This window comes from Aeromonas sp. QDB23 (genome assembly GCF_027707745.1).
In the GTDB taxonomy this organism is placed as follows: Bacteria; Pseudomonadota; Gammaproteobacteria; order Enterobacterales; family Aeromonadaceae; genus Aeromonas; species Aeromonas allosaccharophila.
This window is the reverse complement of record NZ_JAPCJA010000004.1, coordinates 115,343-162,121: the sequence shown is the minus strand read 5'-3', so window position 1 is coordinate 162,121 and position 46,779 is coordinate 115,343. Positions and strand designations below refer to the sequence as shown.

Annotated in this window: 59 protein-coding genes, 1 rRNA gene and 1 pseudogene (1 of these 61 running past the window's edge); 14 read left to right on the top strand and 47 right to left on the bottom strand. The window is 58.5% G+C overall.

The genetic code is table 11. From position 1 onward, the window contains the following. Window positions 1-62, bottom strand: a 16S ribosomal RNA gene (locus tag PG888_RS03565); the annotation flags it as partial. A 465-nt stretch (window positions 63-527) separates the two neighbouring features. On the opposite strand from PG888_RS03565, the pseudogene PG888_RS03560 reads away from it, so the two are divergent. Beyond that, window positions 528-725, top strand: a pseudogene (locus PG888_RS03560) (hypothetical protein); the annotation flags it as partial. A 290-nt stretch (window positions 726-1,015) separates the two neighbouring features. On the opposite strand, the gene rplQ reads toward PG888_RS03560, so the two are convergent. The 28 genes from rplQ to rpsJ all read right to left on the bottom strand — a co-directional run bounded on the left by rplQ (window position 1,016) and on the right by rpsJ (window position 14,639). Then, on the bottom strand, window positions 1,016-1,399 hold the full coding sequence (gene rplQ / locus PG888_RS03555) for a 50S ribosomal protein L17 (RefSeq protein ID WP_005307999.1): 384 nt from the start codon (window positions 1,397-1,399) through the stop codon (window positions 1,016-1,018). A gap of 43 nt (window positions 1,400-1,442) precedes the next feature. After that, on the bottom strand, window positions 1,443-2,432 hold the full coding sequence (locus PG888_RS03550) for a DNA-directed RNA polymerase subunit alpha (protein WP_005307997.1): 990 nt from the start codon (window positions 2,430-2,432) through the stop codon (window positions 1,443-1,445). A 25-nt stretch (window positions 2,433-2,457) separates the two neighbouring features. Next, the gene (gene rpsD, locus PG888_RS03545) at window positions 2,458-3,078 is read right to left on the bottom strand and encodes a 30S ribosomal protein S4 (protein ID WP_005340600.1); all 621 of its coding nucleotides are present in this window, start codon (window positions 3,076-3,078) and stop codon (window positions 2,458-2,460) included. A 39-nt stretch (window positions 3,079-3,117) separates the two neighbouring features. Further along, window positions 3,118-3,507: a 30S ribosomal protein S11 gene (rpsK, locus tag PG888_RS03540; RefSeq protein WP_005319702.1), complete on the bottom strand. Its 390-nt coding sequence runs from the start codon at window positions 3,505-3,507 to the stop codon at window positions 3,118-3,120. A 14-nt stretch (window positions 3,508-3,521) separates the two neighbouring features. Beyond that, window positions 3,522-3,878: a 30S ribosomal protein S13 gene (rpsM, locus tag PG888_RS03535; protein WP_005307991.1), complete on the bottom strand. Its 357-nt coding sequence runs from the start codon at window positions 3,876-3,878 to the stop codon at window positions 3,522-3,524. 139 nt (window positions 3,879-4,017) lie between these two features. Continuing rightward, a complete protein-coding gene (gene rpmJ / locus PG888_RS03530; RefSeq protein ID WP_005319705.1) occupies window positions 4,018-4,131 on the bottom strand; it encodes a 50S ribosomal protein L36 in 114 nt (37 codons plus the stop codon). A gap of 27 nt (window positions 4,132-4,158) precedes the next feature. After that, window positions 4,159-5,487, bottom strand: a complete 1,329-nt coding sequence (gene secY / locus PG888_RS03525) for a preprotein translocase subunit SecY (RefSeq protein ID WP_042059159.1) — start codon at window positions 5,485-5,487, stop codon at window positions 4,159-4,161. Window positions 5,488-5,495: 8 nt separating this feature from the next. Further along, complete coding sequence (gene rplO / locus PG888_RS03520) at window positions 5,496-5,933, bottom strand: 50S ribosomal protein L15 (protein ID WP_033138839.1); 438 nt, start codon at window positions 5,931-5,933, stop codon at window positions 5,496-5,498. Window positions 5,934-5,935: 2 nt separating this feature from the next. Continuing rightward, complete coding sequence (gene rpmD / locus PG888_RS03515; protein ID WP_005307985.1) at window positions 5,936-6,115, bottom strand: 50S ribosomal protein L30; 180 nt, start codon at window positions 6,113-6,115, stop codon at window positions 5,936-5,938. Between the two features lie 6 nt (window positions 6,116-6,121). Continuing rightward, a complete protein-coding gene (gene rpsE / locus PG888_RS03510; RefSeq protein WP_005340605.1) occupies window positions 6,122-6,622 on the bottom strand; it encodes a 30S ribosomal protein S5 in 501 nt (166 codons plus the stop codon). Window positions 6,623-6,636: 14 nt separating this feature from the next. After that, on the bottom strand, window positions 6,637-6,990 hold the full coding sequence (rplR, locus tag PG888_RS03505; protein ID WP_005340606.1) for a 50S ribosomal protein L18: 354 nt from the start codon (window positions 6,988-6,990) through the stop codon (window positions 6,637-6,639). 9 nt (window positions 6,991-6,999) lie between these two features. Beyond that, entirely contained in the window at window positions 7,000-7,533 is a 534-nt protein-coding gene (gene rplF / locus PG888_RS03500) for a 50S ribosomal protein L6 (protein ID WP_005340607.1), read from the bottom strand. A 13-nt stretch (window positions 7,534-7,546) separates the two neighbouring features. Then, complete coding sequence (gene rpsH / locus PG888_RS03495) at window positions 7,547-7,939, bottom strand: 30S ribosomal protein S8 (RefSeq protein ID WP_005307980.1); 393 nt, start codon at window positions 7,937-7,939, stop codon at window positions 7,547-7,549. A gap of 21 nt (window positions 7,940-7,960) precedes the next feature. Then, on the bottom strand, window positions 7,961-8,266 hold the full coding sequence (gene rpsN, locus PG888_RS03490) for a 30S ribosomal protein S14 (protein ID WP_005340609.1): 306 nt from the start codon (window positions 8,264-8,266) through the stop codon (window positions 7,961-7,963). 10 nt (window positions 8,267-8,276) lie between these two features. Further along, complete coding sequence (rplE, locus tag PG888_RS03485; protein WP_005331162.1) at window positions 8,277-8,816, bottom strand: 50S ribosomal protein L5; 540 nt, start codon at window positions 8,814-8,816, stop codon at window positions 8,277-8,279. A gap of 13 nt (window positions 8,817-8,829) precedes the next feature. Beyond that, complete coding sequence (rplX, locus tag PG888_RS03480) at window positions 8,830-9,147, bottom strand: 50S ribosomal protein L24 (RefSeq protein WP_005307977.1); 318 nt, start codon at window positions 9,145-9,147, stop codon at window positions 8,830-8,832. A gap of 11 nt (window positions 9,148-9,158) precedes the next feature. Continuing rightward, on the bottom strand, window positions 9,159-9,527 hold the full coding sequence (rplN, locus tag PG888_RS03475) for a 50S ribosomal protein L14 (protein WP_005307975.1): 369 nt from the start codon (window positions 9,525-9,527) through the stop codon (window positions 9,159-9,161). Window positions 9,528-9,674: 147 nt separating this feature from the next. Further along, a complete protein-coding gene (gene rpsQ / locus PG888_RS03470) occupies window positions 9,675-9,923 on the bottom strand; it encodes a 30S ribosomal protein S17 (RefSeq protein WP_033138836.1) in 249 nt (82 codons plus the stop codon). After that, window positions 9,923-10,114, bottom strand: coding sequence for a 50S ribosomal protein L29 (gene rpmC, locus PG888_RS03465; protein WP_005307965.1), 192 nt, complete (start codon window positions 10,112-10,114; stop codon window positions 9,923-9,925). The genes rpsQ and rpmC overlap by 1 nt, the downstream gene beginning before the upstream one ends. Beyond that, window positions 10,114-10,527 carry a 50S ribosomal protein L16 gene (gene rplP, locus PG888_RS03460; protein ID WP_005340612.1) on the bottom strand — a complete coding sequence of 138 codons (414 nt, stop codon included), beginning with the start codon at window positions 10,525-10,527 and terminating at the stop codon, window positions 10,114-10,116. Before rplP ends, rpmC begins: the two co-directional genes overlap by 1 nt. 13 nt (window positions 10,528-10,540) lie before the next feature. After that, window positions 10,541-11,254: a 30S ribosomal protein S3 gene (gene rpsC / locus PG888_RS03455; RefSeq protein ID WP_005307962.1), complete on the bottom strand. Its 714-nt coding sequence runs from the start codon at window positions 11,252-11,254 to the stop codon at window positions 10,541-10,543. Between the two features lie 3 nt (window positions 11,255-11,257). Beyond that, window positions 11,258-11,602, bottom strand: a complete 345-nt coding sequence (rplV, locus tag PG888_RS03450; RefSeq protein WP_005319741.1) for a 50S ribosomal protein L22 — start codon at window positions 11,600-11,602, stop codon at window positions 11,258-11,260. Between the two features lie 10 nt (window positions 11,603-11,612). Then, on the bottom strand, window positions 11,613-11,891 hold the full coding sequence (gene rpsS / locus PG888_RS03445; RefSeq protein ID WP_005307960.1) for a 30S ribosomal protein S19: 279 nt from the start codon (window positions 11,889-11,891) through the stop codon (window positions 11,613-11,615). A gap of 22 nt (window positions 11,892-11,913) precedes the next feature. After that, window positions 11,914-12,735 (bottom strand): 50S ribosomal protein L2, encoded by an 822-nt coding sequence (gene rplB, locus PG888_RS03440; RefSeq protein ID WP_005340614.1) that lies wholly within the window; start codon window positions 12,733-12,735, stop codon window positions 11,914-11,916. A 15-nt stretch (window positions 12,736-12,750) separates the two neighbouring features. Next, entirely contained in the window at window positions 12,751-13,053 is a 303-nt protein-coding gene (gene rplW / locus PG888_RS03435) for a 50S ribosomal protein L23 (RefSeq protein WP_005331199.1), read from the bottom strand. Then, a complete protein-coding gene (gene rplD, locus PG888_RS03430) occupies window positions 13,050-13,655 on the bottom strand; it encodes a 50S ribosomal protein L4 (RefSeq protein ID WP_025325386.1) in 606 nt (201 codons plus the stop codon). Before rplD ends, rplW begins: the two co-directional genes overlap by 4 nt. Window positions 13,656-13,672: 17 nt before the next feature. Then, a complete protein-coding gene (rplC, locus tag PG888_RS03425; protein WP_005340620.1) occupies window positions 13,673-14,305 on the bottom strand; it encodes a 50S ribosomal protein L3 in 633 nt (210 codons plus the stop codon). Between the two features lie 22 nt (window positions 14,306-14,327). Next, a complete protein-coding gene (gene rpsJ / locus PG888_RS03420) occupies window positions 14,328-14,639 on the bottom strand; it encodes a 30S ribosomal protein S10 (RefSeq protein WP_005307944.1) in 312 nt (103 codons plus the stop codon). 377 nt (window positions 14,640-15,016) lie between these two features. Between rpsJ and PG888_RS03415 the strand changes: the two genes are divergently transcribed. Beyond that, complete coding sequence (locus tag PG888_RS03415) at window positions 15,017-15,943, top strand: DMT family transporter (protein ID WP_058052487.1); 927 nt, start codon at window positions 15,017-15,019, stop codon at window positions 15,941-15,943. A 52-nt stretch (window positions 15,944-15,995) separates the two neighbouring features. Here PG888_RS03415 and envZ read toward each other — a convergent pair whose 3' ends face one another. Next, window positions 15,996-17,306 carry a two-component system sensor histidine kinase EnvZ gene (gene envZ / locus PG888_RS03410; protein ID WP_270692694.1) on the bottom strand — a complete coding sequence of 437 codons (1,311 nt, stop codon included), beginning with the start codon at window positions 17,304-17,306 and terminating at the stop codon, window positions 15,996-15,998. Next, on the bottom strand, window positions 17,303-18,025 hold the full coding sequence (ompR, locus tag PG888_RS03405) for an osmolarity response regulator transcription factor OmpR (protein WP_270692693.1): 723 nt from the start codon (window positions 18,023-18,025) through the stop codon (window positions 17,303-17,305). The genes envZ and ompR overlap by 4 nt, the downstream gene beginning before the upstream one ends. Window positions 18,026-18,272: 247 nt before the next feature. Here ompR and greB point away from each other — a divergent pair, with 247 nt between their 5' ends. After that, on the top strand, window positions 18,273-18,746 hold the full coding sequence (greB, locus tag PG888_RS03400; RefSeq protein WP_042059173.1) for a transcription elongation factor GreB: 474 nt from the start codon (window positions 18,273-18,275) through the stop codon (window positions 18,744-18,746). Here the strand turns inward: greB and PG888_RS03395 are convergent. Next, complete coding sequence (locus PG888_RS03395) at window positions 18,734-18,949, bottom strand: hypothetical protein (RefSeq protein ID WP_270692692.1); 216 nt, start codon at window positions 18,947-18,949, stop codon at window positions 18,734-18,736. The two genes, greB and PG888_RS03395, sit on opposite strands and share 13 nt — an antisense overlap. Between PG888_RS03395 and PG888_RS03390 the strand changes: the two genes are divergently transcribed. After that, window positions 18,948-21,257: a Tex family protein gene (locus tag PG888_RS03390; RefSeq protein ID WP_270692690.1), complete on the top strand. Its 2,310-nt coding sequence runs from the start codon at window positions 18,948-18,950 to the stop codon at window positions 21,255-21,257. The genes PG888_RS03395 and PG888_RS03390 overlap by 2 nt on opposite strands. Window positions 21,258-21,327: 70 nt before the next feature. On the opposite strand, the gene PG888_RS03385 is transcribed toward PG888_RS03390, so the two are convergent. The 4 genes from PG888_RS03385 to bioH all read right to left on the bottom strand — a co-directional run bounded on the left by PG888_RS03385 (window position 21,328) and on the right by bioH (window position 23,530). Next, window positions 21,328-21,606, bottom strand: a complete 279-nt coding sequence (locus tag PG888_RS03385) for a hypothetical protein (protein ID WP_042059175.1) — start codon at window positions 21,604-21,606, stop codon at window positions 21,328-21,330. An 85-nt stretch (window positions 21,607-21,691) separates the two neighbouring features. Continuing rightward, the gene (locus tag PG888_RS03380; protein ID WP_270692687.1) at window positions 21,692-22,459 is read right to left on the bottom strand and encodes a putative metalloprotease CJM1_0395 family protein; all 768 of its coding nucleotides are present in this window, start codon (window positions 22,457-22,459) and stop codon (window positions 21,692-21,694) included. Between the two features lies 1 nt (window position 22,460). Further along, window positions 22,461-22,694 carry a flagellar basal body rod C-terminal domain-containing protein gene (locus tag PG888_RS03375; protein WP_005340632.1) on the bottom strand — a complete coding sequence of 78 codons (234 nt, stop codon included), beginning with the start codon at window positions 22,692-22,694 and terminating at the stop codon, window positions 22,461-22,463. Window positions 22,695-22,765: 71 nt separating this feature from the next. Further along, a complete protein-coding gene (gene bioH / locus PG888_RS03370; RefSeq protein ID WP_270692686.1) occupies window positions 22,766-23,530 on the bottom strand; it encodes a pimeloyl-ACP methyl ester esterase BioH in 765 nt (254 codons plus the stop codon). Between the two features lie 38 nt (window positions 23,531-23,568). Between bioH and PG888_RS03365 the strand changes: the two genes are divergently transcribed. Together PG888_RS03365 and nfuA are read left to right on the top strand one after the other, a co-directional pair. Next, on the top strand, window positions 23,569-24,297 hold the full coding sequence (locus PG888_RS03365) for a ComF family protein (protein WP_270692684.1): 729 nt from the start codon (window positions 23,569-23,571) through the stop codon (window positions 24,295-24,297). Between the two features lie 80 nt (window positions 24,298-24,377). Continuing rightward, complete coding sequence (gene nfuA, locus PG888_RS03360) at window positions 24,378-24,956, top strand: Fe-S biogenesis protein NfuA (RefSeq protein WP_005340636.1); 579 nt, start codon at window positions 24,378-24,380, stop codon at window positions 24,954-24,956. Window positions 24,957-25,027: 71 nt separating this feature from the next. Here the strand turns inward: nfuA and gpsA are convergent, their stop codons facing one another. Genes gpsA through PG888_RS03345 form a run of 3 tightly spaced genes read right to left on the bottom strand, consistent with a single transcriptional unit; the run spans window position 25,028 to window position 26,987 of the window. Continuing rightward, complete coding sequence (gene gpsA / locus PG888_RS03355) at window positions 25,028-26,032, bottom strand: NAD(P)H-dependent glycerol-3-phosphate dehydrogenase (RefSeq protein WP_182969979.1); 1,005 nt, start codon at window positions 26,030-26,032, stop codon at window positions 25,028-25,030. Between the two features lie 2 nt (window positions 26,033-26,034). After that, window positions 26,035-26,505: a protein-export chaperone SecB gene (secB, locus tag PG888_RS03350; protein ID WP_042059186.1), complete on the bottom strand. Its 471-nt coding sequence runs from the start codon at window positions 26,503-26,505 to the stop codon at window positions 26,035-26,037. Between the two features lie 50 nt (window positions 26,506-26,555). Next, a complete protein-coding gene (locus tag PG888_RS03345) occupies window positions 26,556-26,987 on the bottom strand; it encodes a rhodanese-like domain-containing protein (RefSeq protein WP_042059188.1) in 432 nt (143 codons plus the stop codon). 246 nt (window positions 26,988-27,233) lie between these two features. Here PG888_RS03345 and gpmM point away from each other — a divergent pair, with 246 nt between their 5' ends. Together gpmM and envC are read left to right on the top strand one after the other, a co-directional pair. Beyond that, the gene (gpmM, locus tag PG888_RS03340) at window positions 27,234-28,763 is read left to right on the top strand and encodes a 2,3-bisphosphoglycerate-independent phosphoglycerate mutase (protein ID WP_111809377.1); all 1,530 of its coding nucleotides are present in this window, start codon (window positions 27,234-27,236) and stop codon (window positions 28,761-28,763) included. A gap of 9 nt (window positions 28,764-28,772) precedes the next feature. Next, window positions 28,773-30,122, top strand: a complete 1,350-nt coding sequence (envC, locus tag PG888_RS03335; RefSeq protein ID WP_270692680.1) for a murein hydrolase activator EnvC — start codon at window positions 28,773-28,775, stop codon at window positions 30,120-30,122. 132 nt (window positions 30,123-30,254) lie between these two features. Here the strand turns inward: envC and PG888_RS03330 are convergent, their stop codons facing one another. Further along, window positions 30,255-30,905, bottom strand: a complete 651-nt coding sequence (locus PG888_RS03330) for a Qnr family pentapeptide repeat protein (RefSeq protein WP_042656914.1) — start codon at window positions 30,903-30,905, stop codon at window positions 30,255-30,257. Window positions 30,906-30,994: 89 nt separating this feature from the next. On the opposite strand from PG888_RS03330, the gene PG888_RS03325 reads away from it, so the two are divergent. Continuing rightward, window positions 30,995-32,002: a substrate-binding domain-containing protein gene (locus tag PG888_RS03325; protein WP_234663841.1), complete on the top strand. Its 1,008-nt coding sequence runs from the start codon at window positions 30,995-30,997 to the stop codon at window positions 32,000-32,002. Between the two features lie 85 nt (window positions 32,003-32,087). Here the strand turns inward: PG888_RS03325 and PG888_RS03320 are convergent, their stop codons facing one another. Genes PG888_RS03320 through PG888_RS03310 form a run of 3 tightly spaced genes read right to left on the bottom strand, consistent with a single transcriptional unit; the run spans window position 32,088 to window position 35,041 of the window. Then, window positions 32,088-32,729 (bottom strand): bifunctional 4-hydroxy-2-oxoglutarate aldolase/2-dehydro-3-deoxy-phosphogluconate aldolase, encoded by a 642-nt coding sequence (locus PG888_RS03320; protein WP_270692677.1) that lies wholly within the window; start codon window positions 32,727-32,729, stop codon window positions 32,088-32,090. 9 nt (window positions 32,730-32,738) lie between these two features. Continuing rightward, window positions 32,739-34,535: a phosphogluconate dehydratase gene (gene edd, locus PG888_RS03315; protein WP_270692676.1), complete on the bottom strand. Its 1,797-nt coding sequence runs from the start codon at window positions 34,533-34,535 to the stop codon at window positions 32,739-32,741. Further along, window positions 34,532-35,041, bottom strand: coding sequence for a gluconokinase (locus tag PG888_RS03310; RefSeq protein WP_042059201.1), 510 nt, complete (start codon window positions 35,039-35,041; stop codon window positions 34,532-34,534). Before PG888_RS03310 ends, edd begins: the two co-directional genes overlap by 4 nt. 165 nt (window positions 35,042-35,206) lie before the next feature. Here PG888_RS03310 and PG888_RS03305 point away from each other — a divergent pair, with 165 nt between their 5' ends. From PG888_RS03305 to PG888_RS03290, 4 genes are all read left to right on the top strand, one after another. Then, entirely contained in the window at window positions 35,207-36,568 is a 1,362-nt protein-coding gene (locus tag PG888_RS03305) for a GntP family permease (protein WP_270692675.1), read from the top strand. Window positions 36,569-36,768: 200 nt separating this feature from the next. Then, window positions 36,769-38,118 carry a CDP-diacylglycerol--serine O-phosphatidyltransferase gene (gene pssA, locus PG888_RS03300; RefSeq protein WP_270692674.1) on the top strand — a complete coding sequence of 450 codons (1,350 nt, stop codon included), beginning with the start codon at window positions 36,769-36,771 and terminating at the stop codon, window positions 38,116-38,118. Window positions 38,119-38,308: 190 nt separating this feature from the next. After that, complete coding sequence (gene recG, locus PG888_RS03295) at window positions 38,309-40,378, top strand: ATP-dependent DNA helicase RecG (protein WP_270692673.1); 2,070 nt, start codon at window positions 38,309-38,311, stop codon at window positions 40,376-40,378. A gap of 31 nt (window positions 40,379-40,409) precedes the next feature. Next, on the top strand, window positions 40,410-42,527 hold the full coding sequence (locus PG888_RS03290) for an AsmA family protein (RefSeq protein WP_270692672.1): 2,118 nt from the start codon (window positions 40,410-40,412) through the stop codon (window positions 42,525-42,527). A 54-nt stretch (window positions 42,528-42,581) separates the two neighbouring features. Here PG888_RS03290 and PG888_RS03285 read toward each other — a convergent pair whose 3' ends face one another. After that, window positions 42,582-43,490 carry a bifunctional GNAT family N-acetyltransferase/hotdog fold thioesterase gene (locus tag PG888_RS03285; protein ID WP_139440662.1) on the bottom strand — a complete coding sequence of 303 codons (909 nt, stop codon included), beginning with the start codon at window positions 43,488-43,490 and terminating at the stop codon, window positions 42,582-42,584. A 170-nt stretch (window positions 43,491-43,660) separates the two neighbouring features. Between PG888_RS03285 and PG888_RS03280 the strand changes: the two genes are divergently transcribed. Further along, window positions 43,661-44,341 (top strand): spermidine synthase, encoded by a 681-nt coding sequence (locus PG888_RS03280; RefSeq protein ID WP_270692707.1) that lies wholly within the window; start codon window positions 43,661-43,663, stop codon window positions 44,339-44,341. On the opposite strand, the gene dtd is transcribed toward PG888_RS03280, so the two are convergent. From dtd to PG888_RS03265, 3 genes are all read right to left on the bottom strand, one after another. After that, window positions 44,330-44,767 carry a D-aminoacyl-tRNA deacylase gene (gene dtd / locus PG888_RS03275; RefSeq protein ID WP_005340662.1) on the bottom strand — a complete coding sequence of 146 codons (438 nt, stop codon included), beginning with the start codon at window positions 44,765-44,767 and terminating at the stop codon, window positions 44,330-44,332. The two genes, PG888_RS03280 and dtd, sit on opposite strands and share 12 nt — an antisense overlap. An 86-nt stretch (window positions 44,768-44,853) precedes the next feature. After that, complete coding sequence (locus PG888_RS03270) at window positions 44,854-45,726, bottom strand: virulence factor BrkB family protein (protein WP_005340664.1); 873 nt, start codon at window positions 45,724-45,726, stop codon at window positions 44,854-44,856. A 176-nt stretch (window positions 45,727-45,902) separates the two neighbouring features. Beyond that, a protein-coding gene (locus PG888_RS03265) for a malic enzyme-like NAD(P)-binding protein (RefSeq protein WP_270692670.1) crosses the window boundary here: on the bottom strand, window positions 45,903-46,779 show its 3' portion. The gene runs 365 nt beyond the window's last position; the window shows 877 of its 1,242 coding nt (coding positions 366-1,242); the start codon falls outside the window, past its right edge; the stop codon is at window positions 45,903-45,905.

Here is a 46,779-nt window from a genome sequence, read left to right as displayed (position 1 = left end):
ACTTGCATGTGTTAGGCCTGCCGCCAGCGTTCAATCTGAGCCATGATCAAACTCTTCAATTTAAGTTTGGTTTGCGTTCATTCATTACCGAGGTAACGAACTTCAGCGGCTCAATGAATTGCTGAAATAAACTGTTCGACTTCTTATTGCTAAGAAATCGTCTTGGTCACTTCACCAGACATTGAAAATCAACAAAATTGTTTGATGTTCGATGCTGTGAGTGCCCACACAGATTGCTTGATTCAAATTGTTAAAGAGCGACGCAACAGTTCGTTGCTGCGGGAGTGGAATTCTACTCAACCGCCTTCTCGAGTCAAGCCTTATTTTCAAAGGCTTTTCGAGGTTATCGACTCAGGCTTTGCGTTGCCGCTTGCCCTGTCGATGGAGGCGCATTATAGGGAGTTGAATCTTTCTGGCAACCCCTCATCGGCAATAAAATTGCAAAAAAGGGCACTTTTTTAGTTATTCATATTCAACCACAGCTTTTATACAAACTTATCCACAGAAACAGGTTCCGGATTGCTAGAATGGCCGAAAACAAGGAGGCCAAGATGGACTTGCGACTGGGACCCTACAAGGGAAAACGCCCGCAACTGGGTAAATGAATCGCCCTTGGTTTTCTAGACACTCTGTTGCTGAAAAATAAACTGTGAATCGCCCCAGCATATGTAGATCCCTGCACGACACTGGTGGACGATATCGAGCTGGCCGACGATGCTCAAATGAAGTGAGCAGGCGATGCACCATTTCGCCAGGGTCAAGAACAACTCTTACTTGCTATATAGAAGAAGTTGAATAATGAGAGAAGGCAGTTGAGGCAGTTGAGGCAGTTGAGGCAGTTGAGGCAGTTGAGGCAGTTGAGGCAGTTGAGGCAGTTGAGGCAGTTGAGGCAGTTGAGGCAGTTGAGGCAGTTGAGGCAGTTGAGGCAGTTGAGGCAGTTGAGGCAGTTGAGGCAGTTGAGGCAGTATCAGGATTCCTTAAAAGAAAAGCCGGGACAAGCCCGGCTTTTTCTTTATCACTCAGCAGCTGCTTCAGCAGCGGCCGGGCGGTCTACCAGCTCAATATAAGCCATAGGGGCGTTGTCGCCAGCACGGAAACCGCATTTCAGAATGCGAGTATAACCGCCGGCGCGCTCCAGGTAGCGCGGGCCCAGTTCATTGAACAGCTTAGCCACGATCGCGTTGTCGCGAGTGCGGGCAAATGCCAGACGACGATTAGCAACGCTATCAGTCTTGGCAAGGGTGATCAGCGGTTCAACTACACGACGCAGCTCTTTTGCCTTAGGCAGAGTCGTCTTGATGATCTCATGACGAACCAGGGAGCTGGCCATGTTGCGGAACATTGCCTGACGATGGCTGCTGTTCCGGTTCAGTTGACGACCACTCAAACGATGGCGCATGACCTTATCCTTCTAACTAAATCTGTGAAACCCGTAATCTGGATTACTCGTCAGCGATGCTGGCGGGCGGCCAGTTCTCAAGGCGCATGCCAAGAGACAGACCACGGGAGGCCAACACGTCCTTGATCTCAGTCAGGGACTTCTTACCAAGGTTAGGAGTCTTAAGCAACTCAACCTCAGTACGCTGTACCAGATCACCAATATAGTGGATAGCTTCTGCCTTCAGACAGTTCGCAGAACGAACTGTCAGCTCCAAATCATCGACAGGACGTAGCAGAATCGGATCAAACTCGGGTTTCTCTTCTTTCTTCTCGGGCACGCTGACATCGCGCAGATCCACGAAGGCTTCCAGTTGCTCGGCCAGAATAGTGGCAGAACGACGGATGGCTTCTTCAGGATCCAGGGTACCATTGGTCTCCATGTCGATGACCAGCTTGTCCAAGTCGGTACGCTGTTCCACACGTGCTGCCTCAACATTGTAGGCAATACGAACGATGGGGCTGAACGCGGAGTCCAGCAGCAGGCGACCAATCGGACGCTCTTCGTCATCGTTGTGAACACGAGCAGAAGCAGGCACATAACCACGACCGCGCTGAACTTTCAGGCGCATGCTGATTTCAGCATTGGCACCAGTCAGGTGGCAGATTACGTGCTCCGGGTTTACGATCTCGACTTCATCACCGTGAGTGATATCACCAGCGGTAACGGGGCCTGTTCCAGACTTGGTCAGGGACAGAGTTACCTCGTCCTTGCCTTCCAGCTTCACAGCGATACCTTTCAGGTTGAGCAGGATTTCAAGAATGTCCTCCTGTACACCTTCTTTGCTGCTGTACTCATGCAGTACCCCGTCAATTTCGACTTCAGTAACTGCACAACCGGGCATAGATGACAGCAAAATACGACGCAGGGCGTTGCCCAGCGTGTGACCAAAGCCACGCTCAAGCGGCTCAAGAGTCACTTTCGCATGAGTCGGGCTAACTTGCTCGATGTCAACTAGCCGCGGTTTAAGAAAATCTGTTACAGAACCCAGCATTGTGTCCTCTCTTTAGAAGCTAGCTTTACTTGGAGTAAAGCTCGACGATCAGCTGTTCGTTAATGTCGGCAGACAGGTCGGAACGCTCTGGCAGACGCTTGAAAGCACCTTCCATTTTAGCGGCGTCAACCTCTACCCAAGTCGGCTTCTCACGCTGACCAGCAACTTCCAGGGAAGCTTTGATACGCGCTTGCTTCTTAGCCTTCTCACGAACGCAGATCACGTCCTCAGGGGAAACCTGGAAAGAAGGAATGTTCACAACGCGACCGTTTACCATGATGGCCTTGTGGCTCACCAGCTGACGAGATTCAGCACGGGTAGCGCCGAAGCCCATACGGTAAACAACGTTGTCCAAACGACCTTCCAGCAGCTGCAACAGGTTTTCACCGGTGTTACCCTTCTGACGGGCAGCGTCGCGGTAGTAGTTGCGGAACTGTTTTTCCAATACGCCGTAGATACGACGAACTTTTTGTTTCTCGCGCAGCTGAACACCGTAGTCGGACAGACGCGCTTTACGCGCACCGTGCTGACCAGGGGCGGTGTCAATCTTGCACTTAGAATCAATCGCACGAACACCAGACTTCAGGAAGAGGTCGGTGCCCTCACGACGGCTAAGCTTAAGCTTAGGACCGATATATCTTGCCATCTTCTTTCTCCAACAATCCTAGACCAAGTTGCTACTGCGTTATACGCGGCGCTTCTTGGGAGGACGACAACCGTTGTGCGGGATCGGAGTCACATCAGTAATATTAGTGATGCGGAAACCAGCCGCGTTCAGAGCGCGGATGGAAGACTCACGACCGGGACCCGGACCTTTGACCATGACTTCCAGGTTCTTCACGCCGTATTCTTTGGCGATCTCACCAGCACGCTCTGCAGCTACCTGGGCAGCAAACGGAGTGGACTTACGGGAACCACGGAAACCTGAACCACCAGAGGTAGCCCATGACAGAGCGTTGCCCTGACGGTCAGTAATGGTCACGATTGTGTTGTTGAAAGATGCATGAACGTGCGCAATACCGTCGCTCACTTGCTTTTTAACGCGCTTGCGAGCACGAGTCGGAGTTTTAGCCATTTTCTACCTTCCCGTTACTTCTTGATAGCCTTGCGCGGACCCTTACGGGTACGAGCGTTGGTCTTGGTACGTTGACCACGAACAGGCAGGCTACGACGGTGACGCAAACCACGGTAGCAACCCAGATCCATCAATCGCTTGATGTTCATGGAAATCTGACGACGCAGGTCACCTTCAACGGTGAATTTCCCTACTTGTTCACGCAGACTCTCGATCTGAGCTTCGTCCAGGTCTTTAATTTTCACATTCTCAGCGATACCGGCTGCGGCACAGATGGCCTTGGAGCGGGTACGACCGACGCCATAAATCGCAGTCAAAGCGATGACTGCATGCTTATGGTCAGGAATGTTAATGCCAGCGATACGGGCCACTATTCACTCCTACATATAGTAGATTACGACCACCACAAAGCCCGTGAGCGGATACGTGGCGGTCAACCAATACACAACAAAAGTTGGCTGGCTATATTAGCCAGCACAACTATTTGTTGCAAGTACTAACCGTAAAAAATTAGCCTTGGCGCTGTTTATGCTTTGGCTCGCTGCAAATCACACGCACCACACCGTGACGCTTGATGATTTTGCAGTTACGGCAGATTGCCTTAACGGAAGCACGAACTTTCATTGCTTAACTCCGTAACTACGCCGACCTTTAGCGGCCGTAGCCCTTCAGGTTGGCCTTCCTCAGGACGTCGCCATATTGATGAGACATCATATGGGTTTGTACCTGAGCCATGAAGTCCATGATAACTACCACGATAATCAGCAGCGAAGTGCCACCGAAGTAGAACTGTACGTTCCAGGCAGTCATCAAGAACTGGGGTACCAGACAGATAAAGGTTATATAGAGCGCACCTGCCAATGTCAGGCGAGTCATAACCTTATCGATGTAACGTGCTGTCTGCTCGCCCGGGCGAATCCCCGGGATAAAGGCTCCACTCTTCTTCAGATTATCTGCTGTCTCGCGGGGGTTGAACACCAGCGCGGTATAGAAGAAGCAGAAGAAGATAATGGCTGCTGCATACAGCATCTCGTAAAGCGGTTGACCCGGCTGCAGGACCATAGAGACCTGTTGCAGTATATCAGCTACTTTACCCTCGCCCTGACCAAACCAAGAGGTAATGGTCCCCGGGAAGAGGATGATACTGGATGCGAAAATCGCAGGAATCACACCGGCCATATTCACTTTCAACGGCAGGTGTGTGCTTTGCGCGGCGAATACCTGGCGGCCTTGTTGACGCTTGGCATAGTTAACGACGATACGACGCTGACCACGCTCTACGAACACCACAAAGTAAGTCACTGCGAAAACAATCAAGCCCAGCAACAACAACAGCAGGATGTGCAATTCCCCTTGACGTGCCTGTTCGGCCGTAGCGCCAATGGCATGCGGCAGACCAGCAACGATACCCGTGAAAATAATCAACGAGATACCATTACCAATCCCACGCTCGGTAATCTGTTCACCCAACCACATCAAAAACATGGTACCGGTGACCAGACTTACAACCGCTGTGAAATAGAAGCCTAAACCCGGATGAGTCACGAGTCCATGCATCATATTCGGCAGACCGGTTGCAATACCAATTGCCTGGAAAGTTCCCAAAACCAGCGTGCCCCAACGGGTATATTGGCTAATCTTGCGACGGCCGGATTCACCTTCTTTCTTGAGTTCAGCAAGAGCGGGGTGAACCACAGTCAGCAGCTGGATAATGATCGACGCCGAAATGTACGGCATGATCCCCAACGCAAGAATAGAAGCACGCGAGAGTGCACCACCACTGAACATGTTGAACATCTCAATGATGGTGCCCTTCTGTTGCTGGAACAACTCGGCCAGTACGGCGGCGTCAATACCAGGAATCGGCACATAAGAGCCTGCACGGAAAACGATAATCGCCCCGAGAACGAAGAGCAGACGGCTCTTCAGTTCACTCAGACCACCCTGTGCTTTAACATCCAATCCTGGTTTCTTAGCCATTGTACTGATTATTCCTCGATTTTACCGCCAGCGGCCTCGATGGCTGCACGTGCACCTTTGGTGACGGACAGACCACGAACGGTCACAGCACGGTCAATGTTGCCAGACAGAACAACTTTAGCGAATACGATGTTCTTAGTAACAACACCGGCTTGCTTCAGAGTGCTCAGATCGACCACATCACCTTCCACCATGGCGATTTCGTTCAGACGCACTTCGGCAGAAACCAAAGATTTGCGAGAGAAGAAACCGAACTTCGGCAGACGGATTTTCAAAGGCATCTGGCCGCCTTCGAAACCGTTGCGGACTTTGCCGCCACCGGAACGAGAGGTTTGGCCTTTAACACCACGACCACCAGTCTTGCCCAGGCCGGAGCCGATACCACGGCCACGACGTTGTTTTTCAGGCTTGGAACCAGCGGCCGGAGACAGAGTGTTCAGACGCATGCTTAGCCCTCCACCTTAACCATGTAATAAACCTGGTTGATCATGCCGCGTACGCAAGGAGTATCTTCCAGCTCAACGGTGTGACCAATGCGACGCAGACCCAGACCACGCAGAGTCGCCTTGTGCTTTGGCAGACGGCCGATAGAGCTGCGAGTTTGAGTTACTTTTACAGTGTTAGCCATGTCGCATTACCCCAGAATTTCTTCAACGCGCAGACCACGCTTGGCAGCGATCTGTTCCGGTGATTGACCGTGAACCAGAGCGTCTACAGTTGCGCGAACAACGTTGATTGGGTTGGTGGAACCGTAGGTCTTGGCCAGCACGTTGTGGATACCGGCAACTTCCAGAACAGCACGCATGGCGCCGCCTGCAATGATACCAGTACCTTGAGAGGCCGGCTTCATGAACACGGTGGAGCCAGAGTGAACACCACGCACCGGGTGGTGCAGAGTGCCGTTGTTCAGCTCAACCTTGTTCAGGTTACGCTTAGCCTGTTCCATTGCTTTTTGAATAGCAGCCGGAACTTCACGGGCTTTACCGTAACCGTAACCTACACGGCCGTTACCATCACCCACCACGGTCAACGCGGTGAAGGACATGATACGACCACCTTTAACAGTTTTCGAAACACGGTTTACTGCAATGAGCTTTTCTTGCAGTTCGCCGGCTTGAGATTCGACTTTAGCCATCTTCGACTCCTAGCTTAGAACTGAAGACCAGCGTCACGTGCGGCAGCTGCCAGAGCAGCAATGCGACCGTGATACTTGAAACCGGAACGATCGAAAGATACGTTCTGAACGCCTTTGGCAATAGCACGCTCAGCGATAGCTTTACCTACAGCGGTAGCAGCATCTGCATTACCGGTGTATTTCAGAGCTTCACTGATGGCTTTCTCTACTGTGGAAGCAGAGGCCAGAACTTCGGAACCGTTGGCTGCAATAACCTGCGCATAGATATGACGCGGGGTACGGTGAACAACCAGACGGGTGGCTCCCAGTTCCTGCATCTTTTTCCGAGCACGAGTAGCACGACGGAGACGAGCTGCTTTCTTGTCCATAGTGTTACCTTACTTCTTCTTAGCTTCTTTAGTACGCACTTGCTCGTTGGCATAGCGTACACCCTTGCCCTTGTAGGGCTCCGGAGCGCGGTAAGCACGGATATCGGCGGCGACTTGGCCAACCAGCTGCTTGTCGACGCCACGCAGAACGATTTCTGTAGCAGTCGGGCACTCAGCGGTCACACCAGCCGGCAGCGCATGCTCTACCGGGTGAGAGAAGCCCAGAGCCAGCGCAACAGCATTGCCCTTGATGGAGGCTTTATAACCTACACCAACCAGCTGCAGCTTGCGCTCGAAGCCTTGGGTAACACCGATTACCATGTTGTTGACCAATGCACGGGCAGTACCGGCCTGAGCGTCAGCACCAGCGATGCTGCCGCGCGGGGCGAACTTGAGTACATTGTCTTCTTTGGTCACTTCTACACCGGCGTGAATAGAGCGAACCAGAGAACCTTTACCACCTTTGATGGTCAGTTCCTGGCCGTTCAGAGTCACCTCTACGCCAGCAGGAATAGTGACGGGTGCCTTAGCAACACGAGACATTTCCTACCTCCTATTAAGCGACGTAGCAGATGATCTCACCGCCCATGCTTGCTTTGCGAGCAGCACGGTCAGTCATCACACCTTTAGACGTGGACACGATAGCAACACCGAGACCGCCCATAACTTTCGGCAGATCAGTAGTGCGCTTGTAAATACGCAGGCCTGGACGGCTTACGCGTTGGATCAGTTCTACAACTGGCTTGCCCTGGAAATATTTCAGTTCAATTTCCAGTTCCGGCTTCACGTCACCAGCTACGGAGTAGCCAGCGATGTAACCTTCTTCTTTCAGCACTTTGGCGATAGCCACTTTCAGCTTGGAAGAAGGCATGGAAACCGCAACTTTGCTCGCCGCCTGACCGTTACGGATGCGGGTCAGCATATCCGCGATCGGATCTTGCATGCTCATAAGTCTAACTCCCGAGATTCGTTACCAAGAAGCCTTCTTCAGGCCCGGAATTTCGCCCTTCATGGCATGCTCACGCACCTTGATGCGAGACAGGCCAAACTTGCGCAGGAAACCGTGCGGACGACCAGTAATATTGCAACGGTTACGCTGGCGGGACGGACTGGAATCACGGGGCAGCTGTTGCAGTTGCAGTACAGCATCCCAACGCGCTTCTTCAGAAGCGTTCATGTCAACGATGATAGCTTTCAGCTCGGCACGCTTGGTCGCGTACTTGGCTACCAGCTTGGCACGCTTTGCTTCGCGCGCTTTCATGGATGTTTTAGCCATAACCCTAACCTTACTTGCGGAATGGGAAGTTAAAGGCAGCCAGCAGAGCACGGCCTTCTTCATCGGTATTCGCGGAAGTGGTGATGGTGATATCCAGACCACGGACGCGATCGACTTTGTCATAGTCGATTTCCGGGAAGATGATCTGCTCACGCACGCCCATGGAGTAGTTACCACGACCGTCGAACGCTTTAGCGTTCAGGCCACGGAAGTCACGGATACGCGGTACGGAGATGCAGATCAGCCGTTCCAGGAACTCCCACATACGCTCGCCACGCAGGGTTACTTTACAACCTATCGGGTAGCCTTCACGAATCTTGAAGCCCGCAACAGATTTGCGAGCTTTGGTGATCAGCGGCTTCTGACCGGAAATGGCAGCCATATCGGCAGCAGCATTTTCCAGCAATTTCTTGTCAGAGATCGCTTCACCAACACCCATGTTCAGGGTGATTTTCTCGATCCGAGGGACTTGCATGATAGTCTTGTAACCGAACTGCTTTGACAGTTCATTTACTACATCGGATTTGTAGTAATCATGCAGTTTCGCCATCGTTAAACTCCAATTACTTCACAAGTTCGCCGGTGGATTTGAAGAAACGGACTTTTTTGCCGTCTTCAATCCGGAAACCAACGCGGTCAGCTTTGCCAGTGGCAGAGTTGAACAGCGCTACGTTTGATACATCGATGGGGGCTTCTTTGGTGACGATACCGCCAGCCTGACCCAGTGCGGGTACCGGCTTCTGGTGTTTCTTCACCTGGTTGATGCCTTCAACGATTACCTTACCTTTTGCAATCAGGACTTGAGTGACTTTGCCACGCTTGCCCTTGTCTTTGCCGGTAAGTACGATCACTTCGTCTTCGCGACGGATTTTAGCTGCCATCGTTCGACTCCTTACAGTACTTCGGGTGCCAGGGACACAATCTTCATGAACTTCTCATTACGCAGTTCACGGGTCACCGGGCCAAAAATACGAGTACCGATTGGCTGTTGGTTGTTGTTAAGCAACACAGCCGCATTGTTGTCGAAACGGATGACAGAGCCGTCCGGACGACGAACGCCTTTACGGGTGCGTACGACCACCGCGTTATACACATCACCTTTCTTCACTTTACCGCGAGGAATAGCTTCCTTGATGGAAACCTTGATGATGTCGCCGATGCCGGCGTAACGGCGGTGCGAGCCACCCAGAACCTTAATACACATTACACTGCGAGCGCCGGAGTTGTCGGCAACACCCAGCATACTTTGCATCTGGATCATCTTAGTGCTCCGCTTTGTTTACTTCTTATCCCTGATGGGATCTGGCTGCCTTCAAAAGGCGCGAAACTATAACACAGGATTTTTAGAAAAGGTAGCCTAAAAAACAAACGGCCCCTGAAGGGGGCCGTTTGGACTACAAAGTACCGATTAGGCCTTTTCTAAGATCGCAACCAGGGTCCAGGACTTGGTCTTGGACAGCGGGCGGCATTCGCGGATTTCCACGAGATCGCCTGCTTTACACTCGTTGGTCTCGTCATGCACGTGCAGCTTGGTAGTGCGCTTGATGATCTTACCGTAGATCGGGTGCTTTACCTTGCGCTCGATAGCAACAGTGATGGACTTGTCCATCTTGTCGCTGATTACACGACCTTGCAGAGTACGGATCTTGTCAGTCATTACGCACCTGCCTTCTCAGTCAGTACAGTCTTGATACGTGCGACGTCACGACGCACTTGTTTCAGAGTGTGAGTCTGAGCCAGCTGGCCGGTGGACGCTTGCATGCGCATGTTGAATTGCTCACGCAGCAGGCCCAGCAGCTCCTGGTTCAGTTCTTCGACGCTCTTTTGACGCAGATCTTGGGCTTTCATCACATCACCGTCTTAATTACGAAAGTGGTCTGAACAGACAGCTTAGCTGCGGCCAGGGCAAACGCTTCACGCGCCAGAGCCTCAGGTACACCGTCCATCTCGTACAGAACCTTGCCAGGCTGGATCGGGCAAACCCAGTATTCCACGTTACCCTTACCTTTACCCATACGAACTTCGAGGGGCTTTTCGGTGATGGGCTTGTCCGGGAACACACGGATCCAGATCTTACCTTGACGCTTAACGTGACGGGTCATGGCACGACGGGCTGCTTCGATTTGACGAGCAGTCAGTTGACCACGGGATGTCGCCTTCAGGCCAAAGGTACCGAAGGATACTTCGTTACCAGAGGTGGCCAGACCGCGGTTACGACCCTTGTGGGTCTTGCGGAATTTAGTACGCTTAGGTTGCAACATTTACCGAATCTCCTTACTTAGCAGCGCGGCGCTTGTTGTCACGCTTGGGCTTTGCAGGAGCTTGCTCTTGAGCAGCGGCAGCGTTAACAGCAGCCAGACCGCCCAGAACTTCGCCCTTGAAGATCCAAACTTTAACGCCGATCACACCGTAAGTGGTGTGGGCTTCAGAAGTTGCGTAGTCGATGTCGGCACGCAGGGTGTGCAACGGCACACGACCTTCACGGTACCATTCGGTACGCGCGATTTCAGCGCCGCCCAGACGACCGGAAACTTCCACTTTGATGCCCTTGGCACCCAGGCGCATTGCGTTCTGTACGGCGCGCTTCATAGCACGACGGAACATTACACGACGCTCCAGCTGGGAAGTGATGCTGTCGGCAACGAGTTTGCCATCCAGCTCCGGCTTGCGGACTTCGGAAATGTTGATCTGAGCAGGCACGCCAGCAATAGTGGCTACAGCTTTGCGCAGCTTCTCAACGTCTTCGCCTTTCTTACCGATGACAACACCCGGACGAGCGGTGTGAATGGTCACACGGATGCTCTTGGCCGGACGCTCAATGGTGATCTTGGACAAGGACGCGTTTTTCAGTTCCTTGGTCAGGAACTGGCGTACTTGAAAATCGCTGTACAGGTTGTCAGCGAAGTCTTTGGTGTTCGCGAACCAGGTAGAATTCCAAGGCTTGGTAATACCCAGGCGAATGCCATTAGGATGTACTTTCTGACCCATTGCTTATCTCCCAGCCTTAGCGTCGGATACCACTACAGTGATGTGAGCGGTACGCTTGAGGATACGATCCGCACGACCTTTGGCACGCGGACGGATGCGCTTCATGGAGGGACCTTCGTCGACCATGATAGTAGCAACACGCAGCGCGTCGATATCGGCGCCTTCGTTGTGCTCAGCGTTTGCAATGGCAGATTCCAGCACTTTCTTAACCAGCACAGCAGCCTTTTTCGGGCTGAAGGTCAGGATATTCAGAGCCTTGTCTACGGACAGACCACGTACTTGATCGGCTACCAGACGAGCTTTCTGGGCAGAAGTACGGGCATAACGGTGTTTAGCGATAGCTTCCATCATTTATCCCTTAGCGCTTCTTAGCCTTCTTATCAGCAGCATGGCCGCGATAAGTACGAGTCGGTGCGAATTCACCCAGTTTGTGACCGATCATTTCTTCGGTAACGAAAACCGGAACGTGCTGACGACCATTATGGACAGCGATGGTCAAACCGATCATGTTCGGGATGATCATTGAACGACGGGACCAGGTCTTAACCGGCTTTTTATCCCCGCTTTCCACCGCTTTCTCTACCTTCTTCAGCAAGTGCAGGTCAATAAATGGACCCTTCTTGAGAGAACGTGGCATGGTGATTCCTCTATGTTAACAATTACTTGTTACGACGACGTACGATGTACTTGTCGGTACGCTTGTTCTTACGGGTCTTGAAGCCTTTAGCCTTCTGGCCCCATGGGGACACAGGCTGCATGCCTTTGTTACGACCCTCACCACCACCGTGCGGGTGATCAACCGGGTTCATCGCCATACCGCGAACGGTCGGACGAATACCACGCCAGCGGTTTGCACCGGCTTTACCCAGTTGACGCAACATGTGCTCGGAGTTACCGACTTCACCGATGGTAGCGCGGCACTCGGCCAGAACTTTACGTACTTCGCCGGAACGCAGACGCAGAGTTACATAGTTACCTTCACGAGCCAGGATCTGGATGAAAGTACCAGCGGAACGAGCCAGCTGGGCACCTTTACCAGGCTTCATCTCTACAGCGTGAACGGTAGAACCAACCGGGATGTTGCGCATCGGCAGGGCGTTACCTACCTTGATGGCTGCATCAGCACCAGAAGCGATTGCGTCACCAGCTTTCAGGCCTTTCGGAGCCAGGATATAACGACGCTCACCGTCTGCATACAACACCAGAGCGATGTTAGCGGTACGGTTAGGATCGTATTCCAGGCGCTCTACTTTAGCCGGGATACCGTCTTTGTCGCGTTTGAAGTCGACGATACGGTAGTGCTGCTTGTGACCACCACCGATATGACGGGTAGTGATACGGCCGTTGTTGTTACGACCACCGGACTTGCTTTTGCTGTCCAGCAGAGCGGCAAAGGGCTTACCCTTGTACAGCTCTTGATTGACGATCTTGACGACGTGACGGCGGCCCGGAGAAGTAGGCTTGCACTTAACGATTGCCATTTTTGAGAACTCCTCTTACTCGGCTGCGCCCATGAAGTCGATGTCCTGACCAGCTTTCAGGGTCACATAAGCCTTTTTCCAATCGGAACGACGGCCTACACGCGCACCTGAGCGCTTGGTCTTACCCTTCATGTTCAGGGTACGGACGGTCTCAACTTCGACCTCGAACAGTTTCGCAACTGCAGCTTTGACTTCCGCCTTGGTGGCATCAACAGCAACTTTGAACACGATAGTGTTCTGCTTTTCTGCGACCATGGTGCTCTTTTCAGAGATGTGCGGAGCCTTCAGAACTTTCAACAGACGTTCTTCGCGGATCATGCCAGCATCTCCTCGATTTGCTTAACTGCGTCAGCAGTCATCAGAATCTTGTCGAAGGCGATCAGGCTGACCGGGTCGATACCGGCAACATCACGCACGTCGACCTTGTACAGGTTGCGAGCAGCCAGGAACAGGTTCTCATCGACTTCAGCAGTCACGATCAGAACGTCAGTCAGTTCCATCTCTTTCAGCTTGGCGATCAGTTCTTTGGTCTTCGGCGCTTCGATGCCGAATTTCTCGACAACGATCAGGCGCTCTTGACGTACCAGCTCGGACAGAATGCTACGGATAGCGCCGCGGTACATCTTCTTGTTTACTTTCTGGCTGTGATCTTGCGGCTTAGCAGCAAAAGTCACACCACCGGAACGCCAGATGGGCGAACGGATGGAGCCAGCACGGGCACGACCAGTACCCTTCTGACGCCACGGCTTTTTGCCGCCACCAGACACTTCAGAGCGAGTCAGCTGCGCACGAGTACCCTGACGGGCACCAGCGGCATATGCAACGACGACCTGGTGAACCAGAGCTTCGTTGAATTCGCGCCCGAAGGTAGTCTCGGAAACTTCAAGAGCGCTCTTGGCGTCTTTCATTACCAATTCCATTACTATCTCCTCAGACGTTACGCTTTGACGGCAGGTTTGACGATCACGTTGCCGTTGGTTGCACCCGGTACTGCGCCTTTGATGAGCAGCAGGTTGCGTTCAGCGTCAACACGAACCAGTTCCAGGTTCTGAGTCGTTACACGCTCAGCACCCATGTGACCAGCCATCTTTTTGCCCTTGAATACACGACCCGGAGTCTGGTTCTGACCGATAGAACCCGGAACGCGGTGAGACAAGGAGTTACCGTGGGTCATATCCTGGGTGCGGAAGTTGTGGCGCTTAACAGTACCAGCAAAGCCTTTACCTTTGGATGTGCCAGTAACGTCTACCAGCTTAACGTCAGCGAGAAGATCTACTTTCAGCTCGCTACCAACAGTGAAAGTTTCACCGTTGTTCAGGCGGAATTCCCACAGACCGCGACCGGCTTCTACACCAGCTTTGGCGAAGTGGCCAGCTTCCGGCTTGGTCACACGGCTGGCTTTTTTGGCGCCAGTGGTAACCTGAATAGCGTTGTAGCCGTCGGTTTCTACAGATTTGACCTGAGTTACACGGTTAGCTTCAACTTCGATAACAGTCACCGGGATAGAAACGCCATCTTCAGTGAAGATGCGAGTCATACCCACTTTGCGACCTACAAGACCGATTGTCATTGTTATCAACCTCTTTCCGTAATTAACCCAGGCTGATCTGGACGTCTACACCAGCTGCCAGATCCAGACGCATCAGGGCGTCTACGGTCTTGTCAGTCGGCTCAACGATGTCTACCAGACGCTTGTGAGTGCGGATCTCGTACTGATCACGCGCATCTTTGTTGACGTGCGGGGAGATCAGGACGGTGAAGCGCTCTTTGCGAGTCGGCAGCGGAATAGGACCGCGAACCTGCGCGCCAGTGCGCTTTGCAGTTTCAACGATTTCCGCAGTGGATTGATCAATCAGGCGATGATCAAAAGCCTTCAGGCGGATACGGATTCTTTGGTTCTGCATTGACAGAGCTCCAATAGATAAAAGAACATAAATCAACACCGCCCGACCGAGATTTCTCCCGCCAGAGGTGTGATTTTTCACGTTTCCTCCCATATCGGGAGGACTGTATGGCTGGTCTCTGCAAGCAGTAAACTCAGCAGCAGACATATCGTCTGGCTTACCTCATGGGTAAGCGGAGGGGATTATACGGATTTTTTCAATTTGCGCAAGAGAGGGCGAACAGATTGTGCACAATTTTCTGTGACAGATGGATCTCTGTCACTGCCCCAGAAAAGGCACGTCATGACAGGAATCACCTCAAGGAATGTCCGGCGTCACGACAAGCTCGTTAATGGGCTGATAGACTGCCGCTTTCTTCCGTTCATGACACGACAGCAATGATCAAAGATCAAAAGAAAGCCTACCAGTACGCACTCTGCGCCGTGGCGCTCTGGTCCACGGTGGCAACGGCCTTCAAGATTTCCCTCACCTATTTTGCGCCGGTGCAACTGCTGCTGGTTGCGGCGCTAACCTCGACCCTGCTGCTGGGCACCATAGTGCTCAAGCAGGGCAAACTGCCGCTGCTCTGCAGCTATCTGCGCAGCCGCCCGCTCTATTACCTGATGCTGGGGGTGATGAATCCCTTCCTTTATTACCTGCTGCTGTTCAAAGCCTATGATCTGCTGCCGGCCCAGCAGGCACAGACCCTCAGCTACACCTGGGCCATCACCCTCACGCTGCTCTCGGTGCCATTCCTCGGCCAGACCCTGCGCCGCCGCGACGGAGTGGCTATCGTGCTCGGTTATTTCGGGGCGCTGGTCATTGCCACCAAGGGGGATGTCTTCGGACTGCACTTTGACAATCCCTTGGGTGTTGCGCTGGTGCTGCTCTCGACCCTGATCTGGGCCAGCTACTGGATCCTCAATACCCGCAATCAGGGGGACCCCGTCGTCAGCCTGCTGCTTGGTTTCATTATCAGCCTCCCCTTCATCGTGCTCGCCACCTGGCTGCTGGCCGACTTTCAGCTGACCGCCTGGCAAGGCTGGCTGGGCGCCATTTATGTCGGGATCATCGAGATGGGATTTGGCTTCGTGCTCTGGCTGATGGCGATGCGCCATGCCACCAACACGGCCCCCATCAGCAACCTTATCTTCATCTCGCCATTTGCCTCGCTGGTGCTGCTCAACCTGCTGGTTGGCGAGGCGATCCACCCAGCCACCCCCATCGGGCTGGGATTGATCGTGGCGGCCTTGCTGATCCAGCAGCTGAGATATGGCAAGCGCTATCGCAAGGCGGCCACCACCACACCAGAGAAAGTGCTCTGATAACAAGTGGTCTGATAATGCAGAAGGGCGCATCCACCGATACGCCCTTCTTTCAATCCATCCACTCCTGCGGCTGGTGTTTCGGCAATCGCACCTCAACCAGCAGGCCGCCGAGATCCGAGCTCCCCAGCCGGATAGTGCCGTGGTGCTGGGCAACTATCTTGGCCACAATCGCCAGACCAAGACCGCTACCACCGACGGTGCGTGCCACATTGCCCTGGGTGAAGGGCTTGAGTACCCGGGCATAATCCTGCTCGGGAATACCGGGGCCATCATCTGACAGGCGCAAGCGCACCCAGTGACCATCGTCCTTCAATTCGGCATGCAGCCTGCTCGCCCCATAACGCAGCGAGTTGCTTGAGAGGTTGTTCAACACCCGTCGCATGCTGACCGGATTGCAGGCCACCCGCACCGCATCCTGCGGCAGCGCCAGTTCCACCTCCACCCCCTGTTCCGAGTAGATCAGCAAGGTATCGTGCACCAGCTGGGTCAGGTCGATCGGCATCAGGTCCTGCCCCTCATCAGGGCGGATATAGTCGATGAACTGATCGATGATGGCATTGGACTCATCAATATCGGAATTGATGCTCTCCTTGAGGTACTCGTCACCGGACGACATCATCTCGGTGGCCAACCGGATGCGGGTCAGTGGGGTGCGCAGATCGTGGGAAACCCCCGCCATCATCAGGTTACGCTCCTCGATCAAGCTCTTGATGGAGTGCGACATGTGGTTGAAGGTGCGGGTCAGCCGCCGCACTTCCCGTGACCCCAACTCCCCCAGCGCCTCGGGGAAATGCCCCTTGGCCACGGCCACCGCGCCAGCCTCGAGATCCTCGAGCGGGCGCACCAGCTGGCGGGCAAAGCGCCAGGCCGCAAACAGGGTGATCACCAGCAACACGCTCAGATAGATGATGAGGGGTTCGATATCATCATCTTCAATCTCGGTCAGCGGGATCCGCACCCAGATTTTGCTGGCCTGCGGCGGCTGGATCCAGATGATGTAGTGATCCTGGATCTCGACCCGCACCTTGGCCGGGCCGCCCAGTTCACGGCTGATGTTCTCCTCCAGATAGGGGTACGGCTTGGCATCGTTGAAGCCATGCTGCACCGCCTCGCTCTGGGTATAGATATCGGTGCCGGTCGTCACATAAACCAGCGCCTCGGCATCTTCACTCAGCGCCAGCTGCTCGGTATTGACCGGAAAGATCAGCTTGACCTGATTGGCCAGCAAGTGACTGATCTGCTTGACGGTGGGCGCCAGCAGATAGTTGTAGAAGGTGACGTAGGAGACCGCTTGATAGACCACCAGAACGGCGGCCAGAAACCAGAGCATGCGCGAGAACATGCTGCCGACCTTTTTCATGCACCGTCACCATCTGGTACAAACACATACCCCAGGCCCCAGACGGTCTGCAGGTAACGAGGCTGGGCCGGATCCTGTTCCAGCAGGCGGCGCAAGCGGGAAACCTGCACGTCGATGCTGCGCTCGGTGGCGGTATATTCGCGACCCTGGGCCAGATTCATCAGCTTGTCGCGGGAGAGCGGTTCGCGCGGATGGCTGACCAGCACCTTAAGCACCGCAAATTCACCGCTGGTGAGCGCCATCGGCTCACCATCACGACTTAGCTCGCGAGTCGCCAGATTCAGCTGGAAAGCCCCGAAGTTGACCACCTTCTCTGCAGCAGAGGGAGCCCCCGGCAACTCGACGGTGTGGCGGCGCAGCACGGCACGGATCCGTGCCAGAAGCTCACGGGGGTTGAACGGCTTGGGCAGATAGTCATCGGCTCCCATCTCGAGCCCGACGATGCGATCCACTTCATCCCCCTTGGCGGTCAGCATCAGCACCGGGATCTGGTTGCCCGCTTCGCGCAGACGACGGCAGATGGAGAGCCCATCCTCCCCCGGCAACATCAGGTCTAGCACCATCAGGCTGAAGTTTTCACGAGTCAGCAAGCGATCGGCCTGTTCGCCATTGGCCACGCCGCGCACCACGAATCCCTGCTCGGTGAGATAGCGTTCCAACAGGGAACGTAATTTCAGGTCATCGTCCACGACCAGGACCTTGTATTGCTGCTGACTCATTGCTTTGCCTCTTATTCTTTAGCTGCCCCCAATACTAGGGGGGGATATCACGGGAGCAAAGCATAAATATGTTACCGGTTATTACCCATCCCGAGAGCGTGACGGCCATCAAGTCGCAGACCTCGCCACCACCCTCTTGAGGGATCCAGCCAGACCAGTACGATTTATCTCGACAGAAAAGGGACAAAAGCTAATATTCCCGAGCAGTTAGCGATGATTACCCCTCTTTGACCAGGTCCGCATCACCATGAAGACAAAGCTGATCACCCGCGAAGGCTACAACAAGCTGAAAGAAGAGCTCGATTTCCTGTGGCGTCAGGAGCGCCCCGAGGTCACCAGGAAGGTGGCATGGGCTGCCAGCCTGGGGGATCGCAGCGAAAATGCCGACTACCAGTACAACAAGAAGCGGCTGCGGGAGATCGACCGGCGGGTACGATACCTGCGCAAATGCCTTGAAGAGCTGGGGATCGTCGACTATGCCCCCGCACAGGAGGGCAAGGTGTTCTTCGGTGCCTGGGTCGAAGTGGAAAACGAAGAGGGCGAGACCAAGCGTTTTCGCATCGTCGGTTATGACGAGATCTTCGAGCGCAAGGATTACATCTCCATCGACTCCCCCATGGCCCGCGCCCTGCTCAAGAAAGAGGTCGGGGACGAAGCCATCGTCCGTACGCCAGTGGGTGACGCCTGCTGGTATATCAACGAAATCAGCTACCCCAAATAGTCGGACTGCTGGCGGGCGGCTACCACAGGCACATCCTGAGTCACAGGTGCAGCGGCAAGATAAGCGCCCTCCCCTGCGGCCCCATCAATCTGCGTGACGGTGACCCCGGCGCAGGGTGGCATCCCGCTACACGACCCCATATAGTGCTCACACTTGGCGCCTGATGGCGCGGACTCGACCACAGAGGCCCTCAACAACATCATGATGCAAACCATAGAGAGACAGATTGCCGGTGAGCTCAATGCTCGCCCGGAGCAGGTGCAGGCCGCGGTGCGCCTGCTGGATGAAGGCTCGACCGTGCCCTTTATCGCCCGTTACCGTAAAGAGGTGACCGGCGGTCTGGACGACAGCCAACTGCGTACTCTGGAGAGCCGCCTAGGCTATCTGCGTGAGCTGGAAGATCGCCGTCAGGTGATCATTCGTTCCATCGAGGAGCAGGGCAAGCTGACCCCCGAGCTGGCCCGCGAACTGCGCGGCGCCGACAGCAAGACCCGGCTGGAAGATCTCTACCTCCCCTACAAGCCCAAACGCCGCACCAAGGGGCAAATGGCGATTGAAGCCGGGCTGGAGCCACTGGCCAACCTGCTGCTCACCGACCCCATGCAGGATCCCGAGCAAGCGGCCGCCGCCTTCCTCAATGTCGAATTGGGCATTGCCGACAGCAAGGCCGCCCTCGACGGCGCCCGCTATATCCTGATGGAACGCTTCGCCGAGCAGGCAGACCTGCTGGAGAAGCTGCGCGACTACTTGTGGCAGAACGCCACCCTGCGCGCCCGCGTGGTGGCAGGCAAGGAGCAGGAAGGGGCCAAGTTCAAGGATTACTTCGAGCACGACGAACCACTGCACAAGGCCCCCTCCCACCGGGTGCTGGCCATGCTGCGCGGCCGCAACGAGGGGATCCTCAATCTGGCGCTGGTCACCGGTGACGATGAGGGTGCCAGCCCCTGCGAAGGGATCATTGCCCACCATCTCAAGCTCAATCTGCAGAACCGCCCGGCCGACAAATGGCTGCAAGGGGTGGTGAGCTGGACCTGGAAGATCAAGTTGTCGCTGCAGATGGAGACCGAGTTGATCGGTCGCATCCGCGAATCAGCCGAAGACGAGGCGATCAAGGTATTCGCCATGAACCTCAAGGATCTGCTGATGGCGGCCCCGGCGGGCATGCGCTGCACCATGGGGCTGGATCCGGGTATCCGCACCGGGGTCAAGGTGGCGGTGGTGGATGCCACCGGCAAACTGGTCGATTACGCCACCATCTATCCGTTCGAACCGAAACGTCAGATTGATCAGAGCCTCAAGACCCTGAGCGAGCTGTGCCAGAAACACAAGGTCGAGCTCATCAGCATCGGCAACGGCACCGCCTCGCGGGAGACCGACCGACTGGTGAGCGATCTGTTCGAGCGATACCCGGCCGCCAAGGCGCAGAAGATAGTAGTGAGCGAGGCAGGGGCCTCGGTCTACTCCGCCTCCGAGCTCGCCTCTCAGGAGTTCCCGGATCTCGACGTTTCCATCCGTGGCGCTGTTTCCATCGCCCGCCGCCTGCAAGACCCGCTGGCCGAGCTGGTCAAGATCGACCCCAAGAGCATCGGGGTGGGCCAGTATCAGCACGATGTCGGCCAGAGCCAGCTGGCCCGCCGACTGGATGCGGTGGTCGAGGATTGCGTAAACGCGGTCGGTGTCGATGTGAACACCGCCTCGGTCGCCCTGCTCAACCGGGTTTCCGGCCTCTCCCAGACGCTGGCCCAGAACATCGTCGCCTACCGGGATGAAAACGGCGCCTTCAAGAGCCGTCAGCAGTTGCTGAAAGTGAGTCGACTCGGCCCCAAAGCCTTCGAACAGTGCGCCGGCTTCCTGCGCATTCGCGGCGGCAGCAATCCCCTCGACAGCTCGGCGGTACACCCGGAGTCCTATCCGGTGGTGGAGCGGATCCTCGCCAGGCTGGAGCAAACAGTGGAGAGCCTGCTCGGCAACAGCAGCCTGCTGCGCAGCCTGAAACCGGCCGACTACACCGATGAACAATTCGGCGTGCCCACCGTCACCGACATCATCGGCGAGCTGGACAAGCCGGGCCGCGACCCTCGCCCCGAGTTCAAAACCGCGACCTTCAAGGAAGGGGTGGAGAAGATCAGCGACCTGGTGCCCGAGATGGTACTGGAAGGGGTGGTCACCAACGTCACCAACTTCGGCGCCTTCGTCGATATCGGTGTTCATCAGGATGGGCTGGTGCACATCTCCTCCCTGACCGACCGCTTCGTCAAGGATCCCCGCGAGGTGGTCAAGGCGGGCGACATTGTGCGGGTCAAGGTGCTGGAAGTGGACGCCCCGCGCAAGCGGATCAGCCTGACCATGCGCCTCGATGAAAAAGCGGGGCAAGCTGCCCGCAAACCGGCTGAAACGCGCAACAGCAGCGCGGGCAACGCCAAGCCAAGAAATGAGCCGCGACAAAGTGCCCCTACGGGTGGTGCCATGGGCAACGCCTTCGCGGCGGCGCTCTCCAAAGCGAAAAAGTAACGAAGCCTTCCAGAAGCCCTCTGAATGCAAAAAGCCCCGCAAGGGGCTTTTTTACACGCGAAGTACAGGATTACTGGGCCAGGGCGGCAAGAATGCTCTCGGGCTCTCCATGCTGGGCCAGCACCTCCCGCAACCGGTTGAATGCCTTGCAGGCCTCTTGCGGATACTTGCCGTAAGAGACGACGCCGGTGTGGCTCCAGCCAGCCGCCAGCATGACTTTCTTCTTGAAATGGGTTCCTTCGGTTCCCCCTCCTCCGAGCTGCATCAGAAACTGCTCCATCTGCAGGTGGGGGGGCGGTACACGGGAGAAGGTGGTGAAATCTTCCGCTTTGACTTCATCGAAATGCATGACAGCTCCTGTGAAATTGGAATGGGCCTGATCTTCAGATTAGTTGCAAAACAGGTCGCACAGCTGAAAGTTTGGCGAGCGTGATTCAGATATGCAGGCTGAGGGACTGGTTAGCGGCCGGGCTGACGGCCTGCTGATAGCGTCCCGCGATGACGCTGTTGCGCTTGTCCATATAGGCGCTCAGCACACCGCCCGATTTCGCGCTCTGCTCGGCCATCAGCTCTTTGCGTGCCTTGGCTTCACTCGCGGCGGCGCTGCGCGCGACGGCCAGATCCTGCGCTGAAGGCTCGGCAGGCGCCAGTGCCGCAGAGCGGATCTGCTGCATTTTGGCGATGGTGGCGGCAGGATCACCGGGTACGGCACTGGTATCGATCTGGACTTCACCGCCCGTCGCATAACGCTTGCCATCCGGCCCCTGGGTAAACTGATAGGTGGGCGAGCTGGCGTACTCACCACCCGCTGACTGGTGGGCCTGCTCGTGGGTGCGTACCTCCTGATCACGCTCGATCAGATCCTGAACCTGCTGCTCTTGCCGCTGTTGCTGCTCCTGCTGTTTGGGATCTTGCTGTTTGCGCTGACCATCCTCATCGGTTGCCTCGACAAAGCGATTGTCTGGCAAGGTCGTCGGCGCCGGTTGCCCGGTTTCACGGCTGTTCTGGGAGCTCTGATTGCTGGAGGCCTGACCGGCTTTGGATTTCTCTTTCTGGGAGCCGACTTCGGATTCGGCACTTGAGGCTTGACCCTGTCGGGCCTGCGGGATCAGTTCTGCCCGGCGATTATCCGTCCTGGCCGCTTCCACCTGGGGTTGCAGCTGTGTCGGAATAAGGGGGGGCAGACTGACATTGATGTTCATCTCACACCCGGATGTCGATCAGGGTTCCCATCATATCGCTGGCGGTCTGCACTACCTTGGCTGAAGCGCCAGCCTGCTGCTCGGCCACCTTGAGATTGACGAGCTCATCGGTCACTTGCACCTGATCCCCGCTGGGGGTGTTGAGGCGGGCGATCTGATTGGATGCCTTGTCGGCAATCTGCTCGGCTCGCTGAAATCCCTGTACCCCGCTGTTGAAGGCAGAATCAATACGCATGATGTTACTCCTCTGGTCACAGCTTAATTATCCGCCAGACCAGAGGATTAATGAAGCTTGTCGGCTGTTTTTTAGCCAACAAAATCTCGAACGATTTCAATGAATTCGTCAGGGTGGGAGATAAAGGGTGCGTGTGAGGCCTTATTGAGGGTCACGCTGCGGCTGGCAGGGTAGAGATCATCCAGCAGCGGAATGGCCACCTTGGGCACCAATGAATCCAGTCGGCCATAGATCCGCAACCAGGGCAGATCCAGCTCCCGCAGCGGTTCGCGCAGGTCAATGTCGGCCAACAGCGTCAGTCCGGCCTCGAGTGCGGCAAACTGCGGCGACGGGCGCTCGGCCAGCCAGTGGCGCAACTGGCGGATATCGTCCCGGGCATGTTCGCTGCCCATCGCCTGGATCGCCAGAAAACGCTCTATGGTCTGGCGAAAATCCCCCGCCAGCATCAGGTTGAATCCGGTCAGTACCTTGGGGGCGATCCCCGGCCACTCGTCGCGGGCCATAAAACAGGGGGAGCTGGCCACGGTAATCAGGGAGTGCAACCGATCGGGATGAGTCAGCGCCAGCTGGCTTGCCACCAGACCGCCGAGCGACCAGCCCAACAGATGGCACTTCTGTGGCAACATGGTGGCGACCTGCCCGGCAAGCCAGGGCAGGCTGTAATCCACCTCGTCTGCCAGCGGGCTGTTGCCAAAACCGGGCAAGTCCACCAGATGAACCCGATAGTGGGACGCCAACTGCTGGGCAATGCCATGCCAGACCGCACCGTTCATCCCCCAACCGTGCAACAGCACCAGATCGGGCCCCTGGCCAAACTGCTCTACCGATATGCTCATCTAGACTCAAGATCCCTGTTCATGCTCTTGGGGTCAGCATGTTAAAGCGACTGCTCGCTAAAGCAAGCCCGCTGCTCGGCAGCCACGGCGACTGGCAAGGGAGCTGCCTGCTCTGCCATCAACCTTGCGACAGCGAGCCCCTGCTCTGCAGCTGGTGTCGGCAGGCGCTGCAACAGTCACAGCCAAGATGCCGCCTCTGCGCCGCACCGCTGGCTGACTATATAGAAGAGAGCATACCGGTCTGCGGCCGCTGCCAGCGCAGGCCTCCCCCTTGGGATCGGTTGCAGGTGATCGGCGACTACCTGAGCCCCTACCCCATGCTGATCCCCCGGCTTAAATATTCCGGCCAGATCCTGCTGGCACCGCTACTGGCACGCCTCTTGGCCGATCATCTGGATAGCCGCGAGCCGCCGGAGGCGATCATTCCGGTCCCCCTGCACTGGTGGCGGCAGTGGCGGCGCGGTTTCAATCAGGCGGAGGAGATCGCGCACACTCTTGGCGAGCTCACCGGCATTCCCTGCGACAACACCCTGTTGCAGCGCATCAAGGCAACACCGCAGCAAACAACCCTGAGCGCCGGGCAGCGGCGGCGCAATCTGCGCGGGGCATTCCGGATCCGCCCCCACCACTATCGCCATGTCGCCCTGCTCGATGACGTCGTGACCACCGGCGCTACCGCCGGTCAGCTCAGCCGTTTGCTCCATGAGAGCGGCATCACAAAGGTAGAAGTGTGGGCAATCTGTCGTACCCTCCGGCACAGCAAGTAGCCATCGGCATGCTACCCAAGCATTAATAACCGCGTTATCATGAATACCCTAGTCGTACACTCAGGTTTATGAGGATAGTGATGATCAGCATTTCCGACGCCGCCCAGGCCCATTTCCGTAAACTGCTGGAAAAACAGCCTGATGGCACCAATATCCGGGTGTTTGTGGTCAATCCGGGAACCCAGAATGCCGAGTGTGGCGTATCTTATTGCCCGCCCGATGCCGTGGACCCGGAAGATCAACACCTGCCCTTCAGCGGCTTCGACTGCATGGTCGATCCTCTGAGCGCCCCCTTCCTGGTGGATGCCACCATCGATTTCGTGACCGATCAGATGGGCTCCCAGCTCACCCTGAAAGCACCGAACGCCAAAATGCGTAAAGTGGCCGATGACGCGCCGCTGATCGAGCGCATCGAGTACGTGTTGATGTCCGAAGTGAACCCCATGCTGGCCGGTCACGGTGGCAAGGTCACCCTGGTCGAACTGACCGAAGACAAACTGGCCATCCTGCAGTTTGGCGGCGGTTGTAACGGTTGCTCCATGGTCGATTACACCCTGAAAGAGGGGATCGAGAAGCAACTGCTGGAGAAGTTCCCGGGCGAGCTCAACGGCGTGAAAGACGCCACCGAGCACCAGCGCGGCGACCACTCCTACTACTGATTTGCTGCCCTTGCGGCGCAAAGAAAAGGCCCCGCCATCTGGCGGGGCCTTTTGCATGGGCAATCGGCAGATTACTCGTCCTTCTTGTCTCGCGACAGCAGGGCGATGGCCGCCTCTTTCGGGTTCTTACCCTCGTAGAGCACCTTGAAGATCTGCTCGCAGATGGGCATCTCGACGCCGCAGCGGGCCGCCAGCAGATGCACCTCCTTGGTGTTGCGATACCCCTCCACCACCTGACCGATCTCGGTCATGGCGGTGTTCACATCCTTGCCAGCCCCGAGGGCCAGCCCGAAGCGACGGTTGCGCGACTGGTTGTCGGTACAGGTAAGCACCAGATCCCCGAGCCCCGCCATCCCCATAAAGGTTTTGGCATCGGCACCCAGCGCCGCCCCCAGACGCTGCATCTCCACCAGACCCCGGGTGATCAGCGCAGTTCTGGCATTGGCGCCAAACCCGAGCCCGTCGGAGAGACCGGCACCGATGGCGATGACGTTCTTCACCGCACCACCCAGCTGCAGACCGACGAAGTCCGGATTGGTATAGACCCGGAACGAGCGACCACAGTGCAGCAGATGGGAGAGATCATCGGCGAACTCGTCATGGGTCGAGGCGACCGAGATGGCGGTCGGCAGACCGGCAGCCAGCTCCTTGGCGAAGGTGGGGCCGGAGATCACCGCCAGCGGTATCTCGTCACCCAGCACGTCGCGGGCCACATCCTGCAGCAGACGGCCACTGTCCGGCTCCAGACCCTTGGTGGCCCAGGCGATACGGGTATCGGGGCGCAGGAAGGGTTTGATCCGGGTCAGCACATCACCAAATACATGGCTCGGCACGACCAGCAGCAGCACAGGGGCAGCCTGTACCGCACGTTGCAGATCCGCAGTCAGTTGCAGATCGGCAGGAAAAGGGACATCAGGCAAAAATGCCTTGTTGCAGCGGTCTTGTTCCAGCTCGGCGACATGAACGGGGTCGTGACCCCACAGCAGGGTCGGATGACCGTTGCGCGCCAGAGAAATGGCAAGGGCGGAGCCATAAGACCCCGCCCCCAAGACCGAGATAGCGATCTGGTCAGCCATTATCAGGCTTCCGCAGTCGCCTGCTGGGCCTGTGCTTGCGCCATGTGCTGGGCAAACAGGGCATCGAAGTTGACCGGTGCCAGGTTCAGCTGCGGGAAGGAACCCTTGCTCACCAGGTTGGACACCGCTTCGCGGGCATACGGGAACAGGATGTTCGGGCAGAAGGCGGCCAGGCAGTGAGCCAGTTGCGGCTCCGGCAGGTTACCGATGGTGAAGATACCGGCTTGCTGTACTTCGCACAGGAAGGCAGTTTCGGTTTCCAGTTTGCAAGTCACGGTCAGGGTCAGCACAACCTCGTACACGTTGTCAGCCAGGATATTGGTCTTGGTATCCATATCCAGCTTGACGTCCGGCTGCCACTCTTTCTGGAAGATGTGCGGGGTGTTCGGCGCTTCGAAAGAGACATCCTTGGTGTAAACACGCTGGATGTGGAATTCCGGTTGTACTTCCTGGTTGTTGATCTCGTCAGCCATTTCGTTTGATTCCTTGTTATATGGATAAGTGGGCTCAGGCCCTGCTTAAATCAGCGTTTTTTGGTTACCGGCAGATTTTCTGCACGCCATTGGGCCATGCCACCGCCGAGCACATAAACCTGCTTGAAGCCAGCTTTGCTCAGCTGACGGCCCGCGCCGCCCGCAGTCATTCCCGACTCGCACACCACTATGATGGGGGCATCTTTATGCTTTTCAACCGGGCCCAGATTATTGCTCTGGATCTGGGTCAGCGGCAGGTGCTGGGCACCGGCCAGATGGCCCTTGGCGAACTCTTCCTGACTGCGAATATCCACCACGGTGGCGTTCTCGCGGTTGATCAGCAGGGTCGCGGTGTGGTTGTTGACGGTTTTTACCGGAGACAAACGGGCACGCACAGTGGTGTAAACCAGGGTGCCAGCCAGACCCAACCAGGCTGCGGTCAGCAGCGGGTTACGGGCCGCAAAATCCAAATACTCTTGCATCTTCTACTATCCAGGGACCAAGACAAGGGCCCGAGTATACATGGGGGTATTGATAAGATCAGCCATCTTGGCGGCAAAGCGCGAGCAGGCTCCCATCATCAACGGGCGGCAGGCATGGCAGGAAGGGCGTGGCTTGCGGGGCTGCGGGAGCGCCCCTTGGCTATCAGGTGACTATTTCGGCAGATGTAGTAATATTACGCTAGTTTCATTTCCCGCATTTTTTCCAATCCGAGAGGACATAGTCTTATGTCAACAGCTAAGAAACCTTTGGTTCTGGTCATCATGGACGGTTGGGGCTACAGCACCAAGCAAGAGCACAATGCCGTCGCTGCCGCCAAGACTCCCAACCTCGATCGTCTGGCCCGTGACTACACCAGCACCCTGATCTCCGGCTCCGGTCTGGACGTCGGTCTGCCGGATGGCCAGATGGGCAACTCCGAAGTGGGTCACGTCAACATCGGTGCCGGTCGCATCGTCTATCAGGAGCTGACCCGCATCTCCAAAGACATCAAGGATGGCGACTTCTTCCAGAACGTCGAGCTGGCCAAGGCTGTTGACGCTGCCGTCACCAACGGCAAAGCCGTTCACATCATGGGCCTGATGTCCCCGGGTGGCGTACACAGCCACGAAGAGCACATCATGGGCATGATCGAAATGGCCGCCAAGCGTGGCGCCGAGAAGATCTACCTGCACGCCTTCCTGGATGGCCGCGACGTTCCGCCGCGCTCCGCCCAGTCCTCCATCGAGCTGTTCGATGCCCTGTTCGCCAAGCTGGGCAAGGGTCGTTTCGCCTCCATGATCGGCCGTTACTTCGCCATGGACCGTGACAACCGCTGGGATCGCGTGCAGCAAGCCTATGACCTGATGACTCAGGGCAAGGGCGAGTTCACCGCCGAGAGCGCCACCGAAGCACTGGCTGCCGCCTATGCCCGCGACGAGAACGACGAATTCGTCAAAGCGACCCGCATCGGCGAAGCTGCACCGATGGAAGATGGCGATGCGCTGATTTTCATGAACTTCCGTGCCGACCGTGCCCGTGAAATCACCCGCGCCTTCGTTGACGCCGACTTCACCGGTTTCGCCCGTGCCGCCACCCCGGCGCTGAACTTCGTGATGCTGACCGAATACGCGGCCGACATCAAAACCGCCTGTGCCTACCCGCCGACTGCGCTGGTCAACACCCTGGGTGAGTGGCTGGCCAAGCAGGGCAAGACCCAGCTGCGCATCTCCGAAACCGAGAAGTACGCTCACGTCACCTTCTTCTTCAACGGTGGCGAAGAGTCCTGCTTCGCTGGCGAAGATCGCGAGATCGTGGCCAGCCCGAAAGTGGCGACCTACGACCTGCAGCCGGAAATGAGCTCCGAAGAGCTGACCGACAAGCTGGTTGCGGCTATCAAGAGCGGCAAGTACGACGTCATCATCTGTAACTACCCGAATGGCGATATGGTTGGCCACACCGGTGTGTTCGATGCCGCCGTCAAAGCCTGTGAAGCCGTTGACCACTGCGTGGGTCGTGTCACCGAAGCGCTGGCCGAAGTGGGTGGCGAATGCCTGATCACTGCCGACCACGGCAACGCCGAGAAGATGCTGGACGAAGAGACTGGTCAGGCCCACACCGCCCACACCAATCTGCCGGTTCCGCTCATCTATTTCGGTCGCAAAGCCGAGGTTGCTGAAGGTGGCAAACTGTCCGATCTGGCCCCCACCATGCTGACCCTGATGGGTCTGCCGGTGCCGCCGGAAATGACTGGCAAGCCCCTGATGATTCTGAAATAATCCTTCCCCATGCGGGGATGCGAAGTTATTTCACAGAAAACCAGTCGCGTCGGCCTGTTGGCCGGCGCGCTGTTTTTTTGCCTGTCGTTTGGCGCCCCCCCGGCCGTTGCCGCCAATCAGCAGCTGGGCACCATGCAGTCCCAGATAAAAGAGCAACAAAAGACCATCAAGCTCAGCAAGCAGGAGCTTGCCAAGCTCAATACCCAGCTCAAGGCTGACGAGCAGGCCATATCGGCCGCCGCCGCCAAACTCAATCAGACCAGACAACAGTTGAAGCAGAACCAGCAGAAGCTGGCGACCCTGCAAAAAGACAAGCTGGCGCTGGAAGTTCAAGCCAAACATCAAAAGCAGTTGCTGGCCAAGCAGGCGGAAAGCGCCTTTCAGGCGGGCAACCATGACTACCTCAAACTGCTGCTCAATCAGCAGGATCCGGCCAAACTGAGCCGCTCACTCGACTACTACGACTACCTGAACAAGGCCCGCATCGAGGCCATCGACGCCCTGCGCGCCACCCGCGACAAGCTGGCGAAAAACCAGCTAGCCACCAAAGAGACCGAAACCAGACTGCAGACCCTGCTTGCCGAACAGCAGGAGCATCACCAGACCCTGCTGGCCAGCCAGCAGAGCCGGGCCAAGGTGCGCAACCAGTTGCAACAGTCGGTGCAGGATGACGAGCAGAAGCTCACCAAGCTGGTCAAGGCGGAGAAAGCGCTGAAAGCCCGGCTGGAAGAGCTGCGTCGCAAGCGGGAAGAGCAGGAGCGCCGTGAACGGGCCGAGCGGGAGCGGCTGGCCAAGCTGAAAGCGGAGCAGGAGCGTCAGCGCAAGCTGGCCGAACAGCGCCGCGCCGAGCAGCAACGACTCGCCGCCCAGCAGAACAAAACCGTCAAACCGGCGGAACCGGTTGAAGAGGTAGCCAGCACCAAACCGGAGCGTGGCTCGGGTATTGGCACTGCCGGTCACTACAGCGGCCTCAAGACCAATGGCAGCCTGCGCTGGCCGGTACAGGGGCCGATCCTCATCTCCTACGGTTCGCCGCGCACCGCCCAGCTCAAGTGGAAAGGCACCCTGATCGGCGCCAGCGAAGGGACCCAGGTCAAGGCGGTCGCACCGGGGCAAGTGGTCTATGCCGACTGGCTCGACGGTTTCGGCATGCTGCTGGTGATCGACCACGGTAAGGGCTACATGAGCCTCTACGGTCACAATCAGTCGCTGCTGCGTCAGGTTGGCCAGAATGTGGAACAGGGTGAACCGGTGGCACTGGTCGGTGACAGTGGCGGTCAGGACAGACCGGGCCTCTACTTCGAGATCCGCTATCAGGGCGAGGCGATCAACCCGACCAAATGGCTGGCCAAGGGCTGAGTTAACCTGGCCAACAAGCGCGTCACACGCTCACTACCAAAAGCCTGCATCATGCAGGCTTTTGTCGTTTCAGGAGTACAGCAACCCGCTGTCGCTCCCATTTGATGAAAAATTACCTAATTTTCGATCGGCTCAGGGAAAGACAACCAGACCGATCTGCTCCAGCAAAGTCTGCTGCTGATCCTCGTTGATCTGCACCCCCTGCAGATCGACCCGACGCAGATCCAGCCCCGGCAGATCGCACTGGCGCAAATCGCAGCCCTGCAGCTTGAAGCTGGTCCAGTCGATCTGGCCAAACTCGGAGCCGCTGAGATCGGATCCCGCCAGCGAGGCACCGAACAGGTTGGCCCCCTGCCAGCGGTTTTCGGTCAGCTCGCACTTTTCCAGCAGACACCCCTCGAAGCTGGCGTAACTGAAGTTGTTGCCGGTCAGATGGGCATCGCAGAAGTAGCTTTTGGCGGTGATCTGGTTGGCGAAGCTGGCGTGGCCGAAGTTGATGCCGACCGCCTGACAGTCGCGCATCTCCAGTCCCAGACACTGGCTGCGGCTGCAATCGGCCATGGTGAGATCGCAGCGCAGAAAGCTGGCCTCCCGCAGATCGCAACCCTGCAACAGGCAGCCCCGCTCACTCTCCCGATCGTAGAAGCTGCAATCGATGAAGCGGCTATCGCCCAGATCCAGCCAGGAGAAGTTGCAGCCGATAAAGCGGCACTCCGAGAACTGCTCCCCTTCCACATCCTGTTGCTCGAACCGGACATCCACGAACTGCTTGCCTCTGATCATCGGAAAACTCCTGCAAAAACGGCTTCATATGCTGACTTTATCTGCCGAAAACGGTAATGTTACATGTAACATCCACCCTGGACACCCCTATGAGCCCCACCCGCAAGCGCCGCCCCACCCTGCAAGATATCGCCGACCAGACCGGCGTGACCAAGATGACTGTCAGCCGCTATCTGCGCGACCCGCAGACCGTGGCGGAGGGGACCCGCGAGCGGATCGCGGCGGCGGTGGAAGAGCTGGGCTATATCCCCAACCGGGCGCCGGATATTCTCTCCAACGCGACCAGCAAGGCGATCGGCATCCTGATCCCCTCCCTCTCCAACCAGGTCTTCTCGGCGGTGATCCACGGCATCGAGTCGGTGACCCGACCGGCCGGTTACCAGACCCTGCTGGCCCACTACGGCTACAGTCCGGAGCGGGAGGAGGAGCAGGTCGCGTCCCTGCTCTCCTACCATGTGGATGGGCTGATCCTCTCCGACAGCCAGCACACCGAGCGCACCCGCAAGATGATCGCCACCGCCGGCATTCCGGTGGTGGAGACCATGGATCTGTCTGATACCCCCATCGACATGGTGGTCGGCATGGATCATAGCGCCGCCGCCCGGGCCATGGTAACAGAGATGCTGCGCCGGGGCCGACGCAAGGTGGTCTATCTGGGGGCGCGGCTCGACGTGCGTACCCAGCTGCGGATGGAGGGCTACTATCAGGCGATGACCGACTTCGGCCTCACCGGCCAGCATCTGCTGACCGAGCAATCCTCCAGCTTCACCCTGGGGGGCGAGTTGCTGGATCAGGCGCTGGTGCGCTATCCCGACCTCGACGGCCTGTTCTGCACCAACGATGACCTGGCTGTGGGCGCCCTGCTGCAGTGTCAGGCCAAGTGGATTCCGGTGCCCCAGCAGATCGCCATCGCCGGTTGCAACGCCCTCGACATCGGCCACGCCATGACCCCCAAGCTGGCCAGTATCGCCACCCCGCGGGAAGCGATCGGCCGGGAGGCAGCCACCATGCTGCTGGCGCGTCTTAATGGCCATCCCTTGCCAGAGACCCGCAAAGACATCGGCTTCTCCCTCTATGTCGGGGAGAGTCTGGGGTAATCCCCTCCCTCTCCAACTGAAGTCACGCCGATAACAGACAGGCCACCCGAGGGTGGCCTGTCTGGTTTTTCTGCACAACTGACGCTTAGCGTTTAACCAGCTCAACCGCTTCGCGGGAGAGGCGGGTCACCTCTTCCCAGTTGCCGCTCTTGACCGCATCGGCCGGCAGCATCCAGGAGCCGCCGACGGTGGCCACGCACTTGAGCGCCAGATAGTCGGCCACATTTTTCGGGCCGATACCGCCGGTGGGGCAGAACTTCACCTGGGGCAGCGGGGCGGCAATGGCGGAGAGCGCCTTGGTGCCGCCGTTCGCTTCGGCCGGGAAGAATTTCAGGTGGTCGTAGCCCGCTTCCAGCGCCTGCATCACTTCAGACGGAGTAGCCACACCCGGGATCAGTGGCGCAGTGCTGTTGGCCGCGTGGGCCAACAGGGCCGGGGTCATCCCCGGGGAGATGACGAAGCGGGCACCGGCTGCGACGGCTGCGTCAAACTGCGCGCAGTTGAGCACGGTACCGGCACCGACCATGGCATCCGGCATCGCCTTGGCGATGAGGGCGATGGCGTCGAGCGCCACCGGGGTGCGCAGGGTAATTTCGAAGACGGAGATGCCGCCGTCGAGCAGCGCCTTGGCCATTGGCAGGGCCTGATCCAGCTCGTTGATAACCATCACGGGTACCAGCGGGGAGGCGGCAAACACCTCGGCCGGAGTCACTTTCCAGTTCTGCATAGCTCTTCCTTATTCAAAGATGGTGGCGCCACACTCGGCGCTCGATACCGCGCGACGCATCACGCTGAACAGTTCACGGCCCCACCCCTCTTGTTCCAGAGTGAGGTCAATCTCGGCCTGGGTACGGCCACTCAAATCGGTCAGGCAGTCGAGGCTGCCGTTTACCGCATCAACCCGCAGCAGGTCGCCATCGGCAAGCAGGCCGATTGCCCCGCCGTGCAGCGCTTCCGGGGTGACGTGGATGGCGGCCGGGATCTTGCCGGAGGCACCGGAGAGACGGCCATCGGTGACCAGCGCCACCTTGTAACCCGCCTTCTGCAGATTGCCGAGCACCGGCATCAGCTTGTGCAGCTCCGGCATGCCGTTGGCGGCCGGGCCATTGTGGCGCACCACGATCACGGCGTCCTGATTGAGATCGCCCGCCTTGTAGGCCGCTTCCACCGCATGCTGGGAGGAGAAGACCCGTGCCGGGGCTTCAATCACCCGATATTCGGGAGCCACAGCGGAGACCTTGACCACGGCGCGGCCCAGATTGCCCGCCAGCAGCTTGGTGCCACCGGTCGCATTGAATACGCTACCCGTGGGAGAGAGCACGCTCGCATCGCTGCTTTCACCGACCGGCTGCCATACCAGCTTGCCATCGACCAGTGCCGGACGGCTGAGGTAATCCTGCATCTCGCCAAAGACCGGGGTGGCATCCATGTGGATCAGCCCCTCTTCGGCCAGGCGGCGCATCAGGCCGGGCACGCCGCCCGCCTGTTCGAAGGCGTTCACGTCGGCAGGGCCGTTCGGGTACATGCGAACCAAGAGCGGCACCACGTCGGAGAGATCGCTGATGTCATCCCAGGTCAGTACCAGACCGGCCGCGCGGGCCAGTGCCACCATGTGGATGCTGTGGTTGGTGCTGCCGCCGGAGGCGAGCAGGGCCACCAGACCATTGACCAGCGAACGCTCGTCCAGCACCTCGCTCAGCGGGCGATAGGCCGGGGAACCCGGGATCATGGCGCTGATGCGGCGGGCCGCCTCGGCGGTCAGGGCGCGGCGCAGTTCGCTATGCGGATGCACAAAGGCGGAGCCCGGCAGCATCAGGCCCATGGCCTCAAACACCAGCTGGTTGGTGTTGGCGGTGCCGTAGAAGGTGCAGGTGCCCGCCGCGTGGTAGGCGCCGCACTCCATCTCCAGCAGGGCATCGCGACCCACTTCACCGGCGGCGTACTTCTGACGCACCTTCACCTTCTCGTCGTTGCTGATACCGCTCGCCATCGGGCCAGCAGGTACGAATGCGGTCGGCAGATGGGCGTGGGAGAGCGCCCCCATGATCTGGCCCGGAGCGATCTTGTCGCAGATGCCGAGCAGCAGGGTGGCATCAAAAGTGTTGTGAGAGAGTGACAGCGCGGTCGCCTGGGCGATCAGGTCGCGGGAGAACAGGGACATGTCCATCCCCGGCTGACCCTGGGTCACGCCGTCGCACATGGCGGGCACGCCGCCAGCAACCTGGGCACTGTGGCCCAGCTCGGCCAGCACGGCCTTGATCTGATCCGGATAGCCCTGATAGGGCTGATGGGCGCTCAGCATGTCGTTGTAGGCGGTGACGATGCCGACGTTGGCGCGGGTCATGTCGAGGATGCGACCCTTCTCGTCACTGCTGCAGGCTGCCACGGCGTGAGCCAGGTTGCCACAGGCCAGCGCTGCGCGAGTCTTGCCCTGCTCTGCCTGACGCTGGATGCGGGCCAGAAATGCCTGACGACGGGCGACACTGCGTTCGCGGATGCGGGCGGTGACGTCGGAAATTACCTGATGAATCATTGGGCTTGCTCCAATGCTGTGACGGCGCGGTCAACCACCTGTTCGAAGGTGCCGTCTATATCAATGTGGAATACACCGGCTTCGCCATCCGGGCGCTCCAGGGTATCGAACTGACTTTGTACCATGCTTTCACGCATGAAATGGCCTTTGCGGGCTCGCATCCGCTCGAGGATCAGCGGCTGGCTGCCATCGAGGAAGAGGAAGCTGACCGACTCGTTGCCTTCGCGGATCTGGTCGCGGTACTTCTTTTTGAGGGCGGAACAGACAATGATGCCGGTCTCGTTCTTCTGCTCGAGACTGTAGGCGGCGTCGCGGATCCGCTCCAGCCAGGGGGCACGATCCTCATCGTTGAGGGGGTTGCCGCCAGCCATCTTCTGGATGTTGGCCTTGGGGTGCAGGTCATCACCATCGATGAACTTGGCGCCCAGCGCTTCGGCCACTTTCAGACCCACGCTGGATTTGCCGCTACCACACACACCCATCACGATAATGCACTTACCCGCCATAATTTGACCTCTGTCCCACTTTTCAAAAAACCAGCTATTGATGGGTTCTAATCTAACACGTTACCGGTAACATGTTACCGGTAACGTTGCGCAATGTGAAGTGGAGCACAGAAATGTGCATAACAACAATCGGTATTATTTGAGGACACATTTATGGACGGAGCAATGAACACGCCAGATGTAACCTATCTGCTCTCGGTTGCAGTAGGGGCAATCGTCATGTTGCTAATGCTCATCATGCGGTTCAAGGTTCACGCCTTCGTGGCATTGACCCTGGTTAGTCTGCTGACAGCATTGGCTACCGGCGTCACCTATGATCAAGTGATCCCCACCATGCTAACCGGCTTCGGCGGCACGCTCGCCTCGGTGGCACTACTGGTCGGATTGGGCGCCATGATTGGCCGAATCCTGGAGATGACGGGGGGTGCCAAGGTTCTGGCCGATACCCTGATAAACCGCTTCGGATCCCACCGCGCGCCCTTCGCGCTCGGTGTGGCCTCCCTGCTATTCGGCTTCCCGATCTTCTTCGACGCTGGCCTCATCGTCATGCTGCCCATCATCTTCAGCGTGGCGAAGCAGTTTGGCGGCTCCGTCCTCAAATATGCACTCCCCTCCGCCGGTGCCTTTGCGGTGATGCACGCCTTCCTGCCACCACACCCAGGCCCAGTGGCCGCCAGCGAACTGCTGGGTGCCAACATTGGTCTGCTGACTGTCGTGGGTCTACTGGTCGCGCTGCCCACCTGGTACCTAGGCGCCTACCTATTCGGGCTCTGGTCCGGCAAGAAGTTTGACCTCCCCCTGCCCCCGAGCTTTACTGCCAACGCCGAGCAGGTAGCTGACAAGGCCCCCAGCTTCAGCCAAGTGATTTCCATCCTGCTGCTGCCGCTACTGCTGATCTTCATGGATACTGGCCTCAATACCTTGGGTACCATGGGAGTCATCGACAAGGGAGCGGACTGGGTCAACGTGCTACGCATGATTGGCAAGACCCCGGTGGCCCTGCTAATAACCGTGCTCTACGCCCTCTTAATGTTCCGCCAGACTCAGGGCAAGGTACAGCTCGAAAAGTTCTGCAACGATGCATTAGCCCCCGTCTGTGCCGTCATTCTGGTAACAGGTGCCGGTGGCATGTTCGGTGGGGTGCTGCGTGCGAGCGGCATCGGCACCGCGCTTGCTGATGTGCTCTCCGACACCGGCATGCCAGTAATCCTTGCCGCCTTCCTTGTTTCTGCCGCACTGCGGGTTGCTCAAGGCTCGGCTACCGTAGCGCTGACTACCACAGCTGCGCTGATGGCGCCGACCGTAGCTGCTACCACAGGACTAAGCGAGCTGGATCTTACCTTTATCGTCATCGCCATCGCAGGCGGAGCGACCGTACTTTCCCACTTTAACGACTCTGGTTTCTGGCTGGTCAGTCGCTTTCTCAACATGGACGAGAAGACAACCCTCAAAACCTGGACCGTCATGGAAACACTACTTGGTACCATAGCCTTTCTCATTGTGGCGTTGGCCAGCATGCTTTTCTAAATGACTAGTTAGCCCGTCACAAGGATGCAGGTGGGTCGCGTCCGTCCGCCATTCGCAACCGTTGCCAGAAAAAGGCCTCACTCGTGAGGCCTTTTTCATCTTTATGATGATTCTTTCTTTGGCTGAGAGGGCGAGATTGCTAGAATCGCCTATTCATCGCTCCGAGTGGAACGCTTAACCCCGTGATTTCAGGTTTATCTATGCATTCATCGGCCCATTATCGACAACTGCTGGCGCGCCTGCCCCAGATCGCCGTCGCGGCGGATCAGTTTGAAGTGCTCTACAGCGCGCAGGATTTCAAACGCCGCATTCTGGCGCTTATCGCCAATGCCACCCGGCGCATCTATCTGGTTGCGCTCTATCTGCAGGATGACGAAGCAGGACGGGAGATCCTCTCCGCCCTCTACGCCGCCAAGCAGCGCAATCCGGCCCTCGACATCAAGCTGTTCGTCGACTTCCACCGTGCCCAGCGCGGCCTGATCGGCAAGGGCAAGCAGGGCGGCAACCACCTGATGTATCAGGCCATGGCTGCCGAACACGAGCACCAGATCGAAATCTACGGCGTGCCGGTCAAGGGGCGCGAGCTGCTCGGCGTGCTGCACCTCAAGGGCTTCATCTTTGATGATGTGGTGCTCTACTCCGGCGCCAGCCTCAACGACATCTACCTGCACCAGCAGGATCGCTACCGCTTCGATCGCTATCACCAGATCACCAGCCCGGAGCTGGCCCGCAGCATGGTCAACTACGTGGACGACCTGTTCGTGAAGAGCGACGCGGTGCAGCGACTGGATCACAGCGATATCCCCAGCGCCAAGCAGCTGAAGGGGCCGATCCGCCGCTTCAAGCAGAGCCTGCGCCAGAGCCAGTACCGCTTCAGCACCATGCCGGTCAACACCCAGGAGGTGGCGGTCACCCCCATGGTGGGTCTGGGCAAGCGCAACAATCAGCTCAACCTGATGATCCGCAACCTGGTGCGCGCCACCGAGCGGGAGATCTTCATCTGCACCCCTTACTTCAACCCCCCCAAGGAGTTGAGCAAGGATATCGAGGATCTGCTGCAGCGCGGCTGCAAAGTCACCATCGTGGTGGGCGACAAGACCGCCAACGACTTCTTCATTCCGCCGGAAGAGAAGTTCTCCACCATCGGTGGCCTGCCCTATCTCTACGAGACCAACCTGCGCAAGTTTGCCGAGCGCAACCAGCGCCACATCGACGATGGTCGCCTCAACCTGATGCTCTGGTGTTGCGAGCGCAACTCCTACCATCTCAAGGGGATCTTCGTGGATGACGAGTGGGCCCTGCTCACCGGCAACAACCTCAACCCCCGCGCCTGGGCACTGGATCTGGAGAACGGCCTGCTGGTGCACGATCGTCGCCACCTGCTGCGTCCCCAGTTCAATGCGGAGCGGGAGAACATTCTGACCAACACCAAGCGGATCAGCCACTTCGATCAGGTGGAACAGATCCAGGACTACCCGGAACAGGTGCGCAAGCTGCTGGGACGGATCCACCGGGTCAAGGCTCACCTGCTGCTCAAACGCATCATCTGACCTTGGGCGCCATGCGCCCGCACCTCGCCTCTTGGCAGCCGTACAAAGGCCTCCCGTTTTCGGCAGGCCTTTGTTATATCCGCCGTTTCCCCCGCCTTGGCGGTCCTGCCAGCAGCAACTCGGCTTGCATCGGCCCCTTAACAACCCCTATCATCTGGACATATTTACAGTGTTTTCGGGCATCTAATTGATGAAATTGGATAAAATTCCTCTCGATAGCCTCAAGGGTGTCGGCAGCAAGATGCTGGAGAAACTCGAGCGGCTGGGGCTGGCCACGGTACAGGATCTGCTGTTCCACCTTCCCCTGCGCTACGAGGACCGCACCCAGGTGTGGCCCATCGGCGATCTGCCGCCCGGCCTGCACGGCGCCGTCGAGGGCGAAATCCAGGACACTCAGCTGGTGATGGGGCGCCGCCGCATGATGGTCTGCCGTATCAGTGACGGTACCGGCACCCTCACCTTGCGCTTTTTCAACTTCACCGCCGCCCAGAAAAACAGTCTGGCGGCGGGCCGCCTGATCCGCTGCTTTGGCGAGGTGCGTCCCGGCAAATACGGGCTGGAGATGGCCCACCCCGAGTACAAGCTGCTCGGCGAAGAGCAAGCCGGCCAGACCGAAGAAGCGCTCACCCCCGTCTACCCGACTACCGAAGGACTGCGCCAGCTCACCCTGCGCAACCTCACCGATCAGGCACTGGCCCAGCTCGATCTCTATGGCGTGGAGGAGCTGCTGCCCGCCGGACTCTATCCCCATCAGATTGAACTGGCCGCCGCCCTGAAATTGCTGCACCGCCCGCCTCCCTCGGTGGCGCTGCCGCTACTGGAAAGCGGCCAACATCCGGCCCAGCAGCGACTGGTACTGGAGGAGCTGCTGGCTCACAACCTCTCGGTACTCAAGGTGCGCGCCCAGGCACAAACCCAGCTGGCCCGCGCCCTCAAACCGGCGCCCGCGCTGGTCGAACAGCTGCTCGGCGCCCTGCCGTTCAAGCCGACCGGTGCCCAGAGCCGGGTGGTGGCCGAGATAAGTAAGGATCTGCAACAGAGCCACCCCATGATGCGGCTGGTGCAGGGTGACGTAGGCTCTGGCAAGACCCTGGTCGCGGCGCTGGCCGCCCTGCAGGCTATCGGCAACGGCTGTCAGGTGGGGCTGATGGCGCCGACCGAGCTGCTGGCGGAACAGCACGCCATCAACTTTGCCAAGTGGCTGGAGCCGCTCGGCATCGGAGTCGGCTGGCTGGCGGGCAAACAGAAAGGCAAGGCGCGGGAAGAGTCGCTGGCCGCTATCGCCGATGGCCGCGTCAAGATGGTGGTGGGCACCCACGCCATCTTTCAGGAGCAGGTGGTGTTCCAGCGCCTGGCGCTGGTCATCATCGATGAACAGCACAGATTCGGGGTGCATCAGCGCCTAGCCCTGCGCGAGAAAGGGGAGCGGGAAGGGGTACATCCCCATCAGCTCATCATGACCGCCACCCCCATCCCCCGCACCCTGGCGATGACCGCCTATGCCGACCTCGACACCTCGGTCATCGACGAACTGCCGCCGGGCCGAACCCCCATCACCACGGTAGCGCTGCCCGACAGCCGTCGCGGCGACGTGATCGAGCGGGTCAAGCTCGCCTGCACCGAGGGCAAGCAGGCCTACTGGGTCTGCACCCTGATCGAAGAGTCGGAGGTGCTGGAGTGTCAGGCCGCCGAGGATACCGCTGCCGAGCTGCAGAACCTGTTGCCCGGTCTGCATATCGGGCTGGTACACGGCCGGATGCGGCCGGTGGAGAAACAGCGGGTGATGGAGGAGTTCAAGGCAGGCATACTGCAACTGCTGGTCGCCACCACCGTCATCGAGGTGGGGGTGGATGTGCCCAACGCCAGCCTGATGATCATCGAGAACCCGGAACGGCTCGGGCTGGCGCAGTTGCACCAACTGCGCGGCCGGGTTGGCCGGGGTGCTGTGGCCTCTCACTGCGTGCTGCTCTATCATGCCCCCTTGTCCAAGACGGCCCAGAGCCGACTCGGGGTGCTGCGGGAGACCAACGACGGCTTCCTCATCGCCCAGCGCGATCTGGAACTGCGCGGCCCGGGGGAACTGCTCGGCACTCGCCAGACCGGTCTGGCCGATCTCAAGATCGCCGATCTGGTGCGGGATCAGCCGCTTATTCCACAGGTGCAGAAGATGGCGCGCTTCCTCATGGATAGGCACCCGAGCCATGTCGAACCCTTGATCCGCCGCTGGCTCGGTCTGCGAGACCACTACTCAAACGCCTGACAACCAATCCCAAAACAGGAGGAAAGCACCCATGAATTCCTGGCTACGCGGCCTGCTCTACACCTTCGCCTTCCTGCTGCTGTTTGTCTGGGTTGCCCTCGGCCTGTTCGACGCCGAGCGCGCCAAAGGCCCCATCGCCAGCTGGATCAGCCAGCAGACCGGCGTGCCGGTCACCATAGGGCGACTGGTGTTCAACCCGCTGCACCCCTACACCCTGCTGGCTGAGCAGGTGCGTTACGGCGATGCGGTCTCCCTCGACAAGATCTATCTGGAGATCGAGAGCATCGACTGGCTGAGCCGCGACGTGCGCATCGCCCATCTCGATCTCATTCGTCCCGCCATCAAGCTGCCACTGCCCAACCAGTTGCCGAACCTGCCGGTGCACTCCCTCACCATCAACGACAGCACTATCGATCGCCTCAGTCTGGAGAGCAGCGAGCTGACCCTGCGCGGTCTCAACGCCACCCTAAGCGACTGGGAGCTGATCGACCCTAAACGGCAGCCACAGGCCAACCTGAGCCTCAACATCGGCCAGCTGGAGACTCCGCAGTTCACCTTCGCCCGTCTCAACCTGCAAGGACGGCTGGAAGGAGAAGTGCTGCGCACCGACAAGCTGGTAACCAACCTGTTTGACGGTCTGCTGGAGACCGGCATGGTGCTGGACTGGCCCGCCCGCACCCTGCAACTGCACGATCTCAAGGCGCGCGGCATGCGGGTGGAGCTGGGGGATCTGACACAACAAGGCTTCCCGCAGCGCTTCCCGTTGCAAAGGGTGTCGCTGGATCGCGGCCAGCTGGACGGCGTCAGCCTCAACGACATCAATCAGGAGCTCTCCTTCAACAACTTCAGCGGCCAGCTCACCGCCTTCAACTGGCAGGCGGGCAACCAGCCCACCGGCTATCTGAGCGGCACCCTGGGCGACATGGGCCGTGGCCTGTTCCAGCTGGAGGAGATCAAGGGCAAGCTCGCCTTCTCGCCCCAGCAGATCGACGGCGAACTGCAGGGCAAAGCCTATGAAGGGGAGTTCAATGTCGAGCTCTCCCTCGATAGCCAGCAGCAGAAGCTGACCCTGAAAGACCTGGCGCTAAGCGGCATGGATATCAGCCTGCCGCAGGGTTGGTGGCAGGATTGGCAGAGCTGGCGCCCGCAGCAGGTGGATATCCGCAAGCTGGCGTTTGACAAGCTCAAGGTGCTCTCCTTCGACGATACCCTGCCCCTGTCGCTGACCGGCTGGCAGCTCTATCTGAGCGATCTCGCCCTGCGCGATAACCAGCCCGGCCCGCTGCTCGGCCGAGCCCGTATCGAGAGCAAGTGGTTCGAGCTGGTGTGGGATGGCCTCAGCGCCCGCAACGGCGAGCTGGATGGGGAGCTGACCCCCAGCTCCTGGCAGCTGGGCAAACTCACCAGCTCGCTGCCGGATGAGGGCACCTTCAGCCTGAGTGGCCAGTGGGGCCGCGAGCCGGGCCAGAGCAGCCGCCTGCAGTTGCAGGCAACCAAGCTGGATCTGCAGCAGTGGGGCAAGATACTCCACTCCCCGGTCTCCTTTGCCGGCAAAGCGGACGTGAGCGCCGACCTGCAAGCCGAACACGGCAAAACGGCGGGCGAGTGGCGCCAGACCCTGCAGGGCAGCTTTGCCCTCGATGCCGACGAGCCGTTCTGGGACAAGGTGAAGATAGATCCGCTGCTGGATGAGTGGTTCAAGGGTGCGACCCCGCCCACCCTGACGCCGGATCAGCTGTGGCAGGCGATGCAGGAGGGTGACACCCCCTTCTACCGCATCAAGCTGCAGGGCAAGATCGACAAGGGGCAACTGCAGATCGAGCAGGCTGGCGCTTCCACCATCACCCATCTGCTGGCACTGCAAGGGGGGATCGATCTGGTCAACGAGCAGTGGCAGCTGGATCTGGGGATCCTCAATGGCAACCGCTGCGCCGAGCTGCTCGGCCAGTGGCGCGGGCCGCTGACGGAACCCACACTGGCCTGGAGCTTCCCGCAGAAGCAGGACGCCTGCGGCTGGGAAGTGGGAGTACGCTATCCGCCGCAAGGCAACAGCGCCCCGCTCTGGCGACCGGCTCCCGCAACGAAAGCCCAAAACCAGGCCCAAGTGCAGACCCAAACCGGGCAGACAAGCGACAGCCAGCAAGGGTAAAAACAGACAAGGCCTCATGATGAGGCCTTGTTGTTTGATGGGGAAACGACGCGGTTACTGGCCCGGACGGCGGGGCGGCTGCACCACATAGTGACCGCAGAACTCCGCTGCCAGCTTGCCGCCGCTGAACAGCTGGATCTTGAGGCTGAAGGTGGCAGGCTCGCCCCGTTTGAGCGGCTGCAGCACGGCGGGCATCCCCTCGCGGGCCACTCGCGCCTCGGGCTCCTCATCGACCGGGCCATGATATTTGATGGTGCTCTCGGCAAGCACCGGCTCGCCCACCAGCCCCTCCTCTTTAAGCTGCAGCCAGATCAGCCCCCAGCCCGCCAGCACGCACTGGCTGTAGACACTGCCGGCGAACATGCTGCCATGCACGTTGAAATTGGCCGCCAGATTGGCCTTGAGATGGAAGGTCTGGCCGTCGTAGTGGCTGATGTGCATCCCCATCTTCTCGCTGATGGGTACCCCGCGCGACCAGCGGGTGGTGAGATCCTGACACCACTCCGGCCGGTACTGGATAGTCTGCAACGGGCTCAGGGATTTGATCATCTGGCGATGGGGAATCCGGCCAAAGGAGACGGGGCCGCCCCCCACTTCGAGAAAGCCGCACTTGCGATAGAACTCCACCGCCTCCTGACGGGCGTTCATCACCAGCCGTTTCACCTTCTCGCTGCGGGCCAGCTGCTCGAGATCCTCCACCATTCTGGCGCCCAGCCCCTGGCCGCGGTATTCGGGACGCAGCGCCATAAAGCGGATCTGCGCCTCGTCGCCGCCAATAAAGAGGCGCCCCACCGCAATAGGGGTGCCATCGGGTGCCAGCATCAGCCGGTGAATGGCGACCGTGTCGTATTCGTCCCGCTCGGAACCGACGGGCAGATTGAAGGGTTTACGAAGAAGTTCCCAGCGCAACTGGTAGTAGGCATCCAGCTCGGCTGCCGTTTGAGGGGTGACTACCCGATACATAAAGCGATCCTTGAGTTTGCGCCGACTAGCAGATGGAAGGGCTTACACAGACGTTTCCAGCGCAGCTTGCAGTAAGTACCCAGCTCGGCGACTGTCTGAGGGGTGACTACCCGGTACATAGTTTCATCCTTGAGTTACACTGGTCGGAAACCATCTTGCCGTGCAAATTCATGGACTTCAATCTGCAAGCGTACCAAGCCGATCACTTGTTGCACCTCAGCGTCAAACCCCAGCGCCGCCTCACGGTACAGGAAAATGACCAGCACCGCTGGCTGGAGATAGACGGCGTGGTGCAATCCGCCATGTCGCTCGCCGACCCCGCAGCTCTCTGTCTACCCCATCAGCGAGTCATCGCCTGCCTGCTGCCGGAACAGGCCACACAGATACTCGAGCTGGGTCTGGGTGGCGGCGATCTCACCCGCCATCTCTGCCAACGCTGGCCAGATGCCCGCCACGAGTGCGTTGACCTCGACGAAGAGGTGCTGACCGTTTATCAGCAGTTTTTCCAGCATCAGGAGAGCGATGAACACGCTGCTCCGGCACTCCATCAGGCCGATGCCCTCGCCTTTCTGGAGCAGAGCGAGCAGCAGTACGACCTCATCCTGCTCGATCTCTTCAGTCAGGATGGCAACCCGCTGCTGCTGTTTCAGGAGCGGCTCTACCGGGCGCTGGCCCCCCGGCTGAACGGCACTCTGGTCATCAACCTGCTGCCACGCACCGCGCTTGAGCTAACCCACGCCCTGACACTGATCGAGCAGTGGATTGGCCAGGCTACCCCCTACCCGGTCGCGGGGCTCATCAACGTGATCGTCCACGTCATACCGCGGGATCAAGCATCCTCAGACCTGTAGCCAGAAGGTCGTCGGCCCCTCGTTGACCAGCGCCACCTTCATGTCGGCGGCAAAACGGCCGGTTTCGGTCGGAATGCCGCTGGCTGAAGCCTTGGCCACGAAGTAGTCATAGAGCCGTTCGGCCTCGCTCGGGTGAGCACCGCAGGAGAAGCTGGGACGCATCCCTCGCTTGGTATCCGCCGCCAGCGTGAATTGGGAGACCACCAGCAGACTGCCGCCGATCTGGCTGACATTCAGGTTCATCTTGCCCTCCTGATCCGGAAAGATGCGATAACCACTGACCCGATGCAGCAACTTGTCGGCCTTGGCCTCATCATCCCCCTGCTCCACCCCGAGCAGTACCAGCAATCCCTGACCGATGGCGCCGGTCACCTCCCCCTCGACAGTCACGCTGGCCTCGCTGACCCGCTGAATCAATGCAATCACATCCCTCTCCTTTGAAAACAGAACGACCGCCCCCTCGCAGGGGCGGTCGTCGATGCTACCAATAAACCGGTGGGCAAGGCGATGGCTTAGCCCAGCTCTTCACTGGCTGGCTTCTCGTATTCACCGAGGCAGGCCGTGGTTTCAGCCCCCAACAGCACCACCAGCCAACTCAAATAGACCCAGACAAACAGGATCGGGATGGTGGCCAGCGCGCCGTAGATGGCCTGATAGGAGGGGAAGTTGGTGATGTAGATGGCAAAGCCGCGCTTGGCCAGCTCGAACAGGGTCGCCGCTACCAGCGCACCGATAAAGGCGTGGATCAACCGCACCTTGCAGTTCGGCACCACGGTATAGACCAGCAGGAAGGTAAGCACCGAGAAGAGGAATGGCAAACCCCGCAGCAGCAGATAGCCGATACCGAACAGGCTCTCGGCGCCAAACAGCCGCAGCGAGAAGATGTAGGAGGAGATGGCGATACTGGCCCCGATAAGCACGGGCCCCAGGGTCAGGATCATCCAGTACATGGCAAACGCCTGCGCCAGCGGGCGGCCCTGGGTCGAACGCCAGATGTAGTTGAGGTTCTTGTCGATGGCGGAGATCAGCATCAGCGCCACCACCACCAGTGCCCCTATCCCCACAGCTGTGGTGTTGGTGGCATTGGCGACGAAGCCGTCGATGTACTCCTTGAGCATGTCGCCCGCGGTCGGCACGAAGTTGTGGTAGACGAACTGCTCCATCGCCTGTTTGAGGCTCTGGAACACCGGGAAGGCGGACATCATGCCAAAGACCACGGCGATCATCGGCACCAGTGAAAGCAGGGTGACATAGGCCAGATAACCGGCGGTAACCGTCAATCTGTCCTGCTGGAAACGGCCCCAGACAAACTGGGCAAAGTGGCGACCATCATGGCGCAAGAAGGAGAGGGCGTGGGCCAAACGGCCGCTGACAGGCTGCTGCATCTTGATTCTCGTTAGCGTCATAGTGGCAATATTGTGTCAGAGGAGAGCGCTGTTTGACCACCTTTGCACCCGATTTGCCTCCATCTGCCCCAACCTGTCACCCGGCTGGCGTCTCTGACTGTCGCCAGAAGCAGAAATAAAAACGGCCCCGCTATGGGGCCGTTTGCAACGCCGGATTACAGCATGTAGTCCGCGGGCAGCTCGATGCGGGCGACGCCGGAGGCGACCGCTGCCAGCGCCACGGCGCGGGCAACCCGCGGCAGCAGACGGGCATCCATCGGCTTGGGAATGACGTAATCCTTGCCGAAGGCCAGCTCGCTGACCCCGGCGGCGGTCAGCACTTCGGCCGGCACCGGCTCCTTGGCCAGCGCGCGGATCGCCTCGACCGCGGCAATCTTCATGGCATCGTTGATGCGGCTGGCACGGGCATCGAGGGCACCGCGGAAGATGAAGGGGAAGCAGAGCACGTTGTTGATCTGGTTCGGGTAGTCGGAGCGGCCGGTACCCATGATGAGGTCGCTGCGCACCGCGTGGGCCAGCGCAGGCTTGATCTCTGGGTCCGGGTTGGAGCAGGCGAAGATCACCGGATTGGGCGCCATCAGGGCGACCGCCTCGGCGGGCAGCACATCGGGGCCGGAGACGCCGACAAACACATCCGCCCCTTCGATGACATCCATCAGGGTGCGCAGCGGGGTCTCGTTGGCGAAACGCTGCTTGTACTTGTTGAGATCGCTGCGGCCGGTGTGAATCACTCCCTGACGATCCAGCATGAAGATGTTGTGCGCCCTGGCGCCACACTTGATCAGCAGGTCCATGCAGGCGGTGGCGGCAGCCCCCGCCCCCATGCAGACGATGCGGCTGTCACTGATCTGCTTGCCCTGCACTTCCAGTGCGTTGAGCAGACCGGCTGCGGTGACGATGGCGGTACCGTGCTGGTCATCGTGGAACACCGGAATATCGCAGCGCTCGATCAGCGCCTCTTCAATCTCGAAACACTCCGGCGCCTTGATATCTTCCAGATTGATGCCACCGAAGGTATCGGCGATGGCCGCC

Bases quoted from the DNA above. Each gene is read 5' to 3' on its own strand.
- rplQ (WP_005307999.1), bottom strand. From the start codon at position 1,399: ATGCGCCATCGTTTGAGTGGTCGTCAACTGAACCGGAACAGCAGCCAT.
- PG888_RS03550 (WP_005307997.1), bottom strand. From the start codon at position 2,432: ATGCTGGGTTCTGTAACAGATTTTCTTAAACCGCGGCTAGTTGACATC.
- rpsD (WP_005340600.1), bottom strand. From the start codon at position 3,078: ATGGCAAGATATATCGGTCCTAAGCTTAAGCTTAGCCGTCGTGAGGGC.
- rpsK (WP_005319702.1), bottom strand. From the start codon at position 3,507: ATGGCTAAAACTCCGACTCGTGCTCGCAAGCGCGTTAAAAAGCAAGTG.
- rpmJ (WP_005319705.1), bottom strand. From the start codon at position 4,131: ATGAAAGTTCGTGCTTCCGTTAAGGCAATCTGCCGTAACTGCAAAATC.
- secY (WP_042059159.1), bottom strand. From the start codon at position 5,487: ATGGCTAAGAAACCAGGATTGGATGTTAAAGCACAGGGTGGTCTGAGT.
- rplO (WP_033138839.1), bottom strand. From the start codon at position 5,933: ATGCGTCTGAACACTCTGTCTCCGGCCGCTGGTTCCAAGCCTGAAAAA.
- rpmD (WP_005307985.1), bottom strand. From the start codon at position 6,115: ATGGCTAACACTGTAAAAGTAACTCAAACTCGCAGCTCTATCGGCCGT.
- rpsE (WP_005340605.1), bottom strand. From the start codon at position 6,622: ATGGCTAAAGTCGAATCTCAAGCCGGCGAACTGCAAGAAAAGCTCATT.
- rplR (WP_005340606.1), bottom strand. From the start codon at position 6,990: ATGGACAAGAAAGCAGCTCGTCTCCGTCGTGCTACTCGTGCTCGGAAA.
- rplF (WP_005340607.1), bottom strand. From the start codon at position 7,533: ATGTCTCGTGTTGCTAAGGCACCCGTCACTATTCCTGCTGGCGTAGAG.
- rpsH (WP_005307980.1), bottom strand. From the start codon at position 7,939: ATGAGCATGCAAGATCCGATCGCGGATATGCTGACCCGCATCCGTAAC.
- rpsN (WP_005340609.1), bottom strand. From the start codon at position 8,266: ATGGCTAAAACATCCATGAAAGCGCGCGAAGCAAAGCGTGCCAAGCTG.
- rplE (WP_005331162.1), bottom strand. From the start codon at position 8,816: ATGGCGAAACTGCATGATTACTACAAATCCGATGTAGTAAATGAACTG.
- rplX (WP_005307977.1), bottom strand. From the start codon at position 9,147: ATGGCAGCTAAAATCCGTCGCGAAGACGAAGTGATCGTACTTACCGGC.
- rplN (WP_005307975.1), bottom strand. From the start codon at position 9,527: ATGATCCAGATGCAAAGTATGCTGGGTGTTGCCGACAACTCCGGCGCT.
- rpsQ (WP_033138836.1), bottom strand. From the start codon at position 9,923: ATGACTGACAAGATCCGTACTCTGCAAGGTCGTGTAATCAGCGACAAG.
- rpmC (WP_005307965.1), bottom strand. From the start codon at position 10,114: ATGAAAGCCCAAGATCTGCGTCAAAAGAGCGTCGAAGAACTGAACCAG.
- rplP (WP_005340612.1), bottom strand. From the start codon at position 10,527: ATGTTGCAACCTAAGCGTACTAAATTCCGCAAGACCCACAAGGGTCGT.
- rpsC (WP_005307962.1), bottom strand. From the start codon at position 11,254: ATGGGTCAGAAAGTACATCCTAATGGCATTCGCCTGGGTATTACCAAG.
- rplV (WP_005319741.1), bottom strand. From the start codon at position 11,602: ATGGAAGCTATCGCTAAACACCGTTATGCCCGTACTTCTGCCCAGAAA.
- rpsS (WP_005307960.1), bottom strand. From the start codon at position 11,891: ATGCCACGTTCTCTCAAGAAGGGTCCATTTATTGACCTGCACTTGCTG.
- rplB (WP_005340614.1), bottom strand. From the start codon at position 12,735: ATGGCAATCGTTAAGTGCAAGCCTACTTCTCCGGGCCGCCGTCACGTC.
- rplW (WP_005331199.1), bottom strand. From the start codon at position 13,053: ATGATCCGCGAAGAACGTCTGTTGAAAGTTCTGAAGGCTCCGCACATC.
- rplD (WP_025325386.1), bottom strand. From the start codon at position 13,655: ATGGAATTGGTAATGAAAGACGCCAAGAGCGCTCTTGAAGTTTCCGAG.
- rplC (WP_005340620.1), bottom strand. From the start codon at position 14,305: ATGACAATCGGTCTTGTAGGTCGCAAAGTGGGTATGACTCGCATCTTC.
- rpsJ (WP_005307944.1), bottom strand. From the start codon at position 14,639: ATGCAGAACCAAAGAATCCGTATCCGCCTGAAGGCTTTTGATCATCGC.
- PG888_RS03415 (WP_058052487.1), top strand. From the start codon at position 15,017: ATGATCAAAGATCAAAAGAAAGCCTACCAGTACGCACTCTGCGCCGTG.
- envZ (WP_270692694.1), bottom strand. From the start codon at position 17,306: ATGAAAAAGGTCGGCAGCATGTTCTCGCGCATGCTCTGGTTTCTGGCC.
- ompR (WP_270692693.1), bottom strand. From the start codon at position 18,025: ATGAGTCAGCAGCAATACAAGGTCCTGGTCGTGGACGATGACCTGAAA.
- greB (WP_042059173.1), top strand. From the start codon at position 18,273: ATGAAGACAAAGCTGATCACCCGCGAAGGCTACAACAAGCTGAAAGAA.
- PG888_RS03390 (WP_270692690.1), top strand. From the start codon at position 18,948: ATGATGCAAACCATAGAGAGACAGATTGCCGGTGAGCTCAATGCTCGC.
- PG888_RS03395 (WP_270692692.1), bottom strand. From the start codon at position 18,949: ATGATGTTGTTGAGGGCCTCTGTGGTCGAGTCCGCGCCATCAGGCGCC.
- PG888_RS03385 (WP_042059175.1), bottom strand. From the start codon at position 21,606: ATGCATTTCGATGAAGTCAAAGCGGAAGATTTCACCACCTTCTCCCGT.
- PG888_RS03380 (WP_270692687.1), bottom strand. From the start codon at position 22,459: ATGAACATCAATGTCAGTCTGCCCCCCCTTATTCCGACACAGCTGCAA.
- PG888_RS03375 (WP_005340632.1), bottom strand. From the start codon at position 22,694: ATGCGTATTGATTCTGCCTTCAACAGCGGGGTACAGGGATTTCAGCGA.
- bioH (WP_270692686.1), bottom strand. From the start codon at position 23,530: ATGAGCATATCGGTAGAGCAGTTTGGCCAGGGGCCCGATCTGGTGCTG.
- PG888_RS03365 (WP_270692684.1), top strand. From the start codon at position 23,569: ATGTTAAAGCGACTGCTCGCTAAAGCAAGCCCGCTGCTCGGCAGCCAC.
- nfuA (WP_005340636.1), top strand. From the start codon at position 24,378: ATGATCAGCATTTCCGACGCCGCCCAGGCCCATTTCCGTAAACTGCTG.
- gpsA (WP_182969979.1), bottom strand. From the start codon at position 26,032: ATGGCTGACCAGATCGCTATCTCGGTCTTGGGGGCGGGGTCTTATGGC.
- secB (WP_042059186.1), bottom strand. From the start codon at position 26,505: ATGGCTGACGAGATCAACAACCAGGAAGTACAACCGGAATTCCACATC.
- PG888_RS03345 (WP_042059188.1), bottom strand. From the start codon at position 26,987: ATGCAAGAGTATTTGGATTTTGCGGCCCGTAACCCGCTGCTGACCGCA.
- gpmM (WP_111809377.1), top strand. From the start codon at position 27,234: ATGTCAACAGCTAAGAAACCTTTGGTTCTGGTCATCATGGACGGTTGG.
- envC (WP_270692680.1), top strand. From the start codon at position 28,773: ATGCGGGGATGCGAAGTTATTTCACAGAAAACCAGTCGCGTCGGCCTG.
- PG888_RS03330 (WP_042656914.1), bottom strand. From the start codon at position 30,905: ATGATCAGAGGCAAGCAGTTCGTGGATGTCCGGTTCGAGCAACAGGAT.
- PG888_RS03325 (WP_234663841.1), top strand. From the start codon at position 30,995: ATGAGCCCCACCCGCAAGCGCCGCCCCACCCTGCAAGATATCGCCGAC.
- PG888_RS03320 (WP_270692677.1), bottom strand. From the start codon at position 32,729: ATGCAGAACTGGAAAGTGACTCCGGCCGAGGTGTTTGCCGCCTCCCCG.
- edd (WP_270692676.1), bottom strand. From the start codon at position 34,535: ATGATTCATCAGGTAATTTCCGACGTCACCGCCCGCATCCGCGAACGC.
- PG888_RS03310 (WP_042059201.1), bottom strand. From the start codon at position 35,041: ATGGCGGGTAAGTGCATTATCGTGATGGGTGTGTGTGGTAGCGGCAAA.
- PG888_RS03305 (WP_270692675.1), top strand. From the start codon at position 35,207: ATGAACACGCCAGATGTAACCTATCTGCTCTCGGTTGCAGTAGGGGCA.
- pssA (WP_270692674.1), top strand. From the start codon at position 36,769: ATGCATTCATCGGCCCATTATCGACAACTGCTGGCGCGCCTGCCCCAG.
- recG (WP_270692673.1), top strand. From the start codon at position 38,309: ATGAAATTGGATAAAATTCCTCTCGATAGCCTCAAGGGTGTCGGCAGC.
- PG888_RS03290 (WP_270692672.1), top strand. From the start codon at position 40,410: ATGAATTCCTGGCTACGCGGCCTGCTCTACACCTTCGCCTTCCTGCTG.
- PG888_RS03285 (WP_139440662.1), bottom strand. From the start codon at position 43,490: ATGTATCGGGTAGTCACCCCTCAAACGGCAGCCGAGCTGGATGCCTAC.
- PG888_RS03280 (WP_270692707.1), top strand. From the start codon at position 43,661: ATGGACTTCAATCTGCAAGCGTACCAAGCCGATCACTTGTTGCACCTC.
- PG888_RS03270 (WP_005340664.1), bottom strand. From the start codon at position 45,726: ATGCAGCAGCCTGTCAGCGGCCGTTTGGCCCACGCCCTCTCCTTCTTG.